This is a genomic window from Desulfosporosinus meridiei DSM 13257 (assembly GCF_000231385.2).
GTDB lineage: Bacteria > Bacillota > Desulfitobacteriia > Desulfitobacteriales > Desulfitobacteriaceae > Desulfosporosinus > Desulfosporosinus meridiei.
Window position 1 is genome coordinate 3765163 of record NC_018515.1, and the last position, 57671, is coordinate 3822833.

The 57671-nt window shown below is 41.6% G+C and carries 52 protein-coding genes, 1 pseudogene, 1 riboswitch and 1 other annotated feature (2 of these 55 only partly in view); of the genes and pseudogenes, 11 read left to right on the top strand and 42 right to left on the bottom strand.

The genetic code is table 11. From position 1 onward, the window contains the following. The 3 genes in view from DESMER_RS17345 to DESMER_RS17355 are tightly spaced (at most 29 nt apart) and all read right to left on the bottom strand, a layout consistent with a single transcriptional unit that may run on beyond the window. Positions 1–900 carry the 5' portion of a BMP family lipoprotein gene (locus DESMER_RS17345; RefSeq protein ID WP_014904363.1) on the bottom strand. Its footprint begins 120 nt before the window's first position, so only the first 900 of its 1020 coding nucleotides appear in the window; it begins with the start codon at positions 898–900; its stop codon lies beyond the left edge, outside the window. A gap of 29 nt (positions 901–929) precedes the next feature. Then, complete coding sequence (locus tag DESMER_RS17350) at positions 930–1865, bottom strand: ABC transporter permease (RefSeq protein ID WP_014904364.1); 936 nt, start codon at positions 1863–1865, stop codon at positions 930–932. Continuing rightward, complete coding sequence (locus tag DESMER_RS17355; protein ID WP_014904365.1) at positions 1850–2968, bottom strand: ABC transporter permease; 1119 nt, start codon at positions 2966–2968, stop codon at positions 1850–1852. Before DESMER_RS17355 ends, DESMER_RS17350 begins: the two co-directional genes overlap by 16 nt. A 642-nt stretch (positions 2969–3610) precedes the next feature. On the opposite strand from DESMER_RS17355, the gene DESMER_RS17360 reads away from it, so the two are divergent. Next, the gene (locus tag DESMER_RS17360; RefSeq protein WP_014904366.1) at positions 3611–5833 is read left to right on the top strand and encodes an acetyl-CoA hydrolase/transferase C-terminal domain-containing protein; all 2223 of its coding nucleotides are present in this window, start codon (positions 3611–3613) and stop codon (positions 5831–5833) included. A gap of 106 nt (positions 5834–5939) precedes the next feature. Here DESMER_RS17360 and DESMER_RS17365 read toward each other — a convergent pair whose 3' ends face one another. The 6 genes from DESMER_RS17365 to DESMER_RS17390 all read right to left on the bottom strand — a co-directional run bounded on the left by DESMER_RS17365 (position 5940) and on the right by DESMER_RS17390 (position 13293). Then, positions 5940–6872: an ABC transporter permease gene (locus DESMER_RS17365; protein ID WP_014904367.1), complete on the bottom strand. Its 933-nt coding sequence runs from the start codon at positions 6870–6872 to the stop codon at positions 5940–5942. Beyond that, positions 6869–7954, bottom strand: a complete 1086-nt coding sequence (locus DESMER_RS17370) for an ABC transporter permease (RefSeq protein WP_014904368.1) — start codon at positions 7952–7954, stop codon at positions 6869–6871. Before DESMER_RS17370 ends, DESMER_RS17365 begins: the two co-directional genes overlap by 4 nt. After that, positions 7935–9482 carry an ABC transporter ATP-binding protein gene (locus DESMER_RS17375; protein ID WP_014904369.1) on the bottom strand — a complete coding sequence of 516 codons (1548 nt, stop codon included), beginning with the start codon at positions 9480–9482 and terminating at the stop codon, positions 7935–7937. The genes DESMER_RS17370 and DESMER_RS17375 overlap by 20 nt, the downstream gene beginning before the upstream one ends. A 138-nt stretch (positions 9483–9620) precedes the next feature. Further along, entirely contained in the window at positions 9621–10739 is a 1119-nt protein-coding gene (locus DESMER_RS17380; RefSeq protein WP_014904370.1) for a BMP family ABC transporter substrate-binding protein, read from the bottom strand. Positions 10740–11104: 365 nt separating this feature from the next. After that, positions 11105–12316: an LUD domain-containing protein gene (locus DESMER_RS17385; RefSeq protein ID WP_014904371.1), complete on the bottom strand. Its 1212-nt coding sequence runs from the start codon at positions 12314–12316 to the stop codon at positions 11105–11107. Further along, the gene (locus DESMER_RS17390) at positions 12313–13293 is read right to left on the bottom strand and encodes a (Fe-S)-binding protein (RefSeq protein WP_014904372.1); all 981 of its coding nucleotides are present in this window, start codon (positions 13291–13293) and stop codon (positions 12313–12315) included. The genes DESMER_RS17385 and DESMER_RS17390 overlap by 4 nt, the downstream gene beginning before the upstream one ends. A 441-nt stretch (positions 13294–13734) precedes the next feature. On the opposite strand from DESMER_RS17390, the gene DESMER_RS17395 reads away from it, so the two are divergent. Together DESMER_RS17395 and DESMER_RS17400 are read left to right on the top strand one after the other, a co-directional pair. Beyond that, positions 13735–14643: a M23 family metallopeptidase gene (locus DESMER_RS17395; RefSeq protein WP_014904373.1), complete on the top strand. Its 909-nt coding sequence runs from the start codon at positions 13735–13737 to the stop codon at positions 14641–14643. Between the two features lie 4 nt (positions 14644–14647). Continuing rightward, positions 14648–15085, top strand: a complete 438-nt coding sequence (locus tag DESMER_RS17400; protein WP_014904374.1) for a bactofilin family protein — start codon at positions 14648–14650, stop codon at positions 15083–15085. A gap of 103 nt (positions 15086–15188) precedes the next feature. Here DESMER_RS17400 and DESMER_RS17405 read toward each other — a convergent pair whose 3' ends face one another. The 5 genes from DESMER_RS17405 to DESMER_RS17425 form a co-directional block, all read right to left on the bottom strand. Continuing rightward, complete coding sequence (locus DESMER_RS17405; protein WP_014904375.1) at positions 15189–16721, bottom strand: 2-isopropylmalate synthase; 1533 nt, start codon at positions 16719–16721, stop codon at positions 15189–15191. A gap of 40 nt (positions 16722–16761) precedes the next feature. Next, positions 16762–17095: a binding site (T-box leader), on the bottom strand. Positions 17096–17165: 70 nt separating this feature from the next. Beyond that, on the bottom strand, positions 17166–18461 hold the full coding sequence (locus DESMER_RS17410; RefSeq protein ID WP_014904376.1) for an efflux RND transporter periplasmic adaptor subunit: 1296 nt from the start codon (positions 18459–18461) through the stop codon (positions 17166–17168). Between the two features lie 81 nt (positions 18462–18542). Beyond that, positions 18543–20915, bottom strand: coding sequence for an ABC transporter permease (locus DESMER_RS17415; RefSeq protein WP_014904377.1), 2373 nt, complete (start codon positions 20913–20915; stop codon positions 18543–18545). Continuing rightward, complete coding sequence (locus tag DESMER_RS17420; RefSeq protein ID WP_014904378.1) at positions 20909–21613, bottom strand: ABC transporter ATP-binding protein; 705 nt, start codon at positions 21611–21613, stop codon at positions 20909–20911. Before DESMER_RS17420 ends, DESMER_RS17415 begins: the two co-directional genes overlap by 7 nt. Before the next feature lie 24 nt (positions 21614–21637). Then, the gene (locus DESMER_RS17425) at positions 21638–22279 is read right to left on the bottom strand and encodes a TetR/AcrR family transcriptional regulator (RefSeq protein WP_014904379.1); all 642 of its coding nucleotides are present in this window, start codon (positions 22277–22279) and stop codon (positions 21638–21640) included. A 406-nt stretch (positions 22280–22685) separates the two neighbouring features. Here DESMER_RS17425 and DESMER_RS17430 point away from each other — a divergent pair, with 406 nt between their 5' ends. Then, the gene (locus tag DESMER_RS17430) at positions 22686–23228 is read left to right on the top strand and encodes a hypothetical protein (protein WP_148275374.1); all 543 of its coding nucleotides are present in this window, start codon (positions 22686–22688) and stop codon (positions 23226–23228) included. Between the two features lie 13 nt (positions 23229–23241). On the opposite strand, the gene DESMER_RS17435 is transcribed toward DESMER_RS17430, so the two are convergent. Next, positions 23242–24279, bottom strand: a complete 1038-nt coding sequence (locus DESMER_RS17435; RefSeq protein ID WP_014904381.1) for a YeiH family protein — start codon at positions 24277–24279, stop codon at positions 23242–23244. A gap of 236 nt (positions 24280–24515) precedes the next feature. On the opposite strand from DESMER_RS17435, the gene DESMER_RS17440 reads away from it, so the two are divergent. Beyond that, positions 24516–25433: a LysR family transcriptional regulator gene (locus tag DESMER_RS17440; protein WP_014904382.1), complete on the top strand. Its 918-nt coding sequence runs from the start codon at positions 24516–24518 to the stop codon at positions 25431–25433. A gap of 92 nt (positions 25434–25525) precedes the next feature. Here the strand turns inward: DESMER_RS17440 and DESMER_RS17445 are convergent, their stop codons facing one another. Then, positions 25526–26494, bottom strand: coding sequence for an MBL fold metallo-hydrolase (locus tag DESMER_RS17445; RefSeq protein ID WP_042333930.1), 969 nt, complete (start codon positions 26492–26494; stop codon positions 25526–25528). Between the two features lie 240 nt (positions 26495–26734). Here DESMER_RS17445 and DESMER_RS17450 point away from each other — a divergent pair, with 240 nt between their 5' ends. Both DESMER_RS17450 and pdxR read left to right on the top strand, forming a co-directional pair. Continuing rightward, positions 26735–27901: an aminotransferase-like domain-containing protein gene (locus DESMER_RS17450; protein WP_014904384.1), complete on the top strand. Its 1167-nt coding sequence runs from the start codon at positions 26735–26737 to the stop codon at positions 27899–27901. A 56-nt stretch (positions 27902–27957) separates the two neighbouring features. Beyond that, a complete protein-coding gene (gene pdxR / locus DESMER_RS17455) occupies positions 27958–29511 on the top strand; it encodes a MocR-like pyridoxine biosynthesis transcription factor PdxR (RefSeq protein ID WP_014904385.1) in 1554 nt (517 codons plus the stop codon). A gap of 150 nt (positions 29512–29661) precedes the next feature. On the opposite strand, the gene DESMER_RS17460 is transcribed toward pdxR, so the two are convergent. Beyond that, positions 29662–30177, bottom strand: coding sequence for a nitroreductase family protein (locus DESMER_RS17460; RefSeq protein WP_014904386.1), 516 nt, complete (start codon positions 30175–30177; stop codon positions 29662–29664). A gap of 275 nt (positions 30178–30452) precedes the next feature. Between DESMER_RS17460 and DESMER_RS17465 the strand changes: the two genes are divergently transcribed. The 3 genes and pseudogenes from DESMER_RS17465 to DESMER_RS24155 all read left to right on the top strand — a co-directional run bounded on the left by DESMER_RS17465 (position 30453) and on the right by DESMER_RS24155 (position 32257). Further along, positions 30453–31310 carry a DUF6544 family protein gene (locus tag DESMER_RS17465; RefSeq protein ID WP_014904387.1) on the top strand — a complete coding sequence of 286 codons (858 nt, stop codon included), beginning with the start codon at positions 30453–30455 and terminating at the stop codon, positions 31308–31310. Between the two features lie 123 nt (positions 31311–31433). Beyond that, positions 31434–31879: pseudogene (locus DESMER_RS24790) on the top strand (ATP-binding cassette domain-containing protein); the annotation flags it as partial. Further along, on the top strand, positions 31853–32257 hold the full coding sequence (locus DESMER_RS24155; RefSeq protein WP_282433086.1) for an ABC-2 transporter permease: 405 nt from the start codon (positions 31853–31855) through the stop codon (positions 32255–32257). The pseudogene DESMER_RS24790 and the gene DESMER_RS24155, both read left to right, overlap by 27 nt. Positions 32258–32587: 330 nt before the next feature. On the opposite strand, the gene DESMER_RS17480 is transcribed toward DESMER_RS24155, so the two are convergent. The 6 genes from DESMER_RS17480 to DESMER_RS17510 form a co-directional block, all read right to left on the bottom strand. Then, positions 32588–33319 carry a precorrin-6A/cobalt-precorrin-6A reductase gene (locus DESMER_RS17480; RefSeq protein WP_014904388.1) on the bottom strand — a complete coding sequence of 244 codons (732 nt, stop codon included), beginning with the start codon at positions 33317–33319 and terminating at the stop codon, positions 32588–32590. A 28-nt stretch (positions 33320–33347) separates the two neighbouring features. Further along, positions 33348–34202, bottom strand: coding sequence for an energy-coupling factor ABC transporter ATP-binding protein (locus DESMER_RS17485; RefSeq protein ID WP_014904389.1), 855 nt, complete (start codon positions 34200–34202; stop codon positions 33348–33350). Between the two features lie 4 nt (positions 34203–34206). Next, entirely contained in the window at positions 34207–34977 is a 771-nt protein-coding gene (gene cbiQ / locus DESMER_RS17490; protein ID WP_014904390.1) for a cobalt ECF transporter T component CbiQ, read from the bottom strand. After that, complete coding sequence (locus DESMER_RS17495) at positions 34974–35270, bottom strand: energy-coupling factor ABC transporter substrate-binding protein (protein ID WP_014904391.1); 297 nt, start codon at positions 35268–35270, stop codon at positions 34974–34976. Before DESMER_RS17495 ends, cbiQ begins: the two co-directional genes overlap by 4 nt. Continuing rightward, positions 35267–36058 carry an energy-coupling factor ABC transporter permease gene (locus tag DESMER_RS17500; RefSeq protein WP_014904392.1) on the bottom strand — a complete coding sequence of 264 codons (792 nt, stop codon included), beginning with the start codon at positions 36056–36058 and terminating at the stop codon, positions 35267–35269. Before DESMER_RS17500 ends, DESMER_RS17495 begins: the two co-directional genes overlap by 4 nt. Positions 36059–36401: 343 nt before the next feature. Continuing rightward, positions 36402–36588, bottom strand: a riboswitch (cobalamin riboswitch). Between the two features lie 68 nt (positions 36589–36656). Next, complete coding sequence (locus DESMER_RS17510; RefSeq protein ID WP_014904393.1) at positions 36657–38321, bottom strand: ribonuclease J; 1665 nt, start codon at positions 38319–38321, stop codon at positions 36657–36659. A gap of 365 nt (positions 38322–38686) precedes the next feature. Between DESMER_RS17510 and DESMER_RS23240 the strand changes: the two genes are divergently transcribed. Then, positions 38687–38824, top strand: a complete 138-nt coding sequence (locus tag DESMER_RS23240; RefSeq protein WP_014904394.1) for a DUF1540 domain-containing protein — start codon at positions 38687–38689, stop codon at positions 38822–38824. 210 nt (positions 38825–39034) lie between these two features. On the opposite strand, the gene dapA is transcribed toward DESMER_RS23240, so the two are convergent. The 19 genes from dapA to infB all read right to left on the bottom strand — a co-directional run. Continuing rightward, a complete protein-coding gene (dapA, locus tag DESMER_RS17515; RefSeq protein WP_014904395.1) occupies positions 39035–39988 on the bottom strand; it encodes a 4-hydroxy-tetrahydrodipicolinate synthase in 954 nt (317 codons plus the stop codon). A 35-nt stretch (positions 39989–40023) separates the two neighbouring features. Then, positions 40024–41250: an aspartate kinase gene (dapG, locus tag DESMER_RS17520; RefSeq protein WP_014904396.1), complete on the bottom strand. Its 1227-nt coding sequence runs from the start codon at positions 41248–41250 to the stop codon at positions 40024–40026. A 207-nt stretch (positions 41251–41457) separates the two neighbouring features. Further along, the gene (locus DESMER_RS17525; protein ID WP_014904397.1) at positions 41458–42444 is read right to left on the bottom strand and encodes an aspartate-semialdehyde dehydrogenase; all 987 of its coding nucleotides are present in this window, start codon (positions 42442–42444) and stop codon (positions 41458–41460) included. A gap of 87 nt (positions 42445–42531) precedes the next feature. Continuing rightward, positions 42532–43125, bottom strand: coding sequence for a dipicolinate synthase subunit B (locus DESMER_RS17530; RefSeq protein WP_014904398.1), 594 nt, complete (start codon positions 43123–43125; stop codon positions 42532–42534). A 3-nt stretch (positions 43126–43128) separates the two neighbouring features. Then, a complete protein-coding gene (dpsA, locus tag DESMER_RS17535; RefSeq protein ID WP_014904399.1) occupies positions 43129–44046 on the bottom strand; it encodes a dipicolinate synthase subunit DpsA in 918 nt (305 codons plus the stop codon). A gap of 83 nt (positions 44047–44129) precedes the next feature. Continuing rightward, positions 44130–44933, bottom strand: coding sequence for a 4-hydroxy-tetrahydrodipicolinate reductase (dapB, locus tag DESMER_RS17540; protein ID WP_014904400.1), 804 nt, complete (start codon positions 44931–44933; stop codon positions 44130–44132). Positions 44934–45047: 114 nt separating this feature from the next. Continuing rightward, positions 45048–45317 (bottom strand): YlmC/YmxH family sporulation protein, encoded by a 270-nt coding sequence (locus tag DESMER_RS17545; RefSeq protein WP_014904401.1) that lies wholly within the window; start codon positions 45315–45317, stop codon positions 45048–45050. A gap of 13 nt (positions 45318–45330) precedes the next feature. Further along, complete coding sequence (locus DESMER_RS17550) at positions 45331–45636, bottom strand: hypothetical protein (protein WP_014904402.1); 306 nt, start codon at positions 45634–45636, stop codon at positions 45331–45333. Between the two features lie 89 nt (positions 45637–45725). Continuing rightward, a complete protein-coding gene (dut, locus tag DESMER_RS17555) occupies positions 45726–46184 on the bottom strand; it encodes a dUTP diphosphatase (protein ID WP_014904403.1) in 459 nt (152 codons plus the stop codon). Between the two features lie 86 nt (positions 46185–46270). Continuing rightward, positions 46271–47536: a M16 family metallopeptidase gene (locus DESMER_RS17560; RefSeq protein WP_042334722.1), complete on the bottom strand. Its 1266-nt coding sequence runs from the start codon at positions 47534–47536 to the stop codon at positions 46271–46273. Positions 47537–47561: 25 nt separating this feature from the next. Then, entirely contained in the window at positions 47562–48719 is a 1158-nt protein-coding gene (locus DESMER_RS17565; protein WP_014904405.1) for a D-alanyl-D-alanine carboxypeptidase family protein, read from the bottom strand. 24 nt (positions 48720–48743) lie between these two features. Beyond that, the gene (locus tag DESMER_RS17570) at positions 48744–49499 is read right to left on the bottom strand and encodes a polysaccharide deacetylase family protein (RefSeq protein ID WP_014904406.1); all 756 of its coding nucleotides are present in this window, start codon (positions 49497–49499) and stop codon (positions 48744–48746) included. Positions 49500–49577: 78 nt separating this feature from the next. Beyond that, on the bottom strand, positions 49578–51725 hold the full coding sequence (locus DESMER_RS17575) for a polyribonucleotide nucleotidyltransferase (protein WP_014904407.1): 2148 nt from the start codon (positions 51723–51725) through the stop codon (positions 49578–49580). Positions 51726–51927: 202 nt separating this feature from the next. Further along, complete coding sequence (gene rpsO, locus DESMER_RS17580) at positions 51928–52194, bottom strand: 30S ribosomal protein S15 (protein WP_014904408.1); 267 nt, start codon at positions 52192–52194, stop codon at positions 51928–51930. A 136-nt stretch (positions 52195–52330) separates the two neighbouring features. Beyond that, positions 52331–53260, bottom strand: coding sequence for a bifunctional riboflavin kinase/FAD synthetase (locus DESMER_RS17585; protein WP_014904409.1), 930 nt, complete (start codon positions 53258–53260; stop codon positions 52331–52333). A 48-nt stretch (positions 53261–53308) separates the two neighbouring features. Then, positions 53309–54193, bottom strand: coding sequence for a tRNA pseudouridine(55) synthase TruB (gene truB, locus DESMER_RS17590; RefSeq protein ID WP_014904410.1), 885 nt, complete (start codon positions 54191–54193; stop codon positions 53309–53311). Further along, positions 54177–55160: a DHH family phosphoesterase gene (locus DESMER_RS17595; protein ID WP_014904411.1), complete on the bottom strand. Its 984-nt coding sequence runs from the start codon at positions 55158–55160 to the stop codon at positions 54177–54179. The genes truB and DESMER_RS17595 overlap by 17 nt, the downstream gene beginning before the upstream one ends. Continuing rightward, on the bottom strand, positions 55153–55527 hold the full coding sequence (gene rbfA, locus DESMER_RS17600) for a 30S ribosome-binding factor RbfA (protein WP_014904412.1): 375 nt from the start codon (positions 55525–55527) through the stop codon (positions 55153–55155). The genes DESMER_RS17595 and rbfA overlap by 8 nt, the downstream gene beginning before the upstream one ends. Before the next feature lie 20 nt (positions 55528–55547). After that, on the bottom strand, positions 55548–57671 hold the 3' portion of the coding sequence (infB, locus tag DESMER_RS17605) for a translation initiation factor IF-2 (protein WP_014904413.1). 774 nt of this gene lie beyond the right edge of the window; only the last 2124 of its 2898 coding nucleotides appear in the window; its start codon lies off the right edge, out of view; its stop codon occupies positions 55548–55550.

The window sequence follows — 57671 nt, forward strand, 5'->3', positions numbered from 1 at the left end:
AATAGTTCCATCAGCTAAGGTCAGGGTCAAGTGTTGTCCGCCCAGTGTACCTTGCTTTCTCAGGTCAATTATTTTGTTCACTACTTTTTCCCAATGATAAACTTGGGAAGCTAATACGTGGTCAGGAGCAATACTGCTTTGATCCATGTCTGTCGAAAGCCAATAGTTTCCTTTTGTTTCACCAATAGCTCTGACAGCTCCTACAGCTTGCTGTGAAGAACCTGTAATAATATCTGCACCAGCACTCATCTGAGTCTTGGCGAGATTACCAGCTCCCACAATGTCATTGAACGAGCCCGTATAGGCTATTCGGGTTTGAACATCAGCTTTACCCTTAGCGACACCTTGCTGAACACCATAATTATACTTAACAGCATCTCCAGACTCCACTGGCCCAACGATTCCAACAACTCCTGATTTAGTCATTTTTGCTGCCAAAATTCCCAAGAGGTAGCCTCCCTCTTGCGCTTGGGGATCATAGGCAAAAATGTTCAGTTGAGTCGCAAAACCGGTTCCATAAGCAAAGGTTGTTTTGGGGAAGTCCTTAGCTATATCGTTTAAAACACTTTGGTACTGAGAACCATGAGCAAAAATAATTTCATACCCTTGAGTTGCATACTGACGGATAGCTGCCCCAGCATCCACAGCATTACCAAGTTTTTCACTAATTGCAACTTCGACTTTGTCTTCACCCATACTTTTCTGTACAGCTTTTAAACCCTCAACCATGGATTGGCCCCAAGCCATATCATCAACAGTAGCAGGAAGTACAAGAGCAATACGGATTTTTTGTGCGTCGGTTTTCTGGGGAGTTGTTTCAGCAGCTGGCTTGGCAGCACAACCTGTAAAGGCTAACATAGTAAGTGCAGCCAAAATAAGAGATAATACCTTTTTCTTCAATTTTTTCTCCTCCTTCAATTTTATTATGATCAACCTCTGGTTCCGCGCTCGTAGGGCTTACCAAGTGCTGCTGGCGCCCAGACGCGTCCATAAGAGATTGCCAGAGCAATTATTGTTACCATATACGGTAGAATAACTGCCAACTCGTAGGGAAAATTGATGCCTAGGACTTGAACCATACTTTGGAAGGAATCAGCCATGCTGAATAAAAGTGAACCAAGCAGAATCCCCCAAGGACTCCAACGACCAAAGTAAACAAGGGCTATGGCTATAAAACCTCTGCCAGCAGTAATATTGTCTGCATACATATTTGCTTGCCCTATTGTTAAAAAGGCTCCTGCCAGCGAAGCTAGCATCCCGCCGACTATCAAACACTGATATCTGATTTTGACGACACTCACGCCCAAAGTATCTGCAGCCTCCGGTTTATTGCCTACTGCACGAATGTTTAAGCCCCAACTCGTCTTATAGAGTACTATTCCAGACAAAGGTACCAGAAGAAATGCAGTATACACCAGGACATTATGATTAAAGAGAACTTGCCCAATCAGAGGTATATCACTCAACATAGGGATTGCTATAGGTTTTAGTCCATCAATGGAAGTTACCCCTCCTACATAGAGACGAAATAGCAAACCTGATAGCCCCCAGCCAAACATATACAACCCAATCCCACTTATTCCTTGTTCGGCCTTAAAGGTAACGCTTACAAAAGCCATTATCAGCCCCATCAGTGCTCCAATAGCTAGACTTATAATTATTCCCAGTAGAGGACTACCTTGTTGGAGCGTCGCAAAAAAACCTGCGAAAGCTCCCATCATCATAATACCTTCCACCCCGAGATTATAAACGCCTGACCGTTGAACAAACATTTCACCTAAGGCAGCTAAAAGAAAGGGGGTTGCCAGGCGGACTCCGGTGGCTAGTATAATTATAAAAATATCAATACTCATGAATCCTTCCATTTACTTCCCACCTCCCCTATCCACTTTTGTCCCAAAAGTTTGGCTTTCAATTTAACGATAGAATCTGGACTTCTCAAGAAGTAATCACTCGAAACAACAAACAAGACAACCAATCCTTGAATGACCATAATCATAGCAGCAGGAATATTGACAGCCCTTTGCATCATATCTGCGCCTACAAGCAAAGCCCCAAACAATATCGAAGCTGGGATAGTACCTAATGGATGCAGGCGACCGAAAAGTGCAGCAACAATTCCGCTGAATCCATACCCTGCAGACAGACCTTCTAATGAACGATGATGTACTCCTGTGACTTCTACAACTCCGGCAAGGCCTGCCATTCCTCCAGCCATAGCCATAGCTAAAATTAAGTACCATTCTACTTTTATGCCAGCATACCTGGCTGCTTCAGGTCCAGCTCCAACCGCACGCAAACGATATCCACGGCTTGTTTTCCACAAAAAAACATATACAAGCACAGCCAAAACTAGGGCGAAAATAAGTCCCGTATGGATTCTAGTTCCCGGTACAAGACGGCTAAGCCAGATTTGCTCAGGAATTAATGCTGTCTGTGGTACACCTGTACCGTAGGAAACCTCTTTTGGATCAATCAATGGCCCCCTTATAAGAAACAGATATAACTGTAACGCAATTTGGTTAAGCATTACAGTACTTAGTATCTCATTGACAGATAGACGAGCTTTAAGCCAACCGGCAATACCACCCCATATTGCACCACACGCTCCGCCTGCCACAAATACTGCAGGGAGCAGAATCATTGCAGGTACATCAGACAAAGAAGTCCCGACCGCTGTTGCTCCAATGGCCCCTGCCAGTATTTGACCCTCAGCTCCAATATTGATAATCCCACTGCGAAAGGAAATTACAATACCTAATCCCACTAATAGCAGCGGAACTGTCCTTACTAAAGTTTCAGTTATACCAAATTTATCCCCAAGCGGCCCTGAAAACATTACTCCATAAGCCTTTATAGGGTCTGACTTAGCTAAGATAAGAAATAAGGCACCTACTAAAAGTGCTCCAAATAAGGCTAATAGTAGGACAAGAATTTGTTTAAAGACCCCATTATGTTTTGAACTCAACGATACGCAACTCCATCCTGTCAGGAAATTGTAAGGCTCTTCTAATACTACCTTCGTTAGCAATGCCTGATCCTAATGAGAACAAATTCACCTCCACCTGCAAAGAATTAGTCGGAGAGATGAATATTGAAGCTTACCATCTACTCGGACTAAAATAACTAATCAAATATGGTATACCCTAATTACAAATAGAATGTTGACAGAACCAAAAAAAGCTTCATAGAGACATAAACCTCTATGGAGCCTTTATTCTAATGATTACCAATTATATTATCTAATTAGCAAAATTGCAATAATTTCTTATTATGCCTAATTTTATCCTTATTCATTCATTTCAAGGTAAATCATACAATATTACAAGTAATCTAAAATATATAAAATTTATGGATAATTTTGATTATTGTTATTACATTTATAGGCTGCATATGATAGAATTTACCTGAATGAATTATCATTCAGGTAAATTCCTTTTTTTGGTGTTATTAATTTGGAAGAACGCTCTAACATTCATGGACTAATTAAGATTGGAGGGGAAATCATTTTAGAATAGTCTTAATTTATAAAATGTTCACAATGAAATAGCAATAGTCTGGAGCTGCTCTCATTTTCTGTAATTTGTTGAAATGGTAGGTGAACTATTCAATGAAAGAAAACTCGGGAATGATCTATGACGATGTTGAAAAATGTGTCGATGAAGTTATTAACTACGTCGGCAAGGATATAACCTTTTCTATGACCCTAGCCTTAGGAAAACCAGTACGCTTTATTAATGAACTATACAAGCGTGCCAAAAAAGACCCGGAGTTAAAACTCAAAATTATTACTGCTCTTTCTCTTGAGATTCCTAAGGGCAGTTCAGAACTTGAAAAGCGCTTAATGCAACCAATAATGGACAAGGTTTTTGCAGGAGTCCCTGAGTTTGAGTATATGAAAGATTTTCGCGCTGGAACTTTGCCAAAAAATGTCGAACTATTCGAATTTTACTCTAAGGCTGGCAGCTACATAAATAATCCTGTTGCGCAGCAACGTCATTTATCCTCTCATTATACACACGTGGTTCGAGATGCTTTAGCTCTTGGCACAAATGTTTTCGGGGAACTAATATCCTACAGAGAAATTAATGGTAAGACTATGTATTCTATGGCCTGTAACCCGGATATTTGCCTTGAAACTGTTCGTAAAATGAGGGAACTACGAGCCAACGGTCATAAATTAGTGATCATAGGGGAAGCCAATAAAAAGCTGCCCTTTATGTATGGTGATGCCGTAGTTGAGGCAGATGCCTACGATATTATTCTTCAGGGTCCAAATTTCGATTATGAGCTTTTCTGCCCTCCCAAGGATTCTGTTGCCCTCAGCGATCATATGATTGGGATCAATGTCAGTCCTTTGATCAAAGATGGCGGCACTATCCAAGTAGGGATTGGAGCCCTCGGGGACGCAATTGTTTCAGGACTTATTTTGCGTAATGAACATAATGCTATCTACCAAGAAATCTTGGAGAAAGCTGGTATAAAAAGACGATATGAAAAGTTAATAGCTGACTGGGGTGATACTGGCACCTTTGAAAAAGGTCTTTATGGCTCATCGGAGATGTTTGTTGATGCCTTTATGCAAATGTACAAAAAAGGAATTTTGAAACGGAAAGTCTACGAGAGTATTCCCCTTATGAAACTTATCAATGAGGGCAAACTAGATCCCGATTCCATTCCTCTTGACATTATAGACCAACTCATTGAAATCAAAGCAATTCATAAGAAAATTAAAGCCAAAGACTTTGAGTTTCTTACAGAATTCGGAATCCTTAAACAGGGCCTCACCTATGATCACTATACAATTATTGATGAAAACACCAGATACTTCGCAGATATGAATGAGGAAAAAAATCGATTAGAGATTCGAAAACTACTTGGCAAAAAACTGCTCAAAGGCACAGTAATTATGGGAGCCTTCTTTTTAGGACCTAAAGCCTTTTATAAAGACCTCAACAACATGAGCGAAGAGGAAAGACAGCTCTTTGCAATGTCCGCTGTTGAGAAAGTCAACCAGCTTTATGGGGGAGAAGAACTTCGTACTCTACAACGTAAAGATGCTCGCTTTATAAATACGGGGATGGTTGCCAGTGTTTTTGGAGCAATTGCCTCTGATCAACTGGAAAATGGGCAAGTCGTGAGCGGAATTGGCGGGCAGTACAATTTTGTAGCAATGGGTCACGTCTTACCAAAAGCGCGGGTCATAATTATGATTAAAAGCACAAAAGGATCTGGCAAAAACCTCAAATCAAATATTGTCTTTAATTATGGCCATTGTTCAATACCGAAACATATGAGAGATATCGTAGTTACAGAGTATGGGATCGCTGACCTTCGCAGTAAGCCAGAAAGCGAAGTGATTGCCGCAATGATTAACATAGCTGATTCAAGATTCCAAAAAAAATTACTTGAAAAAGCAAAAAAAGCGGGAAAGCTCCCCCAAAATTATGAAATACCTGCAGAGTATAGAAATAATACTCCGCAAAAAATACAAGCTTTGTTAAAACCTTATCAAGCTCAAGGCCTCTTTCCTCAGTTCCCATTTGGCACGGAGTTATCGGCGCTTGATATCAAGCTAGCAGGAGCGATGAAAGGCATGAAGGCACTCGCAAAAGGTAATATATTGAAAATAGTTAAGGGAATCCTTAAGGAATTGCTTAGACCCATTCCTAATTCAGCTCAACCCTACATTGACAGAATGAGTCTAGCCCACCCTGTTTCCATCAGCGAAAGATTCATGAGAAAAATGGTCGTTTTTGCGCTAAGAAATGCTAATGTACTTCATTCTGAACAACATCCCGTTACAATGTCGAACCGGGTAGAAGCAAAATAAACAAGATCCAAACAACAGCAAAAATACGCCTATGAGCAAGCTATCAAAGCTATCCTCATAGGCGTGTTTCTGTGGTAGAACCTTCTGTTAAGAAGTCATAAATATGCTACCTTTCCTCTCGGTCATAGGATAGACCTAACGCTCCAGGAGCAGTCAATCGTCCTTTTTGGCGAGCAACGACAAAGACTAGGATTAAAACTGTAAATAGATAGGGCAACATTTTTAAGAAAAACGGTGACATTTGAATACCTAAGACTTGTAACCGGAACCCTAGGGCATCGATTCCGCCGAACAGGTAAGCCCCCATGAGAGCTCTCCAAGGATTCCATAAAGCAAATATTACAAGGGCAACTGCAATCCAACCCCTTCCTGCCGTCATGTTTTCCAGCCAGCTAGGGGCATAGGCCAGTGATAAGTATGCGCCGCCGATCCCACCTAAGGCACCGCCAACGACAACATAGATATATCTTAGATAAAAGACATTTAAACCAAGAGCGTCCATAGCAGCAGGATTTTCGCCTAGTGCTCTGAGATTTAAGCCCGGTCGAGTATGAAACATAAAATACCAGATTGCAACAACCAGAATATAACTAATATACACTAACGCATCATGTTGGAACAATATTGGCCCAATGAAAGGTATCTCCCCCAATGGGCCTAAAGGGATAACCTCAAATGGCTTAGGCACAGGAATACCGATATATTCTTTGCCCAAGTACCCGCTAAGACCGGTACCGAAAATTGTTAAAGCCAAACCGCTAACGACTTGATTAGCTCGAAGTGTTATTGTAAGAAAGGCATGAATTAAAGCCAAAGCTCCCCCGGACAGCATGGATGCTAACAGACCATACCAAGGATTACCCGACGTTACTGCCACCATAAAGCCTGACACCGCCCCGACAAGCATAATGCCTTCAACTCCAAGGTTAATAACTCCAGCCCGTTCAGTAATAAGTTCACCCAGTGCAGCATAGAGAATTGGTGTTCCTGCAATCACTGAAGCTGCCAATAAAGGGATTAAGAATTCTTGAATGTTCACTTACTTAATTCCTCTCCTTTCTGGCGAATCAGCTTTAATCGATAATTCGTAAATATCTCGCCTCCAAGGACAAAGAAGAGAATTGCCCCCTGCAGCATTGTAGCAACAGCGGCTGGTATGCCTTCTACTTGGACTGCATATCCTCCCACCTGTAACGCCCCAAATAATACTGAGACTATTAGAATAGTAATTGGGTTGAGCTTACTCAACCAGGCCACGATAATAGCTGTGTAGCCGTATCCGGGACTGATTCCATGTTGAAGCTTGCCAATAATACCACTAACCTCAGCCATACCTGCTATCCCTGAAATTGCCCCGCTGAGAAACATTACCAGTAATATATTGCGTTTAATGTTCATCCCAGCGTACCGGGCTGCGCGTTCACTTGAACCAATTACATTGATGCTGTATCCCCAACGAGAATATTTAAAAACAATAGCTAAGAGAACCGCCAAGGCCAGAGCAAAAAACAAACCAGCATGGATACGAGAATCACCTAACCCCGGCAGCCTGGCTGCTTCAGAAAAGGATGCAGAGATAGGGAAATTTGATCCATTGGGATCCTTCCAAGGACCATATACCAAATAATCCACCCAAAGAATTGCTACATAATTTAACATTAACGTTGTAATGATCTCATTAACCTTCCATATAGCTCTCGGAATAGCCGTTAAAAGCGCCCAAAGTCCACCTGCAATCATGCCAAGAATTAGCATTCCGGGAAGCATGATATAGGCTGGAAGAGAAGGTATAGTCAATGGCAGCCAAGAGGCAGCCATAGCACCCATATAAAGCTGACCTTCAGCACCAATGTTCCATAACTTCATTTTAAAAGCCAGCGAAACACCCAAGGAGGTCAACATTAAAGGAATGGCCTTAACCATTGTTTCAGTGAGTCCATATTTCGATCCTAAACTGTCTACAAACATTAACGAATACACGTCCAGGGGCTTTTCTCCGGTTAAAACTAAAAAGATCCCCCCTAATAACAGGGCTAGCAGCACGGATATTAAAGGGATGATATAAACCATTACCGGCGATGGAGTTAAGCGTTTCTCTAGTTTAAATGTGAGCCGGTTCATTCTCATTCACCCTTTCTCTCGCGGAGCAGGAACCTGTCATCAAAAGCCCAACCTCTTCCAAGTCGGCTTGTTCAACCGGAAAATCTCCTGTTAACTTACCGTCAAATACTACCCCAACCCGGTCGGCTAATTTGAATATTTCGTCGAGGTCCTCTGATATAAGTAGGATCGCTGTCTTACGTTTCTTTAATTCTAATAATAGTTTGTGAACCGATTCTGTTGCACCAATGTCTAATCCTCTCGCCGGATAGATTACTACCATCAGTTTAGGGGAACTTGATATTTCTCGAGCCAGCAAAAGTTTCTGCAGGTTTCCACCAGAAAGTACTTTTACAGGCTGGTGCAAGCTAGAAATCTTAACTTGGTACTGATTCACCAAGGTTTCAGCGTTTCGCTCTACTGCCTGAGATTTCAATAACCAACGTCCAGAGAACTGAGGCTGATGATATTTTTTTAAAATGAGGTTCTCCAAGGCATTCAGATCCGGCACTAGTCCCATGCCTAAGCGATCTTCAGGTACATAAGCAACCCCTAGGTCAATGATTGTTCGGGGGGAGAGATTGCTTATATTCCTGTCGTTTAAGAGGATTTTTCCACTCTCAACACGACGCAAGCCAGAAATGACTTCCGCCATTTCCCGTTGTCCATTGCCTGATACACCGGCTAAGCCGAGGATTTCACCTTCGTGTACACAAAGACTCATTTCACGAAGGCAAGGGAGCCCCATGTCATTTAAGGCATTTACTTTATCCAGTTGCAGCACGACCCCACCCACAGGAGAAGAGTCTCTATCATACTTTGAGGCCACAGCTCTACCGACCATTAAACGAACCATCTCTTTAGCGTTGATCTGGTTACGTTCTAACACGCCAGCAAACTTTCCCTGTCGCAACACTGTAACTCGATCTGCAATTGCCTCAACTTCATTTAACTTATGAGTTATAAGCACCACTACACAACCAGCGCTGGCCATCCTGCGCAAATTTTCGAACAATTCATTAGCTTCCTGAGGAGTCAGAACGGCAGTTGGTTCATCAAGTATCAACACTTTAGATCCCCGATAAAGCATGCGAACGATTTCAACTCGCTGTTTTTCTCCAACCGAAAGCTGCCATACCTTAGCATTTAAGTTGATCTCTAAGCCGTATTTTTTCCCAAGCTCGTTAATTCTAGCTTTAAGTTCCTTATTAGAAAGAAAAAAGGATTTACCTTTCTCGCCCAAAGTAATATTTTCGGCTACAGTGAAGGGCTCAACAAGTTTGAAGTGCTGATGCACCATACCAATACCACATGCTATGGCATCCCTTGGAGAACGAAATTTCTCTTCTGCTCCGTTAACCAAAATTTTGCCGGCATCGGGCTTGTATAACCCGGCTAGGACGGACATTAAAGTGCTTTTCCCCGATCCATTTTCTCCTAATATAGCATGAATTTCTCCAGGGTTAATATCCAGGTCAACATTGTCATTTGCAAGTACTCCTGGGAATTTTTTCACGATTCCCCGTAATTGGATTAGGGATTGGTTCATATTAGTCCCCCTCAATTCACAAACAATTTCCGGCAATACTCAGAAGAAATCTTTTTAGAGATTATAACTTCAAGGGCACTTACAGTGCTTGAAGTTATAATCTCATAAGTTACAAGAAGCTATTTTGCCAACCGGATTTTATTTGGGGATTGTTCCGTCTACCCCTTCAACAAACCAGTCAAACGAAAGCATATCCTTGTCAGACATTACTTGACCCTCAGGAACTTTAACAGCTCCTGATTGATCCTTAACCGGTCCAGTAAAGACATCCCATTTGCCAGAAATGATTTTATCTTTAGCATCTGCTACAAGCTTTTTGGTATCATCGGTTACCATCGGACCATAAGGAGCGATGTCCACAATACCATCACTCATAGCACCCCAGTATTGATCATTTTTCCAGGTTTTATTGATAACTGACTCAACAGTTTTTACATAGTAAGGACCCCAGTTCCAAACTGCAGAGGTCAACACTGCTTTAGGTGCCATTTTTGACATATCCATGTTATAGCCAATTCCGTATTTACCTGCTTCCTCTGCAGCTTGCATAGGTCCAGGTGTATCTTGGTGTTGCGCAATAACATCCGCGCCATTGGTCAAAAGACTTTTAGCAGCATCTTTTTCCGCAGCAGGATCGTACCAGGTATTTGTCCAAACAACTTTTACTTTAGCCTGAGGATTTACAGAACGAACCCCTTGGGTAAAGGCGTTGATGCCGCGAATAACTTCTGGAATCGGCATAGCAGCTACGTAACCAATGGTGTTTGTTTTAGTGGTTTTACCAGCTACTATTCCTGTTAAATAACGGGCCTGATACATACGACCAAAATATGTTCCTACATTATCAGCAGTTTTATAACCGGAATTGTGCATAAATGTAACATCAGGGTATTTTTTGGCAACATTAATAGTCGGATCCATATAACCAAAGCTTGTTGTAAAAATGATTTTGTTGCCTTTTTCAGCAAGCTGGGTAATTACACGCTCTGAATCCGCTCCTTCAGGAACAGATTCGATAATCGTGGTTTCTACTTGTGGCATTTTTTCGATTAAGTATTTACGGCCTTGGTCGTGAGCATAGCTCCAACCTGCGTCCCCTACCGGTCCAACATAGACAAAAGCAACCTTGATTTTCTCTTTGCCTGCATCGGCTGGTGCTGGTGCAGCTGTAGGAGCCTTAGCGCCACAACCAGAAATGACTAAGAGTAATGATACCAATAAGGTGATAAAAATTGCACTTTTTTTCTTTAAATTCATCTCAATGTTTCCTCCTTTTTCTCTCTACATAAATAACTGACTTATCTGTTAAATTTCACCTCCCGTTGCGTTACAAGAAAAGCTTCCCAGAGATATCACCTCTAGAAAGCTTCGTTGCCAAATTACTCAGTCCTAGTTCTATTATATTACCTTCAAATAAAAAATACAATGATTTCTTATAGATGAAAGATTTACTTCGTCTTCAATAAAATACTAGGTAATCTCGGTGAACTCGTTCAGCTAAAGGTTTAGTGAAATGATCAAAATAAACGCATTCTTTTATCTTTATGATATCTAAATCCTTAATTCTTTTATAAAAAAACAAGCACTTGCAGACAGATCTACAAATGCTTGTTTAGAACTATTTAGTCTTCGTAAGTCCCGTAAACAATACGCTCGCGAAGCTCGCCAATCATAGCGGGAACATTGATACTCATAGGACACCGCTCAACACATCTACCACAGCGCAAACAGGAATAAACCAGCGGAGCAGCTTTTTCCATTCCACCAGACACAAAAGCCGTCCAGACCGTGCCTATGCCTCCCATATATGTGTGACCAAAATGACCGGCAGTAACTTGGAATACAGGACACTCATACATACATCCGCCACAACGCAGACAATGTAGAGCTTGAGTAAACTTCTCTTCCTGAGCCATTTCTTTACGACCATTATCTACGAAGATAACATAGAACTCCTTCGGGCCATGTGCTCCATAAGTGGTAACTTTTTCAATATCTCCAGTCTTACTGGGACCGCTAACAATATTGACATAGCCAGGCACTCCATACTGTGCATATCGCCAGGTAACTTCTGCTACCTTCATTGCATCTTGGAAGGTAGGCACTAATTTCTCGACACCAACCATGACTATATGAACCGGAGGCGCCCCTGTCGCCAGACGAACATTTCCCTCGTTTTCAATAATAACCATCGCTCCCGTGTCAGCAGCCACAACATTAGCTCCGCTGATACCAACGTCTGAAGTAAAATACTTTTCACGCAGGAATTCTCTAACAACCTTTACCTCTTCTGCAATGTCAGGCGAGACTTCTTTCTTGAAAAACTTGGTGAAAACTTCAGCAACCTGCTCACGAGGAACATGAATAGAAGGAGAAAGAATGTGCATTGGCCGTTCCTTACGCAGTTGGAGGATAAACTCTCCTAAGTCAGTCTCCCATACTTCGTTTCCATTTTCCTCTAAATATTCACGTAGGTGAAGTTCTTCTCCTAACATGCTTTTTCCTTTGACAACAGTTTTTCCCTTTCCAATAATACCCAGGGCTATTTCAAGGGCTGCCTGATGATCTTTGGCATAAAAGGCTTTCCCTTTATTCCGTTCCACCGAAGCCATAGCTTGTTCTAATAAGGTGTCTAAACTAGCCATGGACCGGGTTTTAATCTCTTGTACTTCCTCTGCCAAAGCTGGAGTATGCGGGAAACGCTCTAAAGTTTCCGAAACTGTATTTCGGTAGGAACTTACAGCTCTGGATATTGCTGTACGAATGTTTTTGTCCTCACTAGCTTCATTAAGAGACTTGGCATACTTGACAAAGTCCTTTCTAAAATCGGTCATGCTTTAACCCCCCTATATAGGAATTCAATCAAGTCTTCAATTACTGCGGAATCACCTTTTGCTCGTCCTCCTTCTAGGGCTGACAGGCAATAAGGACAAGACGTTAATATATGGGATGAACCGCTGTCCTTCAATTCATTGACACGGCGTCCGCCGATAACATGGGATAACTCCGGAAACAGAATTTTAATAGGTCCACCGCAACAAGAGGTCCATTCGCGATTCATCTGAGCTTCTTTGACCTCAGCACCAACACTTTCTAGAATGTCTCTCAATTCTTGGTGGATGTTTAATTCACGGGCCAAACGACACGAATCATGAATCACGACTGTCTCAGGGGATGGAATCTTAGCTAGCTTGTCTCGTCGTTCCCAAACAAGATCAATATAAGTACGAATTTCAAAATCAAAACCTTCGATCAGTTTTGGATAAACGAATTTAAAGACTTCTGCCGCATGTGGAGATAAGCAAACAATAGTTTTCGCACCACTTTTCTTAATTACCTCTACAACTCTCTTAGCATAGTCTTTCATATCCTTTAAATACCCTAATTCATAGAGCAAGGCTCCACTGTATAACTCCTCACTACCTGAGTAGCAAAACTCATATCCTAATTCCTTGAGTACCTTTGCCGCTTTATAACAGACAGAGTTATATCTGTCCTTGTCCTTAGCCAGGACAGAAGCGTACATCTTTTCCGGGCTGATTCCAGTCTTATTTAAAATATTCCTAGCACCCATCATCATTGAAAAAACCTTACTACCCTGGTCAAGATGCGTGATTGTTTTAACCAATGAGTCAATAAAGGGGAGCATTTGGTATTCTCCGCCTGTATAAAAAAGCAAATCTCCTTTAACTGGCAAGTTCAATTCCTTGGCCCAAGAAGCGACTTCAGAACCCTTCAAGGCCAGGGGACTACCATGCTTAATAATATTTTCACTTATTACATCAAGTACCATTGGCATTTTTGTTTCCAAAACCTAACACGTCCTCCCATATTAAAATATGGTTCAAATACTCTTTGTCTGGAATTTGAGCATTTTTCTCCATTCAGAAAGCGCGCATCGATTTTCTCTAAGCGCGCCTTCATTATCCATCAAAAAATCCCAAGTAAACGTAACTGTATACTCTTTATTATAATAAAAATTCCCTATTAAAGTAACCCCACCAGAAGTTGTATTATGTATTCATAATACAACTTCTGATTCGACCTCTTAAATAGAGCTCCTAGAAAGAATTAATTTATTCAAAATGTATTATTGTCTCATTTATGAGGGGTTTTAGCCCTTCGTATCTGCTTAACCGAAAAGTTGTCAAGATTCGCAAACAATTATCTGGGTTTCTTGACAAATACTGTCATGAAGTTTATTGTACACATAAGCAATCGTCATATCAATCTATTTTTCTGGAGGAATGAGATGAAAGGTAAATATACCATAATATTTATCCCACCAGATCACTCTACTACTCGCCAATTCCAGATCACAAAACGGGGTAAGCAGTATTTGGGTGCCTTTACGATTCTTATAGGAGTGGTGATTGTCGGTCTATTTGCTCGAAACCTCTATCTAAGTCATTATATAAATCATCTTCAGCCCACAATTGACCATATCACTCAGCTCAAGTCCACCATCAAAGAGCGCGACCAGACGATCAATAATTTAAGCGAACAGTCCACTCAAATAACCGAAGACCTTAGGCGAATAACAGACCTTGAAGAAAAAATATCCTCAATCCTTCAGCTAGATTCGCCCTCCCCACCAACATCCCTTAGCCGTGGCATTCCCTCTGAAACCTTAGTTCTTGCCAACGTTTCTCCCCCGATTGGCACTCCCACTCAATACGCTCAGATTGTGACAAACCATTTGAATACCTTACAACGTTATTATGAAATAGCCGCTGTACAAAAAGATAAATTAGACCACACACCAAGCATTCTTCCCGTAGAAGGTGAAATTACCTCTCGTCATGGGTACCGCTACAATCCTTTTGGTGGCTTGTCCAAAGAATTCCATAACGGCATAGACATTGCCTGTAATTACGGAACTCCTATTATAGCGACGGCCGATGGAATTGTCACCTTTTCCGCTAGAAATTCAATTTTCGGTCTTAGAATAGATATCGATCACGGTGACGGTATCAGAACCTTTTATGGCCATAACTCCAAGCTACTGGTCAAAGAAGGTGACCGGGTAAAAAAGGGTGATGTTATAGCTTACAGCGGTAACTCCGGAAGAAGTACAGGATCTCATCTTCATTATGGCACTTATGTTAATGGAAAGAATGTCGACCCCTTAACCTTTACTGAAGTATTAAAGGAGACTTAACGAAATGTTTAAAAAAATTTCCCCTTCTCATTCTAGTGGTGATACTACTCTAATTGCTGCGGAGTGCCAAATTACCGGGTCTATTAAAATCAATGGGAATGCCCGAATTGACGGCAAAATCGAGGGAACTGTTCAATCAACCGGTGATTTAGTAATCGGCCCCAGCGCTTACTTGATGGCCGACATCGAAGCCAATACTGTAAGCATTGCCGGAGAAGTACACGGAAACATAAAGACTACAGATCTATTAGAGTTAACTTCAACTGCTCGCTTATTTGGAGATATCAGCACCCGCCAATTTAAAGTTGACCAAGGGGCTCGGTTTACCGGAATGAGTCAACTACTTGATGAAGCAACGTCCCAGGTGATCAGTCATGATAACAGTAAAGAGTCTTCTCCTGCCAAAGAAACAACACGAGTTTCATCACTTGCCGAAATATAAGATTTCATATGGTGAAAGGCAGTCGACCAGTACTTCTGGCGACTGCCTTTTGCGGTCAAGGACTCCATTTCATTAATGGGGTGCCCTCCATGAATGGGGTTGTTTAAGCTTCCTCTTCGCTTCCCCCGAAATCGGGGCGTATTTCTCTCTTTTCGAGAGCATTAATATAGGCTTTTGCGCTGGCCTCGATGATATCAGTCGAAAAACCTTTTCCAACTACAAGACGTCCATCCTCGTGACGCAGCTTAACTGTAGCCTCTCCCAGTGCCTCGCTGCTTCTTGTTACAGATTTCAGGGTGTAATCTTCAAGAATTGCGGTATTTCCTGTGATCCTATCAATAGTATTAAACAATGCATTTACCGGGCCATTTCCACAGGCGGCATCAGTCATTATAGTCCCTTCAATTTCCAGGCTTACCGTTGCCGTAGCCATCTCAATTCCATTAGTGGCAATAGACATACTCTGCAAGACAATACTATTAAGAGCCCCTCCCGAATCACCCATCAAAACAAACAAATCTTGGTCAAACACTTCTTTCTTAAGGTCTGCCAACTGTAAAAATCTTTTATAAACGTCATCCAGCTGAGCCCCAGATACCTGGTAACCCAGTTCTTCTAAACAATGCTGAAGAGCATGCCTCCCCGATCTAGCTGTAAGGCTAATTAGATTCTGCGCCACTCCAATAGTTTCCGGTTGAATAATCTCATAGGTTTCTCGATCCTTAAGAACCCCATCTTGATGAATACCTGAGGCATGGTTGAAAGCATTAGCTCCTACAATCGCCTTATGGTCAGGAATGGTTACTCCAGTTATACGGGAAACCAGTCTGCTGGTGGCTGATATTTCACGAGTATTTACTTTGCTCTCTACTCCGTACGCAGCCCGCCGCGTGTAAATTGCCATGATTACCTCTTCAAGAGAGGTATTACCTGCCCGCTCACCAATACCATTTATTGTTCCCTCCACTTGGCTGGCTCCTGCTTTTATTCCCGCTAAGGAGTTGGCTGTTGCCATACCCAAGTCATTGTGGCAATGAACACTTACAATAGCCTTGTCAATATTCTTAACGTTTTTAATTACATACTCTATAAGTTCCCCATATTCCCACGGGCTGGCATAACCGACGGTATCCGGAATATTAACGACGGTAGCTCCTGCGGAGATAACATTTTCGATTACTCTTGCTAAGAACATGGGATCGCTGCGAAACGCATCCTCTGCGTAGAATTCAACATCGCCGACATATTTTTTGGCGTACTTCACAGCGGCAACAGCCCGTTCTACAACTTGATCTGGGTTAAGTTTTAATTTCTTTTCCATGTGGAGTGGAGATACCCCTATGCCGGTATGGATTCGAGGATATTCCGCTTTGCGCAGAGCTTGGGCACAAAGATCAATGTCCGCCTCTACTGCTCTAGTCAGCCCACAGATGGTTACTCCTTTTAGTTCTTGGGCCATTGTACGAACTGACTCCATGTCGCCAGGCGAGGACGCCGGAAAGCCTGCTTCGATAATATCTACTCCCAGCTTTACTAACTGGTGCCCGATTTCTAATTTTTCTCTAACGTTCAGGGTAATTCCTAAGGATTGCTCCCCATCTCTGAGGGTAGTATCAAACACATACAACTTACGCATTACAATTCCTCCTTAAAAATAAAATAAACCCTTCATCTCTAATTGAGACGAAGGATTAGTTCGCGGTACCACTCAAGTTGACGGCAAATAGCCGTCTTCTCTGCAGATACGAGACTTATCGATATTCCTTGTTCGTGTCCATAGTTGAATCTAAAAGAACTTAATAGATCTAACTACTAACATCGATCAAGGATCTTCGAGTCATCTGATATCCCCTTCCTTTTAACGGTGGAAGTTCCGTCCGAGCCTACTTTTTACATTTCGGTCGGCTACTCAAGGAAGAGTTCTAAACCCATACCATTATTGCCTTTCACCAGCCGGCAACTCTCTTAAAACAGCACTAGGATTATACTATTTCCTGTCATCGTCATTTTAACAGTTTATAACATTCTACACTACTTCCATCGATTGTCAAGAGTGTTTCCGACTTTTCTTTCCTCCGATTCAACCCTTAAGGCGTTTTCCTTCTTTCAGTTCTTTTAAATTAGGATCCTGAAGAACTTGATCTCCTTCACTTAAGCCTTCCTCGATGGTAACTTGACTGTCATTTTCCAACCCTTTCTTAACGGGCTGAATTTTTGCCTTACCTTCTCGAACTATCCAAACGGCATCTCCTTCTTGATAAGGAAAAAGGGCTGTTTTAGGGATCATTAGTTGATCTGGAACTTCTAAGGTGGTGAACATGACATCCACATTGCTTCCTAAAACGACACTCGGTGAGTTCTCAGAGAGCTGAATAGTAACTTTAACCCGATTTTCTTTAAGTCCGAGTGGAGAAATTTTCTCGACGGCTGAGATAGCCACCTCATTCACTGTACCCTCAAAGGACTTTTTACCCGAACTGGTTTCTTGAATTACTTGAACCGGACTTCCCACTTTAATATCGAGAGCATCACTTGCTAGGACATAGCTTTCCAAATTATACCCGCCATTTATAAACACGGTCATAATTTGCTGACCTTGGGGGATAACGTTGCCTTCTTTTAGAGAGAGATCTTTGATAAACCCGTCTTGTTGGGCAACCACTACAGCATCACTTATCTTCTCTTCTAACTGGTCAATCTGCGCTTGAAGAGCTTTCTTCTGATTACTATAATATAGCTCTGTTCCTTGTGAAGTTTGATGTTGCTCATAGATCAGTTGTAAGCCTAATTTCTGCTGCTCTAAGAAGTTTTTTGCCTTTTCGAAAGTTCTCTCGGCTTCTTCGTATTGAACACGCGCAATTGAACCAGCCTCATAAAGTGCCTTCTGGCGAACTAAGTTTTGTTCCTCAGTCTGGGCATCCTTTTCCGCCAGCTGTATGAGTAAGGTTTGTTGGGCGATTTGTGCTTGATCAGGGCTTTTATAATTTTCTAAGCGCTGTCCTTCGAGACTCTGTAATTGGGCTCTCAATCCTTCCAGCTGATAGTTCAAATCACTAGTACTCATCTCCAATAGTACTTGTCCTTTTTTTACGCTCTCGCCATTTTTAACCTTAAGGGACTCCAGTTTTCCTTCAACTGGGTTAAATATTGGCCACTCCTTTGCAGCCATAACTTCCCCCTCCTCAGTGAAACCTTTGCTAAAATCGTTGGGCTGCAGAGTAATTACCTCAACTGCCAGAGGCATGACTTTAGAGATGGTGACCGAAATAAGAATCAGGAATGCAAGTCCTCCAAAAATTATTAGTTTACGATTTTTAAATCTAGGAAATTTAAATCTGTTTGGTGTTTGATTAAACTTAGCTTTTTCTATGACCATTTTTACCCCTCCTACCCTCAACTCACAGATTAACTGTTTGCATACTTCACCTTTCATTCAGATTCAATTCCAACTTTAGTCTCAAGTTGCCAGAATTTCTACATAGGGAAGTGATTTTATTTTGTAGTAGGCCCTGCTTTGAGCTACTAAAACAGAAAATGCAGTTCCTGCAGCCGCACCAAGCAAAGCCATCGGCGGAAGATCTGCCGGAAGAGAGTACATGTCATTGCTCATAGACTGAGCCATACTCATGCTTAAGCCATAGGCCATGGGTATACCCAGCAGGACTCCAAAGGCATATAATGTCCATTGTTCTGAAGTGATTACCCGAAGCACCTCTCTAGGTGTCATTCCCAGCACGCGAAGGGAAGCTAATTCTCGTTTCCGTTCCGAGAGAGAGATTATGCTCGAATTGTAGATAAGGGCAAATCCACAAATACCTCCAAGAATTGCTAATAACCAAACAGTAAAACCAAATGACTCCATCATTTTTTCGATCTTTGCCCCAGTATCCTTGCGAGATTCGATGGAAGATACATTACTGGCATTTTGATATTTACTTTTCATGGCTCCTACCTCGGCAGGATCCATTTTGATCAACATCGCAGTACTAATTTCACCTTGCCTGAGAAAGTGTTGTAATTCGGTATCCTTCATGAAGGCATTAAGCCCAACATACTGTGGAACGACTCCAGTGACTAATAAATTCTCACCCTTTTGACTAATGGTCTCTCTCCTTAAGGAGCTTTCCACATATATAACGTCCCCCACACTGACATTCAAAGATTTGGCCAAATGTTCAGAAAGTAATATTCCATGGTCAGGAACCTCCAAGCGCCGTCCGTTTTTGTCCAGGATATTATAAAGTCTCGACCCTTCAGCCAGACCCATCAGGGCCACTTCTTTCTTTAGCCAACCATTTCTCAAAGTAGCAGGCACTTCCAAGATTGGCTCAACTGCTGAAACCCCCAAGTCATGGGCAACGGAATATTTTGTAGCCCCAGTAGGGGAAGGTTCGCTAAGCTGTAATTTGACATCATAGGTTTGCACTTGTTCTAATTGAACCACGGTCAATAAGTCGGTCATATTCTGCATGGACCACGATACTGTCATGAGGCTATAGACTACAGCGATCCCTACAATATTAAAAACACTCCTGGTTGGTGTACGAAACACATCTCGAATACCCATCTGGGCTTGAGAGGAGAGGGTCTGCCAAAACCAACTGAATTTCTCGATTAAGGTTTTGCGCGCAGTCCCTGGGGCTGGCGGTCTCATGGCTTGGGCTGGTTCTAAGCGCAAAATATCCAAACTGCCTTTTATTCCACTGAGTACGCTAAAGACTAAAGCCAGTGCCAGACTGATAAAGAGGTATTTAAATGAGAACTCACTTTTGAGACCAGGTAGAGCGAAGAAATCCCGGTACATAGCGGTTAATGGAAATGAAAGAGCGATCCCAGATAATCCTCCCAGCAACCCACCTGTTGTCCCTATAACCATGGGATAGGACAGATAGTGTAAGACAATCTCCAGATCAGTAAAGCCAAAGGCCTTTAGAGTCCCGATAGATACTCGTTGCTGTTCGATGAGCCGTCGCAGCATAGTATACAAAATGATAGCGGCAACTCCCAAAAACACTACAGGAAGAGTTTTGGTCGTTGTGCGGATTTGTTTGATTTCACTGGTTAGAATGGAGTGACTTGTCTGATCCTTCCGAGGGACTATACTACGGAAGCCATAAGGCTTTAACTCAGCTTGCAGATTATCCTTCACGGAATCAAAGCTTACTCCTTCTTCAAGAGTAAACACTATATCATTAACTTGCCCTTTTTCCTTTACCAGAACCTTAAGTGTATCTAATGAAATATAGGCTATGCCAAATTCTTCAGCCGATGGATAAAGGTCTTGGGCATTTCTCATAATGTATATAAACTCAGGACTTTGCCCAGTTCCTGTGATATATAGGGAGACCTGATTTCCATCGATACTTAGATCAATAGAATCCCCTAAGGACAAATGATTAGCCTCTAAAAATTTGGGATCCACGAGAATTTCAGGTTGATTTTCCTTTGGAAGCTGTCCCTCAATAAGCTTAATCTGGTTAATCTGAGCACCATTGCTCTTATTTAGAGTAACCATCTTTAAATATTTATTGGAATCTTTCTCTTGGTCTATAATACGAACTTCTTTGACAATCCGTCCTGTAACTTGATCAATACCAGGTAACAAGGTAAGCGAGTTCACTTTATTTTCAGGATACCCTGTTACAGTGATAAACCCATCGGCAAAGTTTGTTTCTGTATAAAACTCCTGCTGTGCCTTTTCCATACTTTCCACGGCAATGGACATGGAGGTATAGAGAAGTAAGCCTATGGCGATAACTATAATGCAGGCGAGATAAACTCCAAAGTTTTCTTTAATATCTCTTATCGCTTTTCTTCTAAGCATCACCATGTTATCTCCTCAGGACAAAGTGGTTTTTCGATGACTTTAATATCATCGAGCAATCCATCCTTTAAATAAAAAACCCGATTGGCCATTTTAGCAATTTCTACATTATGGGTAATAATAATAACGGTCTTATGGTAATCAAGGTTCAACTTCTGCAAGGCTTTTAAAACCTGAATACCTGTTTGAATATCTAAGGCACCCGTCGGCTCATCGCAGAGCAAAAGCTCTGGGTTTTTGACAATAGCTCGTGCAATGGCTACCCGCTGCTGCTGGCCTCCTGAAAGTTGGGCAGGAAAGTGATCTTTCCAATTTTCCAGACCGACTTCCCGTAAAATATCCAGTACTGCGAGTGGGTTTTCGGCAATTTCAGCAGCTAGTCTTACATTTTCATAGACTGTGAGATTAGGCATTAAGTTGTAATTTTGAAAGACAAATCCGACCTCATTTCGTCGATAAAGGGTAAGCTGTTGGTCATTAATCTCATGTAGCGGCTGTTCCTTATAATAAAGCTCACCGGTTGAGGCCTGAGTCATGCCACCGATAATATTTAGCAAGGTTGTCTTCCCAGAGCCGCTTTGCCCCAGTATTACTATGAATTCTCCGTAGAAGAGCTGGAAGTCAATCCCCTTTAAAACTTCGATTTCTACTTCACCGGTGCGATAATTTTTGCGGAGATTTTTCCCTTCCATAAGAATATCCATCTCTCTCACCTCCTAGAAAATGTCTTAGTTTGTCGAATCCGAGCTATACATTCCATACTTTAAAATTTCCATGTATCCCATATACTCTGCCATAATTTTATCATAGTCTTGGAACAGCTCATGTTCCTTACCCTTATAGTCCTTGAGATACTTTTCTCCAAGTGCCCCTATAAATAGTGTAATTACTTCAATTGCTTTGGACGGTTCTACTCCACTTCGGAACTTTGAATAATCAATATCCTTAAAAAACGTTGTCATATATCTTTTGGAAGCTTGGAGATACTTTTTCTCGATTTCAGAACGCATGTCTTCCGGCGGACTTACAAGTGCTTCCATAAACAGTTTAACAATATAGGGATATTCCTGAGCTATCTTAAGCTTGATCACACCCAGTTCACTAAACCTTTGAAAAATGTCCTTGGTCTCTGTTAAGGGATATTTCATAAATTCTTCTGTCATTGTCTGCATGCAGTAATCTAAGACATAATTAAATAAGGCTTTCTTATTTTTAAAATAATGAAATAGAATTCCTTTGGAAATACCAGCTTCATTCGTAATTGCATTGGTCGAAGCTTTGTCATACCCTTTATCGGCAAATTCAAAAATACAGGCATCTAAAATCTTCTTCTTCTTGTCTTCTTTAAGATTTTCAAAATTCTCGTACAAAAAATATTCTCTCCTTGCAGATACTCTTTCAACTTGAACTTTTGAAAGGATTATACCACTCAATTGACCAGGCGGTCAATTGATAATTGATACTTGGCCATAACTAGTTACCAGTCATTCATGACCAAAATAGAAATAGAAAAAGCAAAGGAATTTTGCCCTTTGCTTTTTCTATTTCTATTCATTTTAAAATGTTCTAAATCTATGGTTTCCAAGAGAATTCTCTGATAAAGACCTGCCAACTTCATCCAGCTAATATCAGGCTTATCTTCTCAATAAAAAGGTGCTAACCACAAAAATTACTGATTAGTATTATATATCAAGCAAAAATTTCAGGCTAAAGATACCTTTACGTGGTAATAACTAATTATACGATCAACGAAAGGGGGCTAAAGGCTTGGAAGAAATGAGATTATCCAATAGAATTATTGACTTAGGTTCCATCGGATTAATAATTGTACCACTGGAGGATTCCTCTTTAAATGTTATAAAACTAAAAGTTTATGAGCGCGAGAACTTTTTTGCAAACCCTATTCCTGACATTAATCAAACTCAAATAGCAGAGTTCTCAAGTTCCGCCAGCTCTTTTTCTGAAGCAGTTGAAGAAATTCAAGAACTCTATAATGGTTGGGCAAAAATCGATAAGTCTGAAACAACGACTATTATTGGTATTCATAATCAAAATCCTAATGTCCTGTATATTCAGTTTTCACACGGAGAACGTTATTATACCTATAAACGTTGCTTAACACTTAGTAAGGAAATGATCTATGAAGAGTTATTCGGTAAACCCCATAGTGTTAGTCGGCGCTCTTTAAACCATGAAGATGAGCAATACTTGATTTCCAAACTACGTTTTATGCCAAAATCTAAAAATGCTATTAGTTTCTACTCTTATAAGCCCCAGAAACGAGCGAAAAGACATTTTTTCTTTTCTAGTTCATCTTAATCCAGGCGGTTAATTATACACTTAGCCACATCAAGGCAAAGAAGGATACTGATGAAACCACAATTGAAGCAATAATCATAGCCAAAAGAGGTCTCATGGCACGAGTCCGTAAACTTGAGAGGTGAACATTAAGCCCTAAACCAACCATAGCCGCGCCTAAAAGAAACGATGATGCAGAGGAGATGTCCTTCAATACATTCTCAGGAATATCGAGATAGGTTCCTATTAAACTTGTAATGATAAATCCTACTAAAAACCAAGGAAAGGGTGCACTTTGACTCTTTCCACCCTCTTTACGCTTCATCCACATGGAGAGAAGAAAACTTAAGGGTATCAGCAGAAACACTCTGCCAAGCTTCGCAAGTAAACTTATGGCCATAACATCAGGGCCTGCCGGCATAGCCGCAGCTGCAACATGAGCTATCTCATGTAAACTAACCCCACTCCAGATTCCATAAGTTACAGAACTTATTGGTAAGAAAGGCATCAAAAATGTATAAGATAGAGCAAAAACTGTGCCAACCAGAGCAATAATTCCTGCTCCGATTGCAGTATCTTCATCATTGGCTTTGAGAATTGGAGAGACAGCGGCAATTGCCGCGGCACCACAAACTCCAGTCCCGATTCCTAAAAGCAACGAGAGATTCAAGTCTGCTTTTAATAACTTTGCCAATAACATGGTAACACTTATCCCCATAACAATTGTCAAAGCGTCATAGACAAGCAGAATTCCGCCTTTATGAATAACCATATCAATATTTAACTTGAATCCATAAAGAACAATGGCAAACCTCATCAGGTAACGTGCCGAAAATTGTATTCCTTCTCGAAGACTCTCCGGATACCCAACAACATTACGATATATTACCGCCATCAAAATAGCGCTTAACATTGCTCCAATTCGCTCTATACCCGGCAGGCTCCCTAACAACGTTCCAGCACCAGCAAAAGCCATGGTGAACATAATTCCTATTATAAAACGGTTTCGCCTTTCCTGTTCTATCGCTATACTCTGCTGAAAACCCAAGTTCACTTTAGCCTGAAACCACATTTCTATTGCCTCCCTATTCTTGTCAACAAATCAAATTTCAACTCATCAGTAAATGCCTGTGAGTAAACTATAGATTCATATAGGGTTATGAGGCAATATAGGTTCCTTTAGCCTATCATTAGAAAACTGTATTTTAGTACGCCGGTATTTGTTGTATTATTATGACGAGAGTTTTATATCTTGAAGTAAATTTAAAGTGCTAAATAATCCATTTAACTGGACTAGGGGTGTAAATAATGATTGCCGATCCTTTAAAAATCTTTGTAACAGTAGCTGAACTTAAGAATTTTTCCCGTGCAGCTGAAGAACTATATTTGTCCCAGCCCAGTGTAAGTTTACAAATAAGGAATCTAGAAAATGAACTTGGTTCCAAGTTGATTAATCGGTCTCCAAAACACCTAGAGCTCACTCAAGCGGGGGAAATTCTCTATGGTATAGCTAAGCAAATTTTGCTCCTTTATGATAAAGCGAAGCTGGAAATCAACCAATTGACCAACACGGTTACCGGCTCCCTTAAAGTTGGGGCCAGCTATACTATTGGGGAGTACATCTTGCCTTATGCCTTAACTGAATTTGTTGCCCAATTTCCAAATGTGGACATAGAGGCATCTATTGCTAACACAGTTGAAATTACAAATGCAGTTCGTTCCAATCATCTTGATTTAGGATTGGTAGAAGGTGAAGTTAATCACTCAGATTTGGACGTTCAGGCTTTAATGGAGGACGAGATCATTTTAGTTGTACCAAATCAACATGTCCTGGCTGGACTTCCTGTTGTCACAGCAGAGGATCTCCAAGATCGAGTCTGGATTCTAAGAGAAAGTGGTTCCGGAACACGAGATTTTAGCGACAAGTTAATTAAAGATTGGAATATTGATGTCAAAAAAACTCATATTTTTGGAAGTAGTCAAGCTGTAAAACAAGCGGTTATTGCCGGATTAGGAATTGCCCTTGTCTCAAGCTGGATTGTGCACAAGGAACTAAAAACCAAGGAATTGACAGCCATTCGAATAAAGGACAAACGATTAGTTCGTTCATTTTCCATAATAAGGCCAAAGAACAGCGAAATGTCTATGGCCATGAATATTTTTACAGAAAACCTCCTCTCACATGACCTGATTTCGTCTCTAATTGATAACAATTCATCGGTCTAAAAGAAATGTTGTCCTCAATGCAAGCATCCTCCTTTCACTATTAGAGTGGAAGGAGGATGTTCCTTTTCGTGCCAGTACTCCCCTGATGGGCTTTATACCATTCGAAAAATTCGGACTCCATCTTGGGATTCCATTTCTAATTCACCTTTATCAACTAAATATACAAGATGAGCCAGAGTTTCAGCCATTGCAAAACGTAGCTCGTGAAAACTGAGGTCTTGTCTAAAAACTTGAAGGCAAACCTCATAAGCGGTTGAACCACTTCCGGTACAGTTTTTCATTAATTCGAGCCGTTCTTGATGATGGATTTCGAGTTGCCTAATCCTCTCTTCAATATTAGAGAAAGGTTTACCGTGTGATGGTAAAGCAATTTTACAATTTAGAGTCCGAATACTGTCAATAGCTTTTAAAAAGTTATCTAAGGGATTTGGGTCTGCTCCGGAGCGGGGCCATAGGCTAACATTCGATGATATTTCTGGCAACAGGTGATCCCCCGATAAAAGCAGACCGTGAGCAACATTATAGTAGCAGATATGTCCATCCGTATGCCCCGGAGTTAAAACAACTTCGTACTCAAAGTCTCCAATTGTCACAACTTGCCCAGGCTTTAAGGTTGTTAATTCAGCATGAGGGAATGTATAACGGATTAGGTTATTGACAGAATCTATGGTTTCTTTAAGTACATCATGAGGCATACCATTCTCACTAAACAAGACATTAAGGGCTTTAAGGATATAGTTTTCACTTTTCCAATAGCGTTTGATCCGCTCTGCATCAATTTCACCAATATAAACCGGGGCACCAGAATAGTTCTGAAGCCATCCTGAACATCCATAATGATCAGGATGAAAATGAGTAAGATAAATTCCTTTAATATCAGAGGGATTGATTGCGTGTGCCTCAAAGAACTTTGTCCATCCTTCTATAGTTGCTTCTCGACTAAGACCCGCATCGATCAGCCACCACCCCTGTGTTCCTTTAACTGCATAACAGTTAACGTGATTTAGGCGAAATGGTAATGGCAATTTCACTTTATAAATCCCCAGTGCTTCGAAAATCATGTCTGTCACTTTCTTTCTCTTTTCTCTTTCTTAAACAAAATACCCCAACTACTTATTATTTACATTCCTTCAAATCCCTCCCCATATTTTATTATATTAATAATATTCTTAATATTATGCATGGTTTCTCCCTCGCTGATAAACAGGAATTGGATGCAATATATAATCATCCAATTGGATGTTGTGTCGTCTGATTCTCCTTTCTATAATTGACTAAAACTTAATAGGAGGAGAACAAGTATGCAATATACCTTTGCTGAAAGAGTAACCCATATGGATAGCTCGGCAATACGTGAACTCTTAAAGGTTGCAGAGCAACCGCAGATTATTTCCTTTGCAGGAGGTCTTCCAGCTGCGGAGTTATTTCCTCTTGAAGAAATTAAGGAATCCTATTACCAAGTTCTTAGCGCAAAAGATCCTTCAGTCCTCCAATATGGGGCAACAGAGGGATATCTGCCCTTGCGCCAGGAAATAGCGGCTCAAATGGGAATGAAAGGGATCATGACAGAAGCCGAAAACATTCTGCTTACCAACGGTTCACAACAAGGATTAGATCTCTTGGCCAAGCTATTTATTAATCCCGGCGACGTCGTACTTTTGCAGAATCCCAGCTATCTAGGAGCCATCCAATCTTTTCAGAGCTACCAGGCCAATTTTATGACAATCCCAACTAATAAGGCAGGAATTGACGAGAATGCTCTCGAAGTATTGATAAAACATAACCAACCAAAGATTATATATTTAACCCCAACTTACCAGAATCCAACCGGAATTACCTTTACCACCGAGGAGAGAAAAGCTGTGCTCCGGATAGCCCGCAACTATAGGGTTCCCATTATTGAGGATGACCCTTACAGCGAACTCTGTTATGATGGTCAAGCCGCATCACCAATCCGATCTTTTTCCACAGACGATGAGGTAATCTATTTAGGGACATTTTCCAAAACCCTGGCACCCGGGCTTCGGCTTGGTTGGATTGTAGGCGGAAAGAATCTGATAGCTAAACTTGTCATAGCAAAACAAGGTTCTGATTTGCACACTGGCACTTTACTACAGAGGGCCACCCATTACTATTTAACACACTTTTCACCGACTGAACATATTGAGAAGATTCGCCATGCTTATCAATGCCGAAGGGACCTTATGCTTAGTGAACTAAAGAAAGCCTTCTCGAACAAGGCCTTATGGACTGAACCAACCGGAGGAATGTTTATTTGGCTGACTCTGCCTGAAGAATATAATACTCTAAAGCTTTTACCTAAAGCATTAGCAACTAATGTAGCATATGTTCCAGGAACTAATTTTTATGTGAATGAAAAAAGTCATAATAGCATGCGACTAAACTTCTCTAACCCTTCCCCGGCTCAAATCCAACAAGGAATAAAACTCTTAGCCAAAATACTTTGATTGCGATGCCCTAGACTCATACTTTTGGCACGTATAGACGAATTGAGGATACGAACATGAAGCTGAATTTAGACCGCTCCCTAAAGACGCCGCTTTATTTACAGATAAGGAGCCAGATTCGTCAGCTTATCCTGACAAACGAGCTTCCATGCGGTTACCAACTTCCTCCCGAGCGAAAACTGGCCACCCTATTAGGAGTAAATCGCACAACAGTGGTTAATGCCTATCATGAACTCGTAGCAGATGGCTTAATACAGTCACATGTAGGCAAAGGAAGTACTGTAAATTCTCTCCAAACAATTCAGCACTCTCTAGAAGGCTCCTCTAAGACCATCTATTCAGAGGAACAGCGTGTACCCATTCAACCTATTTCTTGGCAAAATTTCTATACCAGTCAATCTGAACGAATGCATAATCCAGTATTAGCGTCGATATTAGACGAGATTGGTAGTGAAGACCAAATATCTTTTGCTTTAGGATCCCCTGCCGGAGAGTTTTATCCATTAAAGGAACTCAATGAAATAAGCCAGGTGATAATTCGCCCCGGCAATTGGAAAGCTTTTGAATATGCATCTACTATTGGTCATTATCCTCTTCGCCAATACTTGGAGACTTGGCTCAATCGCCAAGGCATAGATACCCAACCCCAAGAAATCCTCATAACTTCAGGGTCTCAACAAGGACTTGATCTTTTGACAAAAGTATTCATAGAACCCGGCGACTATGTTGTGATGGAAGAACCTTCCTTCTTAGGGGCGATTGGAGTTTTCAAATCGTCAGGTGCGCATATTCTTACTGTACCCATGGATGAAGAAGGGTTAAGAACCGATGTATTAGAGCAGATACTCTCCAGACACCGCCCTAAGTTTATCTACTCTCTTCCTACCTTTCAAAATCCAACGGGAATAACCATGAGTTTGGAGCGACGTCATCAACTGCTTAAGTTAGCTTATCAATTTCACATACCTATCGTAGAAGACGATCCCTATAGTGAACTCTATTACGAAAACAAATCCTTGCCAAGTCTGAAATCCTTAGACATGCATGAACACGTAATCTATCTTGGCACCTTTTCGAAAATACTCTTCCCCGGCCTTCGCCTGGGGTGGTGTGTTGCCCCTTCCCCGCTACTAGAGCAATTATCACTTGCCAAACAACACATTGACCTGCATACCAGCACTACAACTCAATGGATTATGACTGAATTCTGCAACCAAGGACTGCTTGACAAGCATCTTCCATTGGTTCGAGGCCACTATAAGCATCAGCGCGATGCCATGGTTGCCGCCTTAGAGGAATTTGCTCCTGAAGGCTTATCCTGGACGATACCCGCAGGTGGGTATTACTTATGGTGTGAACTGCCTCGTGAAATGAAAGCCACAGCTCTACTTACTAAAGCCGCTGAAAAGAAAGTAGCCTTCGTCCCGGGAAGTGCTTTCTATGTTAACTCTGGCGGAAGAAGCTGGATTAGACTCTGTTTTTCTCGTCATTCCGCATTAACAATTCGCGAAGGAATTTCTCGGCTTTGCGGAGCAATAACTGAACTCTTAAATCAGCCACACCTTGGCAGAAAAACACAACAACCTCGTTTTAGCGAACCTTTGGTATAGAATAATGAATAAGGGGCTTAATCTATAGCCCCTTATTCATTATTCTAAGCATTCGGATACTATTTCATTGTCTTCAATACATTTGACTAGTCAGAGAAAACTATCTAAAATTCACGGTTAACCCCTTGCAATAAACACTGAGTACCCCTATTAATAGTTATGCCAATGGACTTTATCAAATTGTAAGTCTTGATCCCCATAAGGGGTTTTAGTCTCATCAGGGTATCCTATCGAAATTATCGAAGCGACCTTAAGGTTTTCTGGGATGCTTAAAATCCTTCGCACATACTGTTCTGCGGTTTCAGATTCTGAAAACTGTCGTTCTCTTATTTGGATCCAGCAAGATCCCAAGCCTAATGATTCTGATGTAAGATGCAGAATTGTCGCCGCAATTGAAGCGTCTTCTATCCAGACATCACTTTTTGCCGGATCGGCTAGGATCACAATGCCTAACGCTGCATCTTTCAGAAATCCAGCGCCTTTCTTGCTGGATGCTAACTGAGTTAATACATCAGAGTCGTCGACAACAACAAATTGCCAAGGTTGAAAACCACGAGATGATGGACTTAATAGCGCAGCTTTAATAAGTACTTGAACTGTTTCAGAATCCAATTTCTTAGGTTTGTATTTACGAATACTCCTGCGTCTATAAAGAAGATCTAGCATAATTTCTCCCCTCCATTCAAATTGAACCAATTAACCAGGAATAGTCTTCTGAGTATAATAACACCTTATACTTTTTCAGCAAATTTTCAAGTCTTCCGATTCATAAAGTAGGGAAATTACTATTGTTGGTTAAGATCACTTGTCGCTTATAATACCCAGAAATTATTTTCAAAGTTTTTTCCGCGAGAGGAAATCAGATCCGCCTCTAGAAAATAAATGATTAATGGGATCCTCGCTCCAAAAAATCCTATACTTTAAAAGAAAGGTATAAGTTAATGCAAAAGAACAACATAATTATAGTTCTCATTTTCTTAGCACTTCTGATTTTCGCCCTCCTTCTTTATAAATCTCAAGACCTAAAAAAAGCCTATAAATCAAAGGTCGAGGAAGACTTAAGTCATGGAATTGAATTTGAAACTACATTAGTATCGGAAAATGACGTTAATCATTTACCATTGCCTGTTCAGAGATACCTGAACTATGTTGGTGTAATCGGTAAGGAAAAAGTATATAATTTCAGAATTACCTTTACAGGGCAAATGAAGATAGACCCCAAAAAGGATTGGCTGAAGATTAATACCGAACAATATAACTTTATGGATAACCTAACAAGAATGTTTTATATACAAGCAAAAATGTATAGAATACCGATTTTAGGTTTAGATTCCTATAAGCAAAGCAAAGGGAATATGTTGATCAAACTGGGAGGCGTCTTTACCGTCGCTGATGCTTCAGGCCCGGAAATGGACATAGGTGAACAAGTTACTTTATTAAATGATATGTGTTTATGGGTACCAGCTACGCTAATTGATCCTAGAATTCAATGGGAAAGTATTGATTCCTTGACAGCAAAAGCTATCTTTAATGATAAGGGACGTAAAGTATCCGCAATTCTCTTCTTCAATCCTGACGGTGCGTTGACAAACTTCGTCACAGAAGATCGATACATGACCATTGTGAAGACCTACCAAAAAGCACAATGGTCAACCCCTATCAAAGATTACAAAGAAGTCAATGGATCTAAACTCCCAACCTATGGGGAAGGCATTTGGCACTTACCTGAAGGTGATTATTGTTACGCCAAATTTAATCTAGAGAAAATCGATTATAACATTAAAGCCATTAAACCTTAATCTAAATTCTAAAGTTAAAATCTATTTGGGAAAACCTTAGTAAAAGCAGAGCAAGTCGTCGCCTTAATCGGGTTAACGGCTTGCTCTGAATCTTTGTGACCACATTGCTTTGTTTCATCAAGGAAATTACCACGTGGCTACATTATGGGGTTTATAGGCCCTAACGGTTCTGGAAAAAGTACAACCATTAAACTAATCTTAAATTTATTAAATAAAGACAGCGGACAAATTAAGGTATTTGGATTAGACAATCTGGAACGTATGAACTTACCATCAAAAATCGTCTGGCCTTCGTCTATGATGAAAATCATTATCACGACGAGTTAACCGTACAAAAAATGGGTAAATTTCTCTCCTCCTTCTACACAAACTAGGAACAGACAACTTTTAACAGGCTTTTAAAGGATTTTGACCTTAACCCAAAACAAAGGATAAAAGAACTCTCAAAGGGAATGAAAATGAAATTTTCCTTAGTCGCAGCGCTTTCACATAATGCTGAGCTCCTAATCATGGATGAACCAACAGCTGGCCTGGATCCACTAATGCGGGCCGAACTTGTAGATATCCTCTTAACAAAAGGCGTATTATCAGTGACTGGAATTCCTATCACAATTCGTAATCTCACCTTAGAAGAATTAATAGGAGCCTTTGTCGCAATAATAGGTATGATTTCTATATACTTTCCGATTTACTTTAAACTTGGGTATCTTCGTTCCAATATGATAGCCACCGTTCTCTTTTTAGGTTTCTTCTTCTCTACCATCGCTCTAATTGGGTACGGACTTCAAGGAGACTATCCCCCATCTAACGTTATAGCCAAAGTTGCCTATTGGCTGCAAACTCAAGCTGATTGGCAAATTGCCATTTATTTGTTGTTTCTAATGTTCTTAATTCTGACTGCTTCAATTCTACTTTCTCTCCTTTTCTATTCGAAAAGAGAATTTTAATAGGACTCCTAAAATAGTCCCCGGGCCAGTCTCGGGATGCTGAGTGACACGAAGACGCTGTCTTCGCACGGATTACCCTTCTCGCAGGATGTGGACGAAGCCGCCTGACCCTAAGGGCCTATTTTTATCCTCTATGGTACCGCCTTAGTAAAGCGGCATGAATGGCTATCCTAAAACTCGTAAAGCGTTCTTCCTCCACTTGCCAGTGAAGGAAGAACGCTTAGTTTACTGTAAACACCTAAAATTAGCACTCCTGTTGGATCGAAGCGCCCTGTCTTTCGGGTCTATTATCGTTAAGAATGTTTTGGGGTACTTTTAAGAGTGGCACCGTTAAGTAGCTCTTACAACATTGGCATCTACCCAATCTAGTAACTCATGAACACTATATACTGTTAATCCCAAATTAGCAGTGCTTCTCTTTATCAAAACTATTTCTAAACCCAGCTCTAAGGCTGCAGATATTTTCGTATCCGTACCACCCGCTGATCCACTATCTCTAGTCAGAATAATATCAGCATTATAAAATTTGAAAAACACTCTATTAACCTCTTTAGAAAATTGCCCTTGCATTGCCACAATATTTCTTGGAGGTATGCCCATGTCCTGACATTTCTGAACTAACCGTCCCTCCGGCAAAACTCTTACAACTATTCGGGCAAATCGGGCAAATGGACTTCTCACTATACTTTCTAATTGGTGACTTCCCGTCGTTACAAAGATTGTAACAAGACGACCATTGTCTTGATACAAAGAACTAACCCGCTGCTCCAATTGTAATAGCGCATCTTCCCAGTTAGCCACTGAATAAATTAGCGGACTAACAGGGATAATTGTCTCGGGTCTTTCTAAACGAAGATATGGAACCCCTCTTTGTTCACACCAATTGCGTAATGACGTAAACTTTAGAGTGCTGGATGGAGGACTTGCATCAATAATTAAAGATGGCAAATGCAAACATGCCTTTTCGCTCCACATTTGCATTCTCATTAACTCCAGCCTTCTGCTGTTAAGACATTCACTAATTTCACGGGCTGCAGCTGTTTCTCCCAAAAGTAAGATCATTGTAACCTCCATGAAGCTGTACTAAACTTTACGCGCTTTGCTGCTCCTTCTTAAGCGGGATATTCTGAAACAAATCCTCCTTAGTTTTCGGTAAGGGGGTAGAGGGAGGCAACCATCCCTTTTTGACTAATTCACTGTGTGTCTCTATCAGCCAAGGAATTGTTAGATCAGCACGCTTTACTATCTCCGGGCGAGTTAACAGTTCCCCGGGAAATCCATGAGCTAAGATTTCACCACGATACATTATCGCTAACCTATCTGACCAACTGTAGGCTAAATCCACGTCATGTGTTGATAATACAATGGTCTTGCCTTCAGAACTTAGTTTATTCAGAAGTTGTATAAACTCTAAAGAATGACGAGGATCCATCCCTGCAGTTGGTTCGTCAAAAATAATTATTTCCGGTTCCATTGCTAATACTCCTGCGATGGAAACCCGCTTTTTCTGTCCATAACTTAACAAGTGGGTCGGCTTCCCTTCAAGGTCTGTGGTTTCAGTATCTATCAAGGCCTGTCTGACTCTTTTTGTTACTTCCTCTTCGGAAAGTCCCAGATTAAGCGGGCCAAAGGAGATGTCCTGAAATACACTTGCCGAAAACAACTGACTATCTGGGTCTTGAAAGACAATTCCAACTTTCTTGCGCAATTCAATTAAAGCCTTCTTTTTATAAGATATAGGCTGTCCCTGAAACTTGATAGAACCCGCTCTAGGAGTATAGATTCCGTTAAAATGCATAAATAAAGTGGATTTTCCAGCTCCATTGGAGCCCAGAATAGCTAATTTTTCTCCCTTTCGAACTTCTAAATTTACTTTGCGCAAGGCACTTGTGCCATCAGGATAACAATACTCTAAATCAACCGCCTCAAGGATAAGCTCTGACATCAAATTACCTCCAAAGCAAATTCAATAAAACTAAAGGGATTTCAATCCCAACTATAAGAAAATAGTTTTTAACGTTTACTGGATGTTTCTTTGTAAGGACTTTAATCTCCCCAGTGTAACAACGAGCAGCCATAGCGTTATAAAGGTCTTGAGATTTTACAAAGACTTTGCCTAACAGTGCCGAAAACAGCCTGCTCATCGAGCGGAATGAACTCTTAGTGGATACATATCCAGACCGGGAAAGCTGCGCACGACGAATGGTAGTCGCAGTATCGAGAAATACAAAGATAAAGCGATAAATAAGCACCATTAATTCGGTAATGATATCGGGTACTTTCATTTTGTGGAGTAATGTAATAAGCTCGGTCAGTGGAGTCGTTAGTGCCAAAAAGTAAAGACAGGACACTGCTCCTAGTGATCTTAGAAAGAGATTAATAGCTGTGATTAAATCAGGATAACGGATCCCAATAGTTATGCTAGTAAATGTGTGAGCAAACCAGTATCCAGAAGGATCGGTAGAGAGGGAAAATGCAATAGTCAAAACGCTAATTAAGAGAAAAGAAAGAGGAATTGCTAAAAGCTTTGCTAAAAGTCGAGTTGGGATGCCTGCTTTTAGTATAATTCCTCCTGACATTAAAGCCAATACTAATAGAGGGGTAAGCATTGTTTCAGACATAAGACAAATAATCATCGTAAGAATTGCAAAAAGTGACTTTTCTAAAGGATGAATAGTTGCTAGTTTGTTGTTATAAGCGTATGAATCTATAGCTATCACGCTTGATCCCTCTTATTAGCCATCTGTTTACCCTTCGAGTACCCTAGATAATAAAAGACAAATCCACTACCTATTGCTGCCTGCAAGGCAAACAATAAGGATTCAATCTCACCGCTAGGTGGCTCCCATATAGACTCAAACCAAGGAGTGTAATCAGCATTAAGTTCCATAATTGCATCTGAAGCCAGACCGTCTGCACCACCAAACTCTGAACCTCTCGCTATATATAAGGGAAGAACGGCCAATAACACAACAAACAGAAGAATTACCATGTTTTTGGTGAAGAGTTTCATGCCTCTTTTACCCCCCGTTTCCGTTTCATAGAAGATATGGCGTTGCCAGTGAATGCACTTAGAACCTGTAACTCTTTTTGACTATATGCCATGAGAATATTAAACACCATAACTGTGAGTAGTCCTTCACTTATCGCCAAGGGAATCTGAGTGAAGGCAAAAATGCTCATAAACTTAAGTATCGAGGCAGAGACACCTGAAGCTGCAGGAAAAGCTAACCCCAACTGAATTGAAGTAGTAATATAGGTCATCAAATCACCTAAAGTTGCAGCCATAAAAATTGACAACCATTGGGGTGCACCAAGCCTTTTTAAACCTCTGTAAATGCCGTAGGAGACAAACGGACCAACAATTCCCATGGAAAAGGTGTTTGCTCCTAATGTAGTTATTCCTCCATGTGCTAATAATAGCGCCTGAAAAATTAAGACGATCATCCCTAAGACTGACATTGCTGCGGGCCCAAATAAAATAGCGCCTAAGCCTACACCCGTGGGATGAGAGCAGCTGCCAGTAACAGATGGAATCTTCAAGGCAGACAAAACAAAAGCAAAGGCTCCTGCCATCCCAAGCAGCATCTTCAAATTAGGATAGAGTGTAACTGTTTTTTTGATGGATCGTACACCGGCAAGAACAAAGGGAATCATAACTATCCACCAGAAAGCCGCCCAATTAAAGGGTAAAAACCCTTCCATGATGTGCATCGCATAGACATTATTAGGGAAAAGCATATATATCGACATAACATAAGCTACCAACAACCCAATATGCTTTGTTTTTCGTATACTCATAGTTTTAACACTCCTTTTCACGTTAAAACGTAAAAACTCTCTGTAGTTTCTAATAAATCAAAAACAAGGTCTTCTGATATCTTCACCCCTCCTCAACTAAAAAAATAAAGAGACAACCTTACTTTACTCTCTCTGATAGACAGTAAAGTAACGGTTATCTCGGACGGTGCGTTCTCTTCCGCTTTCAAGTCGCATTCGCATGTTTGAAAGCAGATCCCGCTTGAACAAGACACTAACCTGCAGGTAGTTTCCCTCGAGAAACTATATGTACGATAAAAATAATCAAAGCCCCCCAAGAATGGAGGGCTGAATTAACAAAATCCCTGCCACCCATCCATCGTGAGTTAAAGCATTCAAGCAATCAGGTCTCCTGGCTAAGGTTCCTCGTTCTATGCCTCCTTCCCAAGTTTCCTCAGTGGATATGGCAAAGAACTCCCCGTTACAGTGGCGGGACCGCGCCGGAATCACACCGGCTTCCCTGTTTTTTGATTTTTCAGCAAAGAAAAATCATTTGCTCGAAATATTTGATTATTATAAATTTAACACGAATGATCTTTAACGTCAAGTAAGATTTAAAAAGACTTTGTCAACTTGCTACCTATTCTACTTCTTGAATAATTGGCAAGATCACAGGTCTGCGGCGAGTTTTTTCGTAGAAATGCTTACTTAAAGTATCTCTAATCTGGTTCTTGAAGACAGCCCATTCAGTAACCCTGTTTTCCCTGCAACGAGCCATGGTTTGTTTAACTTTTTGTTTGGCTTCATCTAACATGGTTTCGGACTCCCGAACATACACAAATCCACGGGTTACAACATCGGGTCCCGATACTATAGCGCCGCTGGCACGACTTATAGTCATGACGACAATAAGAATACCGTCTTGGGAAAGCTGTTTGCGATCTCGCAATACAATATTCCCCACATCTCCGATACCCAACCCGTCGATTAAGACTTTACCAGCCATGACTTTGCTGCCTAATGCCGCCCCATGCCGAGTAAATTCAACTACGCCGCCGTTTTCAGTAATGAAAATATTTTCTCTGGGAATGCCCAGCTGTTCTGCTAATTGGGCATGTTTGATTAACATGCGATACTCTCCGTGCACAGGCATAAAATACTGCGGGCGAACCATGCTCAGCATTAGTTTCTGCTCTTCTTGGCTTGCATGACCCGAGACATGCATACCTTCAGCCGATTCGTAAATCACATTAGCACCCAGTTTGAACAATTGGTCAACAGTCTTAGCAACTGATTTCTCGTTACCCGGAATAGGGCTCGCTGAAATGATTACAGTATCCCCGGGTTGAATCGCGACATGCCGATGATCATGGTTAGCCATTCGAGTCAAAGCAGACATCGGCTCTCCTTGGCTTCCTGTTGTTAAAATACAAGCCTGATTCCCCGGTAAGCCAATAATCTCATCAATATCAATTAGGGTTCCTTCCGGGATATCCAGATACCCTAGTTCTTCAGCAATTCCAACAATATTAACCATGCTTCTTCCCACCACTGCTACTTTTCGGTTTGTGTTTACAGCAGCAGTAATCGCTTGTTGGAGTCGATAAACGTTCGATGCAAAGCTAGCTAAAATAACACGATCTTTGGCATTCCGGAAGGCTTCATCAATCATTTCTCCGACATGACTTTCAGATGGAGTAAATCCAGCTCTTTCAACATTAGTACTGTCAGACAGTAAGCATAGAACTCCCTTGTCCCCCAGCTCTGAAAATTTATGAATGTCTAGTATCTCACCTGACACAGGGGTATGATCCAGCTTAAAATCTCCTGTCACAACAACAGTTCCTAATGGGGAATGGATAGCAATCGAAACCGAATCCGGTATGCTGTGATTTACACGAATAAACTCAATTCGGAAAACTCCAAGCTTTATTACATCACGGGGCTGAACAACGGTAGCCTGTATATTGCTAAGGTTGTTTTCTTTCATCTTGGATTGAATAATACCTAAAGTCAAACGTGTTCCAAATACCGGCACATCCACATCTCTTAAAAGATAAGGCAATGCACCAATATGATCTTCGTGCCCATGGGTTAATAAGATCCCAAGCAGCATTTCTTTGTGCTCAATTAAGTATGTGTAGTCTGGTATTACAATGTCTATTCCGAGCATGTCTTCATCCGGAAACGCTAATCCTGCATCAACTAGCACCATTTGGTTGTCATAGCGGATCACTGTCATATTTTTTCCAATTTCACCAAGTCCACCTAATGGGATAATCTGCAATTTATGCTCTTTTGGCAATCAAACCACCTCCTATTTTGTGTTTCTTTATATCTCATGTGCCCAAAAAGCTAACGGGATTCTCCCGGTTTCTTAGCAGCCCAAAATTTAAGCAACAAAAAAGACGCGAAATAACAAAACGAACACAATGACGCCCAGTGTTCGCCAATACTTCGATAATCATCTATGAAACTAGCCGCACAATAAAGATAATATATTATAGCGCGAAAACCGAAGGCTTGCAAGTTCGATCATCATCTCCTAAAATTCCTTAATTGCTCAATTCTGACATGATCCGTGTATTAAAAACCAAGATTCGGGAACGATATTTTAAGAGCATATTACTTCATAAACTTTCTGACTAGTAATAGAAAGGTGGAATAGTCATGACCAATGTTGTTTGTAGTGCAATCAAATGTCATCATAATGAGGATGGCCATTGTCAACTCGAGACATTAAGTGTAACCTCCAGCTTAATGGATCGTGAAGCAGAGTGTGCTTTTTATGAACCCGGAGATAAATAACCCCTTTTCTTCTAACCTAAACTTATCTCTCTCATTAAGTCATCACCTTTGATTGGTGATGACTTATTCCGATGACTCAGAATACTTATATTAAGCTCAGAAAGCTAATAAACCCCTGCTTGCAGAGGTTTATTAGCTTTCTGAGCTTAATACTTAAAGGTGCTACCCAAATACACCTTTTTATTTTACAACAAAGTAGTTTATAGAACTTTAGACCACTGTATTTCCAGGCATATCAGAAGCGACCTTCAATTCTAATGTCTCTACCTGTCTCCTATTATCGATTCGGGATTTTTTTGTAATTTTTAAGAGCTCCTCAAGAAATTTTAGTTCCTCTAGTGTAGCCTCAACAAGCGGTAATCGGACTCCCCCGGCTTTAATGCCAATCATGTTCATGAGCGCCTTAATCGGAACAGGATTTGAAGTGACAAATATTCCTTTGAATACTGGGTAAAGCTCCAGGTGCCATTTTGTTGCCTGGGCAGTATCCCCGTTAAACCAGGCATCGATCATTGCCTTCATCTCATCTCCAACAATGTGGGCGGCAACGCTAACAATTCCATTGCAACCTAAGGCTAGCATAGGTAATGTCATAGAGTCATCTCCGCTATAGATCTCAAATTCCGTTGGCAAAAGTCTTTTGAGTTCACTGACCTGATCCAGAGAACCGGCTGCTTCTTTTAATGAAACTATGTTAGTAATTTCTGATAGCCTTTTAACCGTATCAGGCAGTAGGTTTGCTGATGTTCTACTCGGTACATTATAGAGCATTAGCGGTAATGGTGTAGCCTCTGCAATGGCTTTAAAGTGTTGAAACATTCCCTCTTGAGATGGTTTATTATAGTAGGGTACAACAGCCATTAATCCATCTACACCTGCAGTCGCCGCCATACGGGCTAAGGAAACACTTGAACTCGTTGAATTTGATCCAACCCCTGCGATGACAGTTCCTCTTGTTCCTAGGGCCGCTTTGACAGTCTTAAAGAGCTCAATTTTTTCTTTATCGGTTATGGTGGGTGATTCTCCGGTCGTACCACATACCACGACCCCGTCGGATCCGTGGTCTATTAAGTACTGCGCTAGGCGCACAGCTTCTTGATAATCTACCTCCAATGCGTCATTCATGGGAGTCACCATGGCGGTCAAGATTCTACCAAAAGGCATCTTTCTCATCCTTTCTTCCCATTCCATTTAGCATACTATATGTCTAACTTAAACTTCTTGTGCAATGCTTGCACTGCAGTCACCATGTCTCTTTGATGAACCAGTACCCAAATCGTTGTATGTGAATCGGCTGATTGCAGGATAGTGACACCTGCATCTGAAAGTGCCTCAACCATGTCAGCCATAACACCAGGAACGCCAGCTATGCCTGCCCCAACTATAGATACTTTTGCACAACTAGGTACAACCTCTGTTTCAAAGTCCATATTCTGTAGTATTTGAACTGCTTTGGCAGCAACTTCATCTGATACTGTGTAGAGCACTGCTTCGGGCTGTACGCTGATAAAATCTACACTTATGTCAGCAAGGGCCATTGCCTTGAAGATTCGCTTATCTGTAAGCTGTTTGTTTGAAGCGTCCGTTGTCATTATCTTGAATTGCGTTACATTTGGTGTATGGGCGATTCCGGCGATGATTCGATCTGTAGTAATATCAGTTCCAACTTCCCGATCAGGATGCATATTAGTGACTAATGTCCCCGGAGCTTTGGAAAAAGTTGATTTGATCCTTAGAGGTATATTTCTTTGCATAGCAATTTCCACTGCCCGGGGATGAATAACTTTAGCGCCCTGATAAGCTAGCTGACATATCTCGTTATACGTGACTGTATCCAAAATCCGGGCATCCTCTACGATCCTCGGATCAGCCGTCATAATCCCTTCCACATCAGTATAGATATCAATAGATTCGGCGTTAAGGGCAACACCTAAGGCTGAAGCTGTAGTGTCACTTCCTCCTCTTCCTAGAGTAGTAATCTGACCACTTTCTGTCACACCTTGAAATCCGGTCACAACGACAACATATCCTGCTGCTAATTGTTCTAATATCTCAGCTGGCTCTACTCGTACAATGCGAGCGTCACCAAAATCATTGTTTGTAATGATTCCTGCTTGACCACCTGTTAAGAGAACTGCTTTCAGTCCTAGACTTTTTAATGTACTTACTAAAACTGTCCCGGAAATCACTTCCCCACAACTCATCAGAAGATCTAATTCGCGTTTGGGTAAATCCGGGTGTATTCCCCTGACCATAGTTAAGAATGTATCAGTGGCATAGGGATCGCCTGAGCGCCCAATGGCTGAAACAACAACCACTGGAGAATACCCTTCATGAACAGCCTCTGACACAATAGACGCCACCTGAGCCCTTCGCTCATCTGTAGCAAGGGAGGTACCGCCAAATTTCTGAACAAGAATATGCACCTTCTAACCCCCCTATTCTTGGTTCGAACTCAAATCCAACTTTTTGCTTTACCACTTGGCAATAGATCTGATAATTCATTCAATCCTAATTAAACAAACTCATTTTCCGAAATCCAAGCGATCATCTATTTTAGCTCCTTGATCGCTTATTTAACTCACTTTATCCCTGCAAAGACGATTCAAAAAATTTCGAACCACCTTGGAGGATTACAGCAGTTCTGCAATCTGAACAGCGTTCGTTGCGGCACCCTTACGAATTTGATCCCCGACAACCCAGAGGTTAAATCCTTTATCAATCGAGAAGTCTTTACGCAAGCGACCTACATAGACTTCGTCTTTATCAGAACTAAACCAAGGCATAGGATAGTGATCCTTACTGGGATCGTCGATTACAATGACGCCGGGAGCCTTGCTTAAAGCCTCTCTAATTTCAGATACACTGACAATGCGCTCTGTCTCAACATTGATGGATTCAGAGTGGCTTCTAAAAACAGGCACCCGAACGGTTGTGGCAGTAATGGCCATGCTTGGCACATGGAATATTTTCTGAGTTTCTTTAACCATCTTCCATTCTTCCTTTGTATAGTCCCCCTCCTGAAAAACGTCAATGCGAGGAACAAGGTTAAAGGCAATCTGATGAGGGAAAACACTAGAGATAAGCTCCTCACCCTGTGACCAAGCTTTTACTTGGGCACCCAATTCCTCAATGCCTTCTCGCCCGGCACCTGAAACAGCTTGATAAGTTGAAACCACTACTCGTTTAATTCCTGCTAGATCAAAAATAGGCTTAAGTGCAACTGCCATTATAATTGTCGAGCAATTTGGGTTAGCAATTATCCCTTTGTGTAACTTTACATCTTCCGGATTAACTTCAGGAACGATAAGCGGCACTTCTGGATCAAGTCTAAAAGCACTGCTATTATCAATAACCACTGCTCCACTTTCTACAGCAGAACGGGCATATTCTGTGCTAGCTGATCCACCGGCAAACAGAGCAATGTCTATCCCCTTAAAACTCTCGTGGGTAGTCTCCTGAACTTCAAGTTCCTGTCCCTGCCATGTAATTCGTTTCCCTGCAGAACGCTTGGAAGCCAGCAACCTTAGTTCTGTAACAGGGAAATTCCTCTCTGCTAGAATTTTAAGAAACTCTTGTCCTACTGCACCTGTGGCACCAACTATTGCTACATTAGACATTACTTATGTTCCTCCTTATTATTGACTGAAATAGGGCTTAGTCAGGTGCCCTTTGAAGGCACCTGACCATCCCTTTTATAGCGTTGATCACTTTCCCAGATAGTCCACTAATATCGGTTGAATTTGTCTTCCTGCATATGCCATTAAAATCGTCTCCGGGATTTTATCCATATGTGCTACTAGAGAATTTGCTTTATCCTCGGGATTATCTTGCCCAAACGGTACCAAGTAAACATTTTTGGTAATCAATAAAGTTCCAATATTTCGAGCATTTAATCCGAGTCCATCGTTACTAGAAATCGCTAAAACAACAGGCCTTTGATTACGAAGATGAGATTTAGCAGCCATTAACACCGGGGTATCGATGATTCCGTTGGCGAGCTTAGCCAGGGTATTTCCGGTACAAGGTGCTATTACTACACAATCAAACATTTTCTTGGGTCCAATCGGCTCGGCCTGAGGTATTGTATGAATGATCTCCTTTTGCGTAATTTGCCGGAATTGAAGTTTCCAATCCTCAGCTTTGCCAAAACGAGTATCCATACTTTCAACTGAATAAGAGATAATCGGTGTTACCTCAGCTCCCTCATCAACTAACCCCTTCATTATTTTGGTAACCTCATTTATAGTACAGTGTGATCCTGTAATAGCAAACCCAATTTTCAACCCTTCAAACTTCATCCCTTACACCTCCACTTTACAAGTAGTGTTAATTGTGGTCAAGTGACGAAGAATAAGTTGCGGGTAGATATGAGCAAGAATCCGTCCAGCTGTTTTTGGGGCTACAATTCCTGGGAGGCCTGGCGCAAGCTGAGCTTTGATACCTAGCATTTGCGCATATTCAAAATCTGTTCCGCCCGGGATTGAGGCCAAATCAATGATTACTGCATCATGAGACACCTTTTCTAGCATCATTCGATCTAAAACTTGATGAGGTACAGTGTTAAAAACTATTTCTGCCCGACCGATCTCATCCTCTAGATTCGCAAAATGCAGTGCCTGAAGGCCCATTTCTTCAGCTCGTGCTAAATCCGAAGGTTTGCGGGCAACTCCAGTAACATGCGCTCCAATTCCTACCAACATTCTTGCTAAAGTCCAACCACAGCGTCCTAATCCTAAGACAAAGCTCTGACTGCCATGAATAGTGATCTTAGTTGCTTCCATCGCCATTTGAATAGCGCCTTCTGCTGATGGTATAGAATTAAGAATCGCCAGTTCATCCAACTTGGCAGTCTCAATCAATTGAATTCCTAAATTCTCTGCTGCAGACTTTAGCGCCGGCCTTGCATAGCCAATAATCAGTGGTACATTTCTCGGAATAGATTCGAGTACTTTTTTGTTTAAGACAATTGGTGTATCCGAGTATTTAGCTTTGATTACCCCACGTTCATCGGCTCCGAACATCGGAAAAAGCAATACATCCACTTTGCTTACAGCATCCTCCAAAGACGTTGCATGCATCATTTCTGAATTGTGAGAAGCCTTTTCGAATCCGACCCCGATTATGTAGGCTCCTTGTTTCTGTAATTCGGCTATTAGATAAAGTTCCCGGTCATCTCCCCCGACTACAGCAAAACGAATTCCTTTCAAACCCGCACTCATTTTTATGCCCCCTTTGAGACAGTGTCCCATGACTACTATCCATTATATGAGGGTATGCAGGCTGCGGTTACGCAGAAATACATCTAATCAAGGAAATTATCCAGCCCAACTATTAGCTCTGTCAGCTCGTAAGATTTTCTTATACTTAAGATAATCCCCGGCATATAGGTTTCTCTGGAGAATGCATCATGTCTAATTGAAAGCGACTGACCAAGCCCTCCAAACAGGACTTCTTGGTGAGCGATCAAACCTGGCAAACGCACTGAATGAATATGGATTCCTCCTAGGTCAGCGCCCCTGGCCCCAGGTATTTTTTCATACTCATTGGGATGTCCTTGAACCATAGGCTCACGAACTTCCAAAATCCCTTCTGCTGTTTTTAAAGCAGTCCCGGACGGAGCATCTAATTTTTGATCATGATGCAGCTCAATTATATCAACATGTGGGAAATATTTAGCGGATTCTTTGGCAAACCTCATCATCAGTATTGCTCCTATAGAAAAATTCGGGGCTAAAAAAGCTCCAACATTCTCTTTCTCTACTAGAACACGTATTTCACTTATCTCTGCTTCATCCAACCCCGTAGTACCAATAACGGGAACTACTCCTGCCAAAATTGCTGTTTTAGAATTTTTTAGAACTGATTGGGGATTTGTGAAATCCACCAATACATCTGCCTTCGCAGAACGTAAGGTATCAATATCTAACGGTCCAGTAATATCTACTCCAACTCTTTGAGTGCCTGCAACAAACCCAACATCCATTCCTTGATGTCGTGTATCAGAAGCTCCTACTAAAAGGAGATCATCTTCTTTTAAAATCGAACGGATCACTTCTTGACCCATTTTCCCACTTGCTCCGGCAACAAAAACGCGAATTTTTTTCAACAGTACCCCTCCTGCGCTGATAAGGCAAAAACCCCGTTGCTATAAACGCAATGCGGGGTTAAAGCTTTTCCATACATTTTATTGGGTATGTGCTCCTTTTGTCAAATTGAATTTTCAGCGAACTCTTTCTGATCTGTTGTGTAATTCGACTATAATGACCTCTGAGCCGACTTTTTTAACAGTTTGCCAAGGAATTACCAAATGTTCACGATCCCGATCCCCTTTAGAACCCCAAAAGCCTGAAAAGCCTCCTCTGGAAGTTAGGATGATTGCCTCTACTGATCCGTTAAAGGAAATATCTAGGTCTGCATCCCCCACTAATCCTAGTTTTGCTCCATCATAGAGGTTAATAATTTCTTTTCCGGCTAGATCACTTAAAAGCATCCTATCCTCTCCTCTACTTTCGTAATCTTACCCAGGCTCTTATTGCAAATGGCTGTAAAATAGCAAGTAATAACGAAATCACAGCTAAAGGCTCCACAAAAAAAACAGAATTATAGAACAAGTCTTCAGGTATTTTCAAAAATGAAAACAATAGCTCCAACGAGAGATAAATCCCTCCTGCAGTACCGACCAATTGGCTCAAGGCCCCAGCAAGCAAGTTTGAAGAACTCTCAGTCGATCGCCACATCATTCTATATTTTCGTTCACGTACTGAAACTACAACGCCTAGAATTAAAACTATTGCGCCAAGGGCTTCCATTTCAATCCCCCTCATGGGGATTCTATGAATAGACAAACATTATTAGAACAAACCAGGAATGTTTTTAATTGATATATCTCGATAAACTTTTACACCCCTGTTGAACCAAAGCCACCTACCCCTCTAGCAGTTTCTTCTAGTTCATTCACCTCCTCAAAAATGGCCCTAAAAATTGGCATGAAGATCATTTGAGCTATACGATCCCCAGGGTTGACTGCTAGAGGCTCACTCCCAAGGTTTTGCATTAAGACCTGAATCTCGCCTCGATAATCAGCATCTATAACCCCTACTCCATTAGTTAAGCCAATTCCGTAACGGCTGGCTAACCCACTTCTAGCAAAGACCAGTGCGACAATATGTGATCCTGGAAGTTCAATAGCCAGACCTGTGGGAATTTTAATATTCTCGCCAGGTTTTAACACTATTGTCTTCTTTAAATCAGCACACAAATCAACCCCTGCTGAAGCAGCGGTTGCGTACTCTGGAATACTCAGCGAATTTTCATTTCCACTTACCTTTTTAATTTTAACGATTATTGAGTTTGTCACCAAAAAGATCCCCCACTTCGATATTCGTGGTTCGATATTCGTGGTGATATACGAACCACGATCCTCGAACCACGAACTTTCGATTACTACCATCCTGATTGCTTCAACAAGTCCGGTAATACAACATCATGGCCGGATGGCCCCATTGTCATAATACTTATATTTTCCTTTTTCCATAGTCGCCCAATCACTCGTAAAACATCCTCAAGCGTCACCTTTTCAAGCTTCTCTACGACTTCCTCTGGAGATAGCACGCGATTATAGGTTAGTTCCGTCTTCCCCAAGCGACTCATTCGGCTACTGACTGCTTCTAATCCCAAATACAAGCCGCCTTTGATCTGCGCTTTCGTTCTTGCTAATTCTTCTGCACTAATTCCTTTTTCCTTCATTTCCATCAATTCTTCAAGAATACAGACAATTACTTCCTGAGTATTTTTAGGACTTGTACCGGCATAAATCGCAAATAATCCGGTATCGACATAGGTTGAATGGTACGAATAAACGGAATAAGCCAATCCTCGTTGTTCACGTATCTCTTGGAATAAGCGAGAACTCAATCCACCACCTAAAATGTTATTGAATATATGCATGGCATAGATGTCTTCATCATCTTGACCTAAACCCGGCACACCCATGATGATATGCATCTGTTCAGTATCTTTCTTTTGATAAAATTCAATCGTCCGGCCGATAGGAGTTTCTTCGAGTACTCTTCGCCCGCCTCGATTAAAATTACCAAATTGGGGAGACAACTTGTTAACAACCTCTTCATGCTTAATTTTTCCGGCAACAGAAATCACAAGATTATCAGGGGCATAGTGCTCAGTAAGGAACTGCATAATTTTCTCTCGGTTTAAAGCCTTAATACTCTCTTCTGTTCCCAAAATTGGTTTCCCGAGTGGGTGATCATTCCAGACTTGCTCGGAAAAAACGTCATGAATTAATTCATCTGGAGAGTCCTCATACATTTTTATCTCTTCAATGACAACATTTTTTTCTTTCTCAATCTCTTTTTCATCGAAAAGCGACGAGAAAAACATATCACTCAAGACATCTATAGCCAGATCTAGATCCTCATCAAGTATCTTTGCATAGTAACAAGTATATTCTTTGGTTGTAAAGGCATTCAATTGCCCACCGACAGCCTCAAGGGATTCCGCTAAAGCTCGAGCAGTTCGATGTTCAGTTCCCTTAAAAAACATATGCTCAATAAAGTGAGAAATCCCCTCAAATCCTTCACGCTCATCCCGTGAGCCAGCCCCTACCCACATTCCTATTGCTGCGGAACGAACATGGTCAATTTCCTCTGTAATAATCCTAACACCGTTAGGCAGTAACGTCTTTTTATACAATAAATTCACTCCCTCTTACTTCCTTCTAAGAATTAAAGGAAATAATCGTCTTAAGGAACGATTTTTCTTCGACTCCATTTTCACTGATTAGGGGAACGCTGTTTAGCTTCTTTTCCCCCATCCACACCTCTAAACGACCTAACCGATCCCCAGCACAGATAGGCAGATTCGTCGGTTTTTCCCATTCGATACGCTTTTCCAGCTTCTTAAGATCAGCCTTTTTAACGCTTACATCCAGAGGATCAGTCGTTAATACTTGAACGGGCTTTGTAATATGTTCAAACTTGCCGATTACCTCGCCGGCGGCCGCTAACCGAACAGTTTCAGTGTTTTGAAACCCCCATTCCAAAAGCTTCTTGGCATCTCCGAATCGATCAGGTGCATTGAGAACAACAACTAAAAGTTGGCGTCCCTCCTTGGTAGCAGAAGCCACCAAACATTTGCCGGCTGCCGTAGTTGTTCCAGTTTTAATACCATCTGCATAGGGATAGTTCCATAGCAATTTATTGGTGTTTCTAACGTCCATGAAAACGTCTGGCTCAATAAAGTGTATTTCGGTCTCTTTTAGCCGAGTAATTGATACAAATTGTGGAATCTGCAAACCATACCTAGCCATTAAAGCCAAGTCATAAGCTGTTGAATAATGCTCTTTTCGAGGTAAACCGTTGGTGTTAACAAAATGTGTATTTTGTGCACCCAAGGCCAGTGCCTTTCGATTCATTAATTCTACAAACTGTTCTTCACTTCCGGCAATATGTTCAGCAATTGCTACACAGGCATCATTCCCTGAACGAACTAAGGCCCCTGTTATAAGTTCATAGAGCGCGATTTTTTCCCCGGGATCCAGGTAAATTGTCGATTCACCAACAGCTGCCGCTTTATCACTCACTGTTACAATTTCATCAGGTCGACCCAGTTCGAAGCCCAAAATTGCGGTCATGATTTTTGTGGTGCTAGCTGGAGGACGTTGTTTATCAGCTTTTTTGCTAAAAAGAATATCTCCTGTAGCCACATCCATCAGCACTGCAGCATCAGCGGTCACTCCCGGGTCGGCCCCCTCTACAGCTTTATTTGCAGGCTTCTTTACCGGGGCACCAAAGACGGGTCCAGCCAGTAATAAGCATATACCTATAACACAAAGAATAACGCAGTAGAAAGCCTGCGTCCGCTTTAGACTAGTCATTAAACCACCTCAACTTTTATTATTTCATGAGGTAGTATCTCCGCTCTGGTCATATGTTATTAGCTCATCAAGAGTTTGGAAGATATAACCCTCCTTGGCAAGTTGTTCAAGAATCACGGGCAGAGCTTTTACTGTATTAGCTTTCGGATGCATTAACACTATGGCACCTGACTTGTTTGGCTTAATTCCAAACTTTATGGCAGGATTTACAATTCTCTTGGCAATTATTTCCGGTGTGCTGTCAGGCCTCCAATCAACAGTATCAAGTGTCCAAAGGATTGTTCTATAGCCCATTTCATGGGCAGCTCGAAGTCCGGATGCTCCCTTCTCACCATAAGGAGGAGCATACAACTGTGTCTTCTTCCCTATAATTCCTTCTACAATACTTTCTGTTTTTTTGATTTCTTCTTGGTTTGCTCCCACGGAAAGCTGATCAGGATGAGGATGAGAATACCCATGGTTTTCTATTTGATGCCCTCTATTATAGATTTCTTTCAGCAAGTCTGGATTTTTCTTGGCCCATCGACCAGTTACAAAAAAAGTTACCTGAGCCTTATTTTTCTCTAATTCATCTAAGATTGCCGGAATAAATTCTTCTCCCCAGTCAACATTAATCGTTAAAGCCATGAGTTTCTGATCCGTCGTGATTTGGTCAATAGGCTTAGGAACAGGTGTGTTTGAGGCTACAACCCAGCGCCCAGCAACAATTCCGACAATCAATAGAAAGAAAATCCCGCCAAACGAGAGTATTCGTCGCGAGATTTTTAAGTTAATGAACATATGCGTCCCCCCCTCTTTAACATTTATGCAAGTGGAGGGACTCACAGACTGATCATCGTTGATTATTTGGTTAACTCATTAAGATTTTTGTGGGGCTGGATTTTCTTTACGGGGTATTGCTTCTTTACGAGATAGATTCAACCTACCTTGCTTATCGATTGCAGTAGCCTTAACTGTAATTTCATCTCCAACTTTTACAACATCTTCTACTTTTTCGACACGTTCATGAGCCAACTGAGAAATATGAACTAGCCCTTCCTTGCCAGTGAGCCCCAAAACTCCTGGGATGACCTCAACAAATGCGCCAAAATCCATAACCCTTGTGACTTTACCTTGATACACCTTACCTACTTCAACTTCCTGGGTCAGGGCCTGAATTATTTTTAAGGCTCTCTCTCCGCCATCGCCGCCAACTGAAGATATGAAGACTCGTCCATCATCCTCGATATCGATTTTGACATCTGTTTCCTCGACGATTTTCTTGATAGTTTTTCCCCCGGGTCCAATAACCTCACGAATCTTATCCGGATGAATCGTCGCGGTAATAATTCTTGGTGCGTAAGCAGAAAGCTGTGGGCGTGGCTTATCCATAACAGCTAGCATCTTATCAAGAATATGAAGTCGCCCAGCTTTAGCTTGAGTTAAGGCTTTTAGTAGGATTTCTCTTGACACACCCATAATCTTAATATCCATCTGCAAAGCGGTTACCCCTTTGCTTGTTCCAGCAACTTTAAAATCCATATCTCCAAAATGATCCTCTAAACCCTGGATATCTGTGAGTATAGCAATTTGATCATCTTCCTTAATGAGTCCCATTGCAATACCTGCAACAGGTGCCGAAATAGGAACACCGGCGTCCATTAATGAAAGAGTACTACCGCATACGGAAGCCATGGAACTTGATCCATTAGATTCCAAAACCTCTGAAACCAAACGAATCGTGTAAGGGAAATCATCCTCGTTAGGAAGCACCGGAACTAAAGCACGCTCTGCTAATGCACCATGACCAATTTCTCTTCGTCCCGGTCCGCGCATAGGCCTAGTCTCCCCAACACTATAGGGGGGGAAATTATAGTGATGAATATACCTCTTTGATCTTTCTAAACCCAGACCATCGAGAATTTGCTCATCTCTAGCCGCACCTAGAGTTGCCACTGTTAACACTTGAGTTTGTCCACGTGTAAAGAGGCCTGTCCCATGTGTACGGGGTAAAATACCTACTTCGACACTAATTGGGCGAACTTCATCCACTGCCCGACCATCCGGTCTGATTTGCTCATGGGTAATCAATTTTCGGACAATCTGATGCACAATGTCCTCTAGGATATTTGAGATTGCTTTTGAATCTTCAGGGAACTCAGCTTCAAGATGAGCTAGAGTTTCAGCTTTAACTCCGTCAATTGCATTCTCTCTAGCTTTCTTCTCTTCTACTCGTACAGCCTGATCTAATTTAACGTAAGCAAAGTCGCGTACTGCTTGGACAAGGTTTTCAGGGTGACCTACTATTGTCACTTGAAGTTTTTCTTTCGCCAAACCCATATTAAAAGCTTCTTCTCGATAGCCTTCAATAAACTTAGCAATCTTTTTAATCTCTTCGTGCCCAAACATAATTGCATCTAAGATCTTATCCTCTGGCACTTCATGGGCACTGGCTTCCACCATCATGATAGCTTCTTGCGTTCCGGCAACTGTAATATGCATTTGGCTTTTAGCACCCTGTTCAATAGTAGGATTAATAATATATTCATCATCCACAAGTCCAACCGTAACTGCAGCGATAGGACCTTCGAAGGGAATGTTAGATATAGCTAAAGCTGCGGAAGCAGCATTTATAGCAGTGATATCTGTCGCACAATCTTGATCTACTGACATTACAGCTGCAACAACTTGAACTTCATTGCGAAATCCCTGTGGAAACAACGGACGAATAGGTCTGTCAATTAAACGAGCTGAAAGAGTTGCTTTCTCACTAGCTCTCCCTTCACGTTTAATAAATCCGCCCGGAATTTTTCCTGCGGCATACATCCGTTCTTCAAACTCAACTGTCAAGGGGAAAAAATCAATACCTTCACGAGCTACAGCACTGCAAGTTGCAAATGCAGTTACGACTGTATCTCCATAACGAAGAAATATTGCACCTCCCGCTTGCTTCCCAAGTTTCCCGGTCTGGAAGGTCATAGTTCTTCCACCTACCGAGAGTGACCTTTCTAGTATTTCCTGTTTCACAATGGAACCTCCTTAAATCTATTCAAATCCTTTTTAACTTGTTTTCTCTTCGACATATTATTATTATTTCCTGCAATTTGTAGAAATAAAACTATGTAGCTTAATTTTCGTGGGGACGGTCCTTTAACACACATAATGTGTGTTAAAAGACCGTCCCCACTACACATAAAAAGAAGCGGATCCCATAGATCCGCCTCTCACATTACTTCCGCAGGCCAAGTTCAGTAATAATAGTACGATAACGATCAAAGTTACCATTCTTTAGATAGTTTAATAAAGCACGTCTCGATCCAACCATCTTTAATAGCCCACGGCGGGAGTGATGGTCTTTTTTATGAGTCTTAAAGTGCTCTGTTAAATAGGTAATCCGCTCGGTGAGAAGCGCAATTTGTACTTCCGGAGATCCGGTGTCCCCTTCGTGTTGGGCAAACTTTGTAATGATCTCTTGCTTTCTCTCAGGTGTCATCATGATTTAAATTCCTCCATTTTTTTAATCCCGACTGCCCAGGTTTACGTTGGAGTCTTCGCTAAGCCGAGTCAGTGGGTCTACTAGTATCTAAAGTAGTATACATTGTAATTTAGGTTTTGTAAAGTTTTGCTCATAGTTATCGATCTCTAGTTTGATTCAAAACGGCCTTAGCAGTTGAACAATCCTTGTCCAACTGTTTTAAAAGTTCATTCACTCCATCAAACTTCCGTTCATCACGTAAACGCGCTTCTATGAACACAGTAATCTCCTTCTCATATAGATTACCATCAAAATCAAAGAAATGGACTTCGACCACGGTATCATACATTTCATGAAAGGTTGGTTTCATTCCAATATTCATCATCCCTAAGACACGTCTTCCATCTATTAAGCTCCAAATAGCGTAGACTCCCCGCTTAGGAATTAAAAAATCATCAGAGGTAAGTATGTTAGCTGTAGGATAACCCAGTATCCTCCCACGCTCTTCTCCATGTATAACTGTACCACGCAGGCAAGGCAAATGCCCCAGAAGAGAGCTTGCCAACTGAATATCCCCTTGCAGTATAGCTTTACGAATACTACTGGAAGATATCACGCGACCATCAATTGTCTGGGCCTGGAGTACACTGACTCCGAATCCATGCTTATGCCCTAAGGCTTGGAGCAACTCGGGATTCCCTTTGCCTTGTGCACCAAAAGAATAGTTAAAACCGACCACTACGTGCATAACCCCTAGGGGTAAAAGGATTTTCTCCACAAACTCTTCTGGTGAAGTATTTGCCATTTCTAAGGTAAAAGGCAGATGGTAAACAGTATGGACTCCTAGTTCCTCCATATACTGCAAACGCTCTTGAGTACTAGACAATAGCTTTACTCCTCTTTCAGGAAACAATACCTTCAAGGGATGAGGTTCAAAGATTAAGACGTCTAGACCCACACCTAAAACTACCGCTTGTTCAAATCCATGCAAGAGTAATTTACGATGACCTAGATGTACTCCATCAAAATTACCTAATGCTAAGACACAGGGCTCTCTTTCCATAGGCAGACTTGTTCGAACTTGCACCGAATTAGACCTCCTAAAATAGGGAATAGCATGCGGCATTCCAACAAATTATTTAAAGACTTTATGTGGGTAAAGAGCTTCCTTGCGCCAGACTCCTATTCCTATCAATTGTTCACGCTCCATTACCTGCACGTAAGGCTCATTGCTTTCTTCATAAAGATTAACTTGATCTCTTCTGCTTGGTAATCCATTCCGAAAAGCATTAGCACGTACCTCGGATAATGATACCCGGGGCAAATCAATCCCAGCAGTTAGGGGCAAAATAAATGAATAGTCATTGTTCCGTACAGCTTCTTCAATCTCTTCCAAGGTCCAACTTTCCTGGATCTTAAACGACCCAGAACGAACTCGTACTAAATAGGACATATGGGCCCCACAGCCCAGAGTTTGTCCAAGATCATGACAAATTGTCCGTATGTAAGTTCCTTTTGAACACTCAATATTTAAGACAGCCTTGGGAAATTCTCCTTGATACCATTGCTCAAGGTTCAATTTATAAATTATCACTTCACGTGGAGTAATCTCAATGGGTATTCCCTTCCGAGCATATTCATAAAGGTGCTTTCCTTCTTTACGAACAGCTGAAAACAAGGGGGGTAACTGAGATATCTTCCCAGTGAAATCAGGCAATATCCGTTCTAAATCGGCCTTGTCAAGACTCGGTAGAGTCTCTTGTATTACTTTACCATAGGCATCCTGTGTATCCGTTGTAATCCCAAACTTCACTTCGGCAATATATTTTTTTCCTTGATCAGTAATGTATTCGGCTAATCGTGTAGCCTTGCCTACACAAATTGGCAATACGCCAGCAACTCCTGGGTCAAGAGTTCCGGTATGGCCGACTTTTTTCATTTTGAGACTTCTACGTATCCAAACCACAACATCCGAAGAAGTCATTCCCGGTGGTTTGAGAACGTTAATTATTCCTTCCACTCCTTAACGCCTCCTCAATCGCACCAATAATACTTATCTTAGCCTCGGTAAGGGGGATTTTTAAGGTGCAGCCTGCTGCTCGCTTGTGCCCTCCTCCACCGAATTGTGCAGCTATCTTATTGACATCCAGCCAGAGATTAGAACGCAGTCCAACTTTCACTTCTAATGGTCCGACCTCTTTTAATAGTACTGCAGACTCGACACCGGCGATGCTACGCACATGATTAACCAAGCCGTCACTTAACTCCTGCTCGGCACCGCTCCTTTGAAAATCCTCAAGACTCAAAGTAAGCAAGGCCAATTGTCCCTCAGCATACATTTCTAGACCAGCTAAGGCACATTGAAGAAGTTTCACTTGGGCTATTGGCTTTTGATCAAAAATATTATGATGAATAGAAGCTAAATCAATCCCTAAATCCAATAGCTTGGCCGTCAAACGATGGGTCTGGGCTGTCGTATTGCTATACTGAAAACAACCGGAATCCGTTACAATAGCAGTGTAAAGATTAACGGCTATGTCCAGATCAATCTCTACACCCAGAAGGTTTATAAGGGTTAAAGCTAGCTCCCCTACTGCACTTGCTCGGGCATCAACCCAATTAATATCTCCAAAGTTTAGATTTGAGATATGATGATCTAGGTTAAGAATTGTACTGTTACCATGGATATCGGATTTTGCGAGATTAACTCTCCCCAAATCTGTACAATCTACAAAGAGCAGGGTCTTCGGTTGGGGATTCGGAAGGATCTGACTTATACAACGAGAACCCGGCAAAAACCCTAAATTTCCTGGTATAGGATTAGGATTATAGTACACCACTTCTTTGCCCATTTTCTGTAAAGCTAGACCTATGGCCAGCATAGAACCAATACAGTCACCATCCGGTGATATATGGGAGAAAAGCGCCACCTTTGGCGCTTTTCTTAGAACGTCTACAAACTCTTCCATGAAAGTGTTTTCAGTCATGGGATTCTTCCTTACTGGTTTCCTCGGATACTCCAACATCCTTCAGCAATTTCGCAATATACGCGCCATGTTGAATGGATGGATCGTATTTGAAAACGATCGATGGAACATGTCTAAGCCGTATCCGTTTGCCAATTTCACTTCGAACAAAACCAGCAGCACGATTCAAGGCATCTAATGACGCATTCCCTTCCTCCTCAGTACCCAAAACACTAATATACACTTTCGCGTGTGACAAATCATCTGCAACATCCACACTTGTCAGAGTTACAAATCCTATGCGAGGATCCTTTAACTCTACACGAATAAGCTGAGAAATTTCCTCTTTAAGTGTTTCCGCCAACCGATTAGATCGATGTTTTGACATACCAATACCTCCAGGGATTACTATAATGTTCGCTTAACTTCTTCCATAACAAATGCTTCAATAGTGTCTCCCTCTTTGACATCATTATACTTTTCTATTCCAATTCCACATTCATAACCTTCGGCAACCTCTTTTGCATCATCCTTAAAGCGCTTAAGAGATTCCATAACACCTTCATGAATGACAATGCTATCTCGAATAACCCGGACTTTGGCAGAACGAAGAATTTTACCTTCAGTCACCATACAACCGGCGACTGTTCCGGCTTTAGGAACTTTAAAGACCATACGAACTTCAGCCTTACCCACAACAACCTCTTTGAAAGAAGGGTCTAACAAACCTGTCATTGCCGCTTTAACATCTTCAATGGCGTCATAGATAACTCTGTATAAGCGCAGATCTACCCCTTCTAACTCAGCTGTTGCCTTGGCATTGGCATCAGGGCGTACATTAAAGCCCAGAATAATTGCGTTTGAAGCCGAGGCCAGCATAATGTCTGTTTTATTGATTGCACCGACTCCGCCATGGATTGGATTAACTCTTACTTCGCCTGTTGAAAGTCGTAATAATGATTGCTTTAAAGCTTCGACAGATCCTTGTACATCTGCTTTGATAATAATATTGAGGTCTTTAATTTCACCCTCTTTAATCTTATCAAAAAGGTCTTCAAGGCTAACTTTCACAGCGACACTTTGTTTAGACTCTTCTACTTTGCGCACTGCAATCCGAGCAGACGTTATCTGTCTAGCTAATTTTTCATCTGCAACAACGTAGAATGGTTCTCCAGCTTCAGGAACTTCGGATAGGCCTTGTACCTCTACAGGCATTGAAGGACCAGCTTTTTTAACACGTCGGCCTTTTTCATCCAACATAGCCTTAATTCGGCCATATGCACAACCGGCTACTGCGACATCGCCAATATTAAGCGTTCCTTTGGAGACGAGTACAGTTGCTACCGGCCCCTTCCCTTTATCCAGTTCTGCCTCGATAACAGTGCCGGCAGCCGGACGATTTGGGTTCGCTTTATACTCGCGAACTTCTGCAACTAACAAAATCATCTCCAGCAGTTGTTCAATGTTATGATGACTCTTCGCTGATACTGGAACGGCAATTGTATCTCCGCCCCATTCTTCGACGACAAGACCATACTCTGTTAACTCCTGTTTTACTTTTTCTGGGACAGCATTCTCTTTATCTATCTTGTTAATAGCTACTATAATTGGAACCTCAGCCGCTTTAGCATGATTTATAGCCTCAATAGTTTGAGGCATTATTCCATCGTCAGCCGCTACTACTAGAATAGCAATATCGGTTACCTGAGCACCACGAGCACGCATAGATGTGAACGCTTCATGTCCCGGTGTGTCTAAGAAAGTAATTTTTTGGCCGTTTATTTCAACTTGATAGGCCCCAATATGCTGCGTAATGCCCCCTGCCTCAGAAGCGGTTACATGTGTCGTCCGAATGGCATCCAGGAGTGAGGTCTTACCATGATCGACATGCCCCATTACTGTAACTACAGGCGGACGGGTAACCAGGTCTTGGGGATCATCTTGGATTTCCTCAATAACAGCCAATGACTTCTCGGCCTTTACCTCAATTGTTACTCCCATTTCGCCGGCTAGGATTGTTGCGGTTTCAACATCCAATTCCTGATTGATAGTTGCCATAACTCCCAGGTTCATAAGCTGTTTAATCAGTTCTCCAGCTTTACGGCTCATCTTAGAGGCTAAATCCTGAACTGATATTGATCCCTGTATCACAATATGCTTTGGCGTAGTATCCTTAACTTCTTTTTTGACATGTTTTTGTGGACGTCTATGGGGTGACCGGATTGCATTTTCTCTTTCTTTTTCGATTTCTCTTTTTCGTTCGTAAGCCTTATCTTGAGCTTTTTTATTTGCAGGCATTTGCCTTTTCGCTTGTTCAATAATAACGGGTGACGGCGGGGCACCCCCACCAGCACGCGGAGGCATTCCTGGACGAGCACCTTGCTGCTGACCCTGGTACCCTGGGCGCGGACCTTGCTGCTGTCCTTGATATCCCGGACGGGGTCCTTGCGGTTGTCCCTGATACCCTGGACGGGATCCTTGCGGCTGGCCTTGATATCCTGGACGGGGTCCTTGCGGTTGTCCCTGATACCC

Excerpts from the sequence above, each read along its gene's own strand:
- DESMER_RS17415 (WP_014904377.1), bottom strand. The coding sequence starts at position 20,915 with ATGGTGATGCTTAGAAGAAAAGCGATAAGAGATATTAAAGAAAACTTT.
- DESMER_RS17565 (WP_014904405.1), bottom strand. The coding sequence starts at position 48,719 with ATGACTAGTCTAAAGCGGACGCAGGCTTTCTACTGCGTTATTCTTTGT.
- DESMER_RS17595 (WP_014904411.1), bottom strand. The coding sequence starts at position 55,160 with ATGACTGAAAACACTTTCATGGAAGAGTTTGTAGACGTTCTAAGAAAA.
- rbfA (WP_014904412.1), bottom strand. The coding sequence starts at position 55,527 with ATGTCAAAACATCGATCTAATCGGTTGGCGGAAACACTTAAAGAGGAA.
- DESMER_RS17350 (WP_014904364.1), bottom strand. The coding sequence starts at position 1,865 with ATGGAAGGATTCATGAGTATTGATATTTTTATAATTATACTAGCCACC.
- DESMER_RS17465 (WP_014904387.1), top strand. The coding sequence starts at position 30,453 with ATGCAAAAGAACAACATAATTATAGTTCTCATTTTCTTAGCACTTCTG.
- DESMER_RS17570 (WP_014904406.1), bottom strand. The coding sequence starts at position 49,499 with ATGTTCATTAACTTAAAAATCTCGCGACGAATACTCTCGTTTGGCGGG.
- DESMER_RS17445 (WP_042333930.1), bottom strand. The coding sequence starts at position 26,494 with ATGATTTTCGAAGCACTGGGGATTTATAAAGTGAAATTGCCATTACCA.
- DESMER_RS17430 (WP_148275374.1), top strand. The coding sequence starts at position 22,686 with ATGAGATTATCCAATAGAATTATTGACTTAGGTTCCATCGGATTAATA.
- DESMER_RS17480 (WP_014904388.1), bottom strand. The coding sequence starts at position 33,319 with ATGATCTTACTTTTGGGAGAAACAGCTGCAGCCCGTGAAATTAGTGAA.
- DESMER_RS17460 (WP_014904386.1), bottom strand. The coding sequence starts at position 30,177 with ATGCTAGATCTTCTTTATAGACGCAGGAGTATTCGTAAATACAAACCT.
- DESMER_RS17435 (WP_014904381.1), bottom strand. The coding sequence starts at position 24,279 with ATGTGGTTTCAGGCTAAAGTGAACTTGGGTTTTCAGCAGAGTATAGCG.
- DESMER_RS17405 (WP_014904375.1), bottom strand. The coding sequence starts at position 16,721 with ATGCGTAAGTTGTATGTGTTTGATACTACCCTCAGAGATGGGGAGCAA.
- DESMER_RS17395 (WP_014904373.1), top strand. The coding sequence starts at position 13,735 with ATGAAAGGTAAATATACCATAATATTTATCCCACCAGATCACTCTACT.
- dpsA (WP_014904399.1), bottom strand. The coding sequence starts at position 44,046 with ATGAGTGCGGGTTTGAAAGGAATTCGTTTTGCTGTAGTCGGGGGAGAT.
- DESMER_RS17385 (WP_014904371.1), bottom strand. The coding sequence starts at position 12,316 with ATGACCGATTTTAGAAAGGACTTTGTCAAGTATGCCAAGTCTCTTAAT.
- DESMER_RS17495 (WP_014904391.1), bottom strand. The coding sequence starts at position 35,270 with ATGAAACTCTTCACCAAAAACATGGTAATTCTTCTGTTTGTTGTGTTA.
- DESMER_RS17380 (WP_014904370.1), bottom strand. The coding sequence starts at position 10,739 with ATGAATTTAAAGAAAAAAAGTGCAATTTTTATCACCTTATTGGTATCA.
- DESMER_RS17525 (WP_014904397.1), bottom strand. The coding sequence starts at position 42,444 with ATGTCTAATGTAGCAATAGTTGGTGCCACAGGTGCAGTAGGACAAGAG.
- DESMER_RS17450 (WP_014904384.1), top strand. The coding sequence starts at position 26,735 with ATGCAATATACCTTTGCTGAAAGAGTAACCCATATGGATAGCTCGGCA.
- DESMER_RS17530 (WP_014904398.1), bottom strand. The coding sequence starts at position 43,125 with ATGAAGTTTGAAGGGTTGAAAATTGGGTTTGCTATTACAGGATCACAC.
- DESMER_RS23240 (WP_014904394.1), top strand. The coding sequence starts at position 38,687 with ATGACCAATGTTGTTTGTAGTGCAATCAAATGTCATCATAATGAGGAT.
- DESMER_RS17370 (WP_014904368.1), bottom strand. The coding sequence starts at position 7,954 with ATGAACCGGCTCACATTTAAACTAGAGAAACGCTTAACTCCATCGCCG.
- DESMER_RS17360 (WP_014904366.1), top strand. The coding sequence starts at position 3,611 with ATGAAAGAAAACTCGGGAATGATCTATGACGATGTTGAAAAATGTGTC.
- DESMER_RS17410 (WP_014904376.1), bottom strand. The coding sequence starts at position 18,461 with ATGGTCATAGAAAAAGCTAAGTTTAATCAAACACCAAACAGATTTAAA.
- DESMER_RS17440 (WP_014904382.1), top strand. The coding sequence starts at position 24,516 with ATGATTGCCGATCCTTTAAAAATCTTTGTAACAGTAGCTGAACTTAAG.
- DESMER_RS17545 (WP_014904401.1), bottom strand. The coding sequence starts at position 45,317 with ATGCTTTTAAGTGATCTAGCCGGAAAAGAAATTATTAACCTCTATGAT.
- DESMER_RS17375 (WP_014904369.1), bottom strand. The coding sequence starts at position 9,482 with ATGAACCAATCCCTAATCCAATTACGGGGAATCGTGAAAAAATTCCCA.
- DESMER_RS24155 (WP_282433086.1), top strand. The coding sequence starts at position 31,853 with ATGCGGGCCGAACTTGTAGATATCCTCTTAACAAAAGGCGTATTATCA.
- dapA (WP_014904395.1), bottom strand. The coding sequence starts at position 39,988 with ATGCCTTTTGGTAGAATCTTGACCGCCATGGTGACTCCCATGAATGAC.
- DESMER_RS17420 (WP_014904378.1), bottom strand. The coding sequence starts at position 21,613 with ATGGATATTCTTATGGAAGGGAAAAATCTCCGCAAAAATTATCGCACC.
- rpsO (WP_014904408.1), bottom strand. The coding sequence starts at position 52,194 with ATGATGACACCTGAGAGAAAGCAAGAGATCATTACAAAGTTTGCCCAA.
- DESMER_RS17400 (WP_014904374.1), top strand. The coding sequence starts at position 14,648 with ATGTTTAAAAAAATTTCCCCTTCTCATTCTAGTGGTGATACTACTCTA.
- DESMER_RS17500 (WP_014904392.1), bottom strand. The coding sequence starts at position 36,058 with ATGAGTATACGAAAAACAAAGCATATTGGGTTGTTGGTAGCTTATGTT.
- DESMER_RS17550 (WP_014904402.1), bottom strand. The coding sequence starts at position 45,636 with ATGGAAGCCCTTGGCGCAATAGTTTTAATTCTAGGCGTTGTAGTTTCA.
- DESMER_RS17485 (WP_014904389.1), bottom strand. The coding sequence starts at position 34,202 with ATGTCAGAGCTTATCCTTGAGGCGGTTGATTTAGAGTATTGTTATCCT.
- pdxR (WP_014904385.1), top strand. The coding sequence starts at position 27,958 with ATGAAGCTGAATTTAGACCGCTCCCTAAAGACGCCGCTTTATTTACAG.